The sequence below is a fragment of the Metapseudomonas cellulosilytica genome (genome assembly GCF_049334135.1).
Taxonomy (GTDB): Bacteria; Pseudomonadota; Gammaproteobacteria; order Pseudomonadales; family Pseudomonadaceae; genus Metapseudomonas.
In genome coordinates this window covers 1-55,901 of sequence record NZ_JBHZGN010000001.1, presented here as the reverse complement: position 1 = coordinate 55,901, position 55,901 = coordinate 1, and the positions used below count along the sequence as shown (strand labels likewise).

53 protein-coding genes and 2 pseudogenes (1 of these 55 running past the window's edge) are annotated in these 55,901 nt (G+C 63.1%); 38 read left to right on the top strand and 17 right to left on the bottom strand.

Annotated elements, in window-relative coordinates; translation table 11 throughout:
* On the bottom strand, positions 1–910 hold the 5' portion of the coding sequence (locus ACFW0H_RS00270; RefSeq protein ID WP_422911901.1) for a DNA-binding protein. The gene continues 92 nt to the left of window position 1, outside the view; the window shows 910 of its 1,002 coding nt (coding positions 1–910); the start codon lies at positions 908–910; the stop codon falls past the left edge of the window.
* 184 nt (positions 911–1,094) lie between these two features.
* Between ACFW0H_RS00270 and ACFW0H_RS00265 the strand changes: the two genes are divergently transcribed.
* A complete protein-coding gene (locus ACFW0H_RS00265) occupies positions 1,095–2,084 on the top strand; it encodes a site-specific integrase (protein ID WP_422911900.1) in 990 nt (329 codons plus the stop codon).
* Positions 2,085–2,118: 34 nt separating this feature from the next.
* Here the strand turns inward: ACFW0H_RS00265 and ACFW0H_RS30135 are convergent.
* Positions 2,119–2,229 (bottom strand): annotated as a pseudogene (locus ACFW0H_RS30135) (DUF7740 domain-containing protein); the annotation flags it as partial.
* A 264-nt stretch (positions 2,230–2,493) separates the two neighbouring features.
* Here ACFW0H_RS30135 and ACFW0H_RS00260 point away from each other — a divergent pair.
* Together ACFW0H_RS00260 and ACFW0H_RS00255 are read left to right on the top strand one after the other, a co-directional pair.
* The gene (locus tag ACFW0H_RS00260; RefSeq protein ID WP_422911899.1) at positions 2,494–4,086 is read left to right on the top strand and encodes a flavin monoamine oxidase family protein; all 1,593 of its coding nucleotides are present in this window, start codon (positions 2,494–2,496) and stop codon (positions 4,084–4,086) included.
* Positions 4,087–4,290: 204 nt separating this feature from the next.
* Positions 4,291–4,791, top strand: coding sequence for a nuclear transport factor 2 family protein (locus tag ACFW0H_RS00255; RefSeq protein ID WP_422911898.1), 501 nt, complete (start codon positions 4,291–4,293; stop codon positions 4,789–4,791).
* 159 nt (positions 4,792–4,950) lie between these two features.
* Here the strand turns inward: ACFW0H_RS00255 and gabP are convergent, their stop codons facing one another.
* The 4 genes from gabP to ACFW0H_RS00235 all read right to left on the bottom strand — a co-directional run bounded on the left by gabP (position 4,951) and on the right by ACFW0H_RS00235 (position 10,175).
* A complete protein-coding gene (gene gabP, locus ACFW0H_RS00250) occupies positions 4,951–6,378 on the bottom strand; it encodes a GABA permease (protein ID WP_422911897.1) in 1,428 nt (475 codons plus the stop codon).
* A gap of 89 nt (positions 6,379–6,467) precedes the next feature.
* A complete protein-coding gene (locus ACFW0H_RS00245; protein ID WP_422911896.1) occupies positions 6,468–7,964 on the bottom strand; it encodes a CoA-acylating methylmalonate-semialdehyde dehydrogenase in 1,497 nt (498 codons plus the stop codon).
* A 388-nt stretch (positions 7,965–8,352) separates the two neighbouring features.
* Positions 8,353–9,273 (bottom strand): LysR family transcriptional regulator, encoded by a 921-nt coding sequence (locus tag ACFW0H_RS00240; protein ID WP_422911895.1) that lies wholly within the window; start codon positions 9,271–9,273, stop codon positions 8,353–8,355.
* Positions 9,274–9,299: 26 nt separating this feature from the next.
* A complete protein-coding gene (locus tag ACFW0H_RS00235; RefSeq protein ID WP_422911894.1) occupies positions 9,300–10,175 on the bottom strand; it encodes a LysR family transcriptional regulator in 876 nt (291 codons plus the stop codon).
* Between the two features lie 214 nt (positions 10,176–10,389).
* Here ACFW0H_RS00235 and folD point away from each other — a divergent pair, with 214 nt between their 5' ends.
* The 9 genes from folD to ACFW0H_RS00190 all read left to right on the top strand — a co-directional run bounded on the left by folD (position 10,390) and on the right by ACFW0H_RS00190 (position 21,678).
* Complete coding sequence (gene folD / locus ACFW0H_RS00230) at positions 10,390–11,310, top strand: bifunctional methylenetetrahydrofolate dehydrogenase/methenyltetrahydrofolate cyclohydrolase FolD (protein ID WP_422911893.1); 921 nt, start codon at positions 10,390–10,392, stop codon at positions 11,308–11,310.
* A 322-nt stretch (positions 11,311–11,632) separates the two neighbouring features.
* The gene (locus tag ACFW0H_RS00225) at positions 11,633–12,382 is read left to right on the top strand and encodes an electron transfer flavoprotein subunit beta/FixA family protein (RefSeq protein ID WP_422911892.1); all 750 of its coding nucleotides are present in this window, start codon (positions 11,633–11,635) and stop codon (positions 12,380–12,382) included.
* Positions 12,382–13,320: an electron transfer flavoprotein subunit alpha/FixB family protein gene (locus ACFW0H_RS00220; RefSeq protein WP_422911891.1), complete on the top strand. Its 939-nt coding sequence runs from the start codon at positions 12,382–12,384 to the stop codon at positions 13,318–13,320. The genes ACFW0H_RS00225 and ACFW0H_RS00220 overlap by 1 nt, the downstream gene beginning before the upstream one ends.
* A gap of 16 nt (positions 13,321–13,336) precedes the next feature.
* Entirely contained in the window at positions 13,337–14,188 is an 852-nt protein-coding gene (gene purU, locus ACFW0H_RS00215; protein WP_422911890.1) for a formyltetrahydrofolate deformylase, read from the top strand.
* A gap of 65 nt (positions 14,189–14,253) precedes the next feature.
* Positions 14,254–16,701: a GcvT family protein gene (locus tag ACFW0H_RS00210; RefSeq protein WP_422911889.1), complete on the top strand. Its 2,448-nt coding sequence runs from the start codon at positions 14,254–14,256 to the stop codon at positions 16,699–16,701.
* Between the two features lie 602 nt (positions 16,702–17,303).
* On the top strand, positions 17,304–18,386 hold the full coding sequence (locus tag ACFW0H_RS00205) for an ABC transporter ATP-binding protein (RefSeq protein WP_422911888.1): 1,083 nt from the start codon (positions 17,304–17,306) through the stop codon (positions 18,384–18,386).
* A gap of 40 nt (positions 18,387–18,426) precedes the next feature.
* Entirely contained in the window at positions 18,427–19,701 is a 1,275-nt protein-coding gene (locus tag ACFW0H_RS00200) for an ABC transporter permease (RefSeq protein ID WP_422911887.1), read from the top strand.
* A 5-nt stretch (positions 19,702–19,706) separates the two neighbouring features.
* On the top strand, positions 19,707–20,576 hold the full coding sequence (locus tag ACFW0H_RS00195; RefSeq protein ID WP_422911886.1) for an ABC transporter permease: 870 nt from the start codon (positions 19,707–19,709) through the stop codon (positions 20,574–20,576).
* A gap of 43 nt (positions 20,577–20,619) precedes the next feature.
* Complete coding sequence (locus ACFW0H_RS00190) at positions 20,620–21,678, top strand: ABC transporter substrate-binding protein (RefSeq protein ID WP_422911885.1); 1,059 nt, start codon at positions 20,620–20,622, stop codon at positions 21,676–21,678.
* A 311-nt stretch (positions 21,679–21,989) separates the two neighbouring features.
* On the opposite strand, the gene ACFW0H_RS00185 is transcribed toward ACFW0H_RS00190, so the two are convergent.
* From ACFW0H_RS00185 to rsxC, 4 genes are all read right to left on the bottom strand, one after another.
* Positions 21,990–23,399 carry an NAD(P)/FAD-dependent oxidoreductase gene (locus tag ACFW0H_RS00185; protein ID WP_422912255.1) on the bottom strand — a complete coding sequence of 470 codons (1,410 nt, stop codon included), beginning with the start codon at positions 23,397–23,399 and terminating at the stop codon, positions 21,990–21,992.
* Between the two features lie 199 nt (positions 23,400–23,598).
* The gene (locus tag ACFW0H_RS00180) at positions 23,599–23,964 is read right to left on the bottom strand and encodes a cupin domain-containing protein (protein WP_422911884.1); all 366 of its coding nucleotides are present in this window, start codon (positions 23,962–23,964) and stop codon (positions 23,599–23,601) included.
* 182 nt (positions 23,965–24,146) lie between these two features.
* A complete protein-coding gene (locus ACFW0H_RS00175; RefSeq protein WP_422911883.1) occupies positions 24,147–25,100 on the bottom strand; it encodes an RnfABCDGE type electron transport complex subunit D in 954 nt (317 codons plus the stop codon).
* Positions 25,097–26,497: an electron transport complex subunit RsxC gene (gene rsxC / locus ACFW0H_RS00170; RefSeq protein WP_422911882.1), complete on the bottom strand. Its 1,401-nt coding sequence runs from the start codon at positions 26,495–26,497 to the stop codon at positions 25,097–25,099. The genes ACFW0H_RS00175 and rsxC overlap by 4 nt, the downstream gene beginning before the upstream one ends.
* 255 nt (positions 26,498–26,752) lie before the next feature.
* On the opposite strand from rsxC, the gene ACFW0H_RS00165 reads away from it, so the two are divergent.
* Positions 26,753–27,766: an FAD:protein FMN transferase gene (locus ACFW0H_RS00165; protein ID WP_422911881.1), complete on the top strand. Its 1,014-nt coding sequence runs from the start codon at positions 26,753–26,755 to the stop codon at positions 27,764–27,766.
* A 78-nt stretch (positions 27,767–27,844) separates the two neighbouring features.
* On the opposite strand, the gene ACFW0H_RS00160 is transcribed toward ACFW0H_RS00165, so the two are convergent.
* On the bottom strand, positions 27,845–28,636 hold the full coding sequence (locus ACFW0H_RS00160) for an SDR family NAD(P)-dependent oxidoreductase (RefSeq protein WP_422911880.1): 792 nt from the start codon (positions 28,634–28,636) through the stop codon (positions 27,845–27,847).
* Positions 28,637–28,747: 111 nt separating this feature from the next.
* Between ACFW0H_RS00160 and ACFW0H_RS00155 the strand changes: the two genes are divergently transcribed.
* The 6 genes from ACFW0H_RS00155 to ACFW0H_RS00130 all read left to right on the top strand — a co-directional run bounded on the left by ACFW0H_RS00155 (position 28,748) and on the right by ACFW0H_RS00130 (position 33,511).
* Positions 28,748–29,689 (top strand): GlxA family transcriptional regulator, encoded by a 942-nt coding sequence (locus ACFW0H_RS00155; protein ID WP_422911879.1) that lies wholly within the window; start codon positions 28,748–28,750, stop codon positions 29,687–29,689.
* 818 nt (positions 29,690–30,507) lie between these two features.
* Positions 30,508–30,723 carry a tautomerase family protein gene (locus ACFW0H_RS00150; protein ID WP_422911878.1) on the top strand — a complete coding sequence of 72 codons (216 nt, stop codon included), beginning with the start codon at positions 30,508–30,510 and terminating at the stop codon, positions 30,721–30,723.
* Complete coding sequence (locus ACFW0H_RS00145) at positions 30,720–31,376, top strand: DsbA family oxidoreductase (protein ID WP_422911877.1); 657 nt, start codon at positions 30,720–30,722, stop codon at positions 31,374–31,376. The genes ACFW0H_RS00150 and ACFW0H_RS00145 overlap by 4 nt, the downstream gene beginning before the upstream one ends.
* Positions 31,377–31,418: 42 nt before the next feature.
* Positions 31,419–32,129 carry an SDR family NAD(P)-dependent oxidoreductase gene (locus tag ACFW0H_RS00140; RefSeq protein WP_422911876.1) on the top strand — a complete coding sequence of 237 codons (711 nt, stop codon included), beginning with the start codon at positions 31,419–31,421 and terminating at the stop codon, positions 32,127–32,129.
* Between the two features lie 42 nt (positions 32,130–32,171).
* A complete protein-coding gene (locus ACFW0H_RS00135) occupies positions 32,172–32,477 on the top strand; it encodes an SDR family oxidoreductase (RefSeq protein WP_422912254.1) in 306 nt (101 codons plus the stop codon).
* Complete coding sequence (locus ACFW0H_RS00130; RefSeq protein ID WP_422911875.1) at positions 32,393–33,511, top strand: catalase family peroxidase; 1,119 nt, start codon at positions 32,393–32,395, stop codon at positions 33,509–33,511. Before ACFW0H_RS00135 ends, ACFW0H_RS00130 begins: the two co-directional genes overlap by 85 nt.
* 171 nt (positions 33,512–33,682) lie before the next feature.
* Here ACFW0H_RS00130 and ACFW0H_RS00125 read toward each other — a convergent pair.
* Positions 33,683–34,177 (bottom strand): annotated as a pseudogene (locus ACFW0H_RS00125) (alpha/beta fold hydrolase); the annotation flags it as partial.
* A 499-nt stretch (positions 34,178–34,676) separates the two neighbouring features.
* Positions 34,677–34,883: a tautomerase family protein gene (locus ACFW0H_RS00120; RefSeq protein WP_422911874.1), complete on the bottom strand. Its 207-nt coding sequence runs from the start codon at positions 34,881–34,883 to the stop codon at positions 34,677–34,679.
* Positions 34,884–35,067: 184 nt separating this feature from the next.
* Here ACFW0H_RS00120 and ACFW0H_RS00115 point away from each other — a divergent pair, with 184 nt between their 5' ends.
* From ACFW0H_RS00115 to ACFW0H_RS00065, 11 genes are all read left to right on the top strand, one after another.
* On the top strand, positions 35,068–35,988 hold the full coding sequence (locus ACFW0H_RS00115; protein WP_422911873.1) for a LysR family transcriptional regulator: 921 nt from the start codon (positions 35,068–35,070) through the stop codon (positions 35,986–35,988).
* Positions 35,989–36,396: 408 nt separating this feature from the next.
* The gene (locus ACFW0H_RS00110; RefSeq protein ID WP_422911872.1) at positions 36,397–37,731 is read left to right on the top strand and encodes an acetamidase/formamidase family protein; all 1,335 of its coding nucleotides are present in this window, start codon (positions 36,397–36,399) and stop codon (positions 37,729–37,731) included.
* A gap of 494 nt (positions 37,732–38,225) precedes the next feature.
* Complete coding sequence (locus tag ACFW0H_RS00105) at positions 38,226–38,690, top strand: HvfA family oxazolone/thioamide-modified RiPP metallophore (RefSeq protein WP_422911871.1); 465 nt, start codon at positions 38,226–38,228, stop codon at positions 38,688–38,690.
* A gap of 83 nt (positions 38,691–38,773) precedes the next feature.
* The gene (locus ACFW0H_RS00100; protein ID WP_422911870.1) at positions 38,774–39,058 is read left to right on the top strand and encodes a hypothetical protein; all 285 of its coding nucleotides are present in this window, start codon (positions 38,774–38,776) and stop codon (positions 39,056–39,058) included.
* A gap of 281 nt (positions 39,059–39,339) precedes the next feature.
* The gene (locus tag ACFW0H_RS00095) at positions 39,340–40,689 is read left to right on the top strand and encodes an outer membrane beta-barrel protein (protein WP_422911869.1); all 1,350 of its coding nucleotides are present in this window, start codon (positions 39,340–39,342) and stop codon (positions 40,687–40,689) included.
* A gap of 80 nt (positions 40,690–40,769) precedes the next feature.
* Positions 40,770–42,074 carry an ABC transporter substrate-binding protein gene (locus tag ACFW0H_RS00090; RefSeq protein WP_422911868.1) on the top strand — a complete coding sequence of 435 codons (1,305 nt, stop codon included), beginning with the start codon at positions 40,770–40,772 and terminating at the stop codon, positions 42,072–42,074.
* Positions 42,075–42,164: 90 nt separating this feature from the next.
* Positions 42,165–42,887, top strand: coding sequence for an ABC transporter ATP-binding protein (locus tag ACFW0H_RS00085; RefSeq protein WP_422911867.1), 723 nt, complete (start codon positions 42,165–42,167; stop codon positions 42,885–42,887).
* A 4-nt stretch (positions 42,888–42,891) separates the two neighbouring features.
* Positions 42,892–43,593 (top strand): ABC transporter ATP-binding protein, encoded by a 702-nt coding sequence (locus tag ACFW0H_RS00080; RefSeq protein WP_422911866.1) that lies wholly within the window; start codon positions 42,892–42,894, stop codon positions 43,591–43,593.
* 2 nt (positions 43,594–43,595) lie between these two features.
* Complete coding sequence (locus ACFW0H_RS00075; RefSeq protein ID WP_422911865.1) at positions 43,596–44,459, top strand: branched-chain amino acid ABC transporter permease; 864 nt, start codon at positions 43,596–43,598, stop codon at positions 44,457–44,459.
* Positions 44,459–45,475: a branched-chain amino acid ABC transporter permease gene (locus ACFW0H_RS00070; protein WP_422911864.1), complete on the top strand. Its 1,017-nt coding sequence runs from the start codon at positions 44,459–44,461 to the stop codon at positions 45,473–45,475. The genes ACFW0H_RS00075 and ACFW0H_RS00070 overlap by 1 nt, the downstream gene beginning before the upstream one ends.
* A 148-nt stretch (positions 45,476–45,623) precedes the next feature.
* Positions 45,624–46,553: a LysR family transcriptional regulator gene (locus ACFW0H_RS00065; RefSeq protein WP_422911863.1), complete on the top strand. Its 930-nt coding sequence runs from the start codon at positions 45,624–45,626 to the stop codon at positions 46,551–46,553.
* A gap of 115 nt (positions 46,554–46,668) precedes the next feature.
* On the opposite strand, the gene ACFW0H_RS00060 is transcribed toward ACFW0H_RS00065, so the two are convergent.
* Complete coding sequence (locus ACFW0H_RS00060; RefSeq protein WP_422911862.1) at positions 46,669–46,854, bottom strand: hypothetical protein; 186 nt, start codon at positions 46,852–46,854, stop codon at positions 46,669–46,671.
* Positions 46,855–46,997: 143 nt separating this feature from the next.
* Here ACFW0H_RS00060 and ACFW0H_RS00055 point away from each other — a divergent pair, with 143 nt between their 5' ends.
* From ACFW0H_RS00055 to ACFW0H_RS00020, 8 genes are all read left to right on the top strand, one after another.
* Positions 46,998–47,492 (top strand): cupin domain-containing protein, encoded by a 495-nt coding sequence (locus ACFW0H_RS00055; protein ID WP_422911861.1) that lies wholly within the window; start codon positions 46,998–47,000, stop codon positions 47,490–47,492.
* Between the two features lie 38 nt (positions 47,493–47,530).
* Positions 47,531–48,550: a hydroxyquinol 1,2-dioxygenase gene (locus ACFW0H_RS00050; protein WP_422911860.1), complete on the top strand. Its 1,020-nt coding sequence runs from the start codon at positions 47,531–47,533 to the stop codon at positions 48,548–48,550.
* A gap of 104 nt (positions 48,551–48,654) precedes the next feature.
* Positions 48,655–50,118, top strand: coding sequence for an aldehyde dehydrogenase family protein (locus ACFW0H_RS00045; RefSeq protein WP_422911859.1), 1,464 nt, complete (start codon positions 48,655–48,657; stop codon positions 50,116–50,118).
* An 8-nt stretch (positions 50,119–50,126) separates the two neighbouring features.
* On the top strand, positions 50,127–51,194 hold the full coding sequence (locus ACFW0H_RS00040; RefSeq protein ID WP_422911858.1) for a maleylacetate reductase: 1,068 nt from the start codon (positions 50,127–50,129) through the stop codon (positions 51,192–51,194).
* 74 nt (positions 51,195–51,268) lie between these two features.
* Positions 51,269–52,144 (top strand): intradiol ring-cleavage dioxygenase, encoded by an 876-nt coding sequence (locus tag ACFW0H_RS00035; protein ID WP_422911857.1) that lies wholly within the window; start codon positions 51,269–51,271, stop codon positions 52,142–52,144.
* Positions 52,141–52,452 (top strand): YciI family protein, encoded by a 312-nt coding sequence (locus ACFW0H_RS00030; protein ID WP_422911856.1) that lies wholly within the window; start codon positions 52,141–52,143, stop codon positions 52,450–52,452. The genes ACFW0H_RS00035 and ACFW0H_RS00030 overlap by 4 nt, the downstream gene beginning before the upstream one ends.
* Complete coding sequence (locus tag ACFW0H_RS00025; protein WP_422911855.1) at positions 52,449–52,775, top strand: Rieske (2Fe-2S) protein; 327 nt, start codon at positions 52,449–52,451, stop codon at positions 52,773–52,775. Before ACFW0H_RS00030 ends, ACFW0H_RS00025 begins: the two co-directional genes overlap by 4 nt.
* Positions 52,776–52,971: 196 nt before the next feature.
* Positions 52,972–53,871: a LysR family transcriptional regulator gene (locus ACFW0H_RS00020; protein WP_422911854.1), complete on the top strand. Its 900-nt coding sequence runs from the start codon at positions 52,972–52,974 to the stop codon at positions 53,869–53,871.
* A gap of 223 nt (positions 53,872–54,094) precedes the next feature.
* On the opposite strand, the gene ACFW0H_RS00015 is transcribed toward ACFW0H_RS00020, so the two are convergent.
* The 3 genes from ACFW0H_RS00015 to ACFW0H_RS00005 all read right to left on the bottom strand — a co-directional run.
* Complete coding sequence (locus ACFW0H_RS00015; RefSeq protein WP_422911853.1) at positions 54,095–54,886, bottom strand: IclR family transcriptional regulator; 792 nt, start codon at positions 54,884–54,886, stop codon at positions 54,095–54,097.
* Positions 54,887–55,052: 166 nt separating this feature from the next.
* On the bottom strand, positions 55,053–55,622 hold the full coding sequence (locus ACFW0H_RS00010; protein WP_422911852.1) for a sarcosine oxidase subunit gamma: 570 nt from the start codon (positions 55,620–55,622) through the stop codon (positions 55,053–55,055).
* Positions 55,623–55,625: 3 nt separating this feature from the next.
* Positions 55,626–55,901: glycine cleavage T C-terminal barrel domain-containing protein (locus ACFW0H_RS00005; protein WP_422911851.1), on the bottom strand; the 276-nt coding region annotated here is incomplete at its 5' end.

Genomic DNA, 55,901 nt, shown 5'->3' with positions numbered 1-55,901 from the left:
CCCGCACGTGCTGTTCTTGAGCCGTTAGCTTCTCGCCCAAGCGATTTGCCTCGGCTCGTAGAGCATTGCACCGCTCTTGCAACACGCCGTTATCCTGCTCAGCGCGGACGAGCACCTGCTGTGAGTCCGCAAGGGTGCGTTCTCTTTCTTCCAGTTGTCTCTGCTGCGTCATCCATTCCTTTCGCTGCTGCTGCGCTTCGGCAAGAAGGCGGGCATTGTCACGGTGCAGCTGCGTAATCTCGTCCTGCCTGACGACCAGGCTCTGCTGCAGCGTGCGCAGTTCAATCTGCATCTGCTGGACTTGCGCTTCGTGTCGGCGCTGCTCCTGCTCGCGTTGTTCCTTGCTGGCCTGTCGGAAGTGTTCCAGGGCATCGCGGGCGTGTTGATGGTTGCCTTCCAGTAAGCGGATCTGTTCGTCGCGCTCGCCAATACGCAATTCCTGATCCGCCTGCATCTGGAGCAAGCGAGCATTGTCGACTTCGGCGTTTTGACGCTGCAGCCGTTCCTGCTGCAACGCCTCCTGACTGGCCTGGAGTTGCTCAGCAAGGTCAGTGTTCTGAACCACCAACTGCCGAATGTTCTCCTGAGCCTGCAGCAGGCGGCTCTGATGCTCGAGCCGCTCCCGTGCCAAGGCCGCACGCTCTTCAGCAACGGACGCCTGAGCTTCTTCCTGCATCTGCTCTGCCAACTGGTTCACCAGGTTGGCCAACTGCTCGCTGAGGCCAAGCGGCGCCTTGCCACGGGCTAACTCCGTGGCTTCCAGCTCCTTCAGATAACGGTGAATGGTGGTCTTCGAGCCGGTATTGCCCAGTTCGATCCGCACCGCATCGATGCTCGGGTGCTCGCCACGGGCGAGGAGGGCGGTACGGGCTTTCTGCACCACCGCCTTGTTGATACCGCCACGCGCCATGTCGGTCTCCTACGATTTCGTACTGGTATACATACTATGTATTTACATTCTATTGGTGATGCATTCTTTTCGCCAGATTGCGTCTGGATTAAGATTGGATAATCACGAATTATCCAAGGTGAGGCCGCTTTTCGGCCGGGTTACGTTCAAAACGCGGTACGCCAGGTCGGGGAAGGGAGGGGCAGTGAGTCAGGACATCGAGCGCTACCTACAGGCGGGCACCCGGGCCAACACCCGGCGCAGCTACCAGCAGGCGATCGAGCACTTCGAGGTGAGCTGGGGCGGCTTTCTGCCGGCGACCAGCGATGCCATCGTGCGCTACCTGGTCGACCATGCCGGCAGCCTGGCCGGCAGCACCCTGAAGCTGCGCCTGGCCGCCCTGGCGCAGTGGCATGTCAGCCAGGGCTTTCCCGATCCGACCAAGACCCCGCTGGTGCGCCAGGTGCTGAAGGGCATCCGCACCCTGCACCCGAGGCCGGAACGGCAGGCCGAACCCTTGCAGTTGCGCGAGTTGGAGCAGTGCGTGGCCTGGCTGGAGCAGGTCGGGGCGACGGCGCGGGTCGAAGGGGATCTGCCTCGACTATCGCGCTGTTGGCGTGATCGCGCGTTGCTGCTGATCGGTTTCTGGCGCGCCTTCCGCAGTGATGAACTGTGCCGGCTGCAGGTCGAGCACATCCAGGTGCGGCCGGGGGAGGGCATGCAGCTGTTCCTGCCCTGGAGCAAGGGTGACCGCGACAACCAGGGCCAGACCTACCGCGCGCCAGCGCTGGCGCGGCTGTGTCCGGTGCAAGCCTACTGCGACTGGATCAGCGTCGCCGGCATCGCCCGCGGACCAGTGTTCCGCGGCATTGATCGCTGGGGCCATCTGAGCGAGCAGGGGCTGCACCCGCACAGCGTGATCCCGCTGCTGCGGGCGGTGTTGCAGGGCGCCGGGCTACCGGCCGAACTGTACAGCAGCCACTCCTTGCGTCGCGGTTTCGCCACCTGGGCCACCCGCAGCGGCTGGGACCAGAAGGCGCTGATGGACTATGTGGGGTGGCGCGATGCCAAGTCGGCGCTGCGCTACGTGGATAGCATCGGGGTCTTTCCCGGGCAGCTACGGCCGTTCGAGCCGAGTCTGGCCGTCGAAGCGGTGCCGGGGTTGCCTGGTCCAGGTGCTCGCCCAGGTAGTTGACCAGGCGGAGTGGCTTGGTGCTGCCGACCATGGCAAACATCAGGTCGCACCTGCTGCGCGGCAGCCATTTGGCGCAGCGCCTGGCCGTGGCTCTGATGGCTGAGTCGCGGCCGTGGAGGCGGGCGGCGAGGGAGAGGGCGGGCACAACCCGCCCTGAGGCTCAGCTATCTATTTATTCGAACGCAGCCTTCTCTATTTAGAATTTGCCGGCCTTTTTATGCGCATCTAGCCTTCTGACTCCTCAACCTGGCGCGATACCGCGGGGTGGAGTCGGCGTTATCGAGCAAGGCCCGAATGTCCGGCGTAGCCCGGCTACCGTCACACCGATATGACCTCGCGATGCGTTACGGCCGCGCCCCAACGTAGTTGTTCTATGCAGTCCTATACCAATAACAACGGAGATTCATAGATGGCTCGTACACCTTTGCTCAGCCGCTTGCAGGGGCTTAGTCGCCTCGCCGGCAGCACCCCGGACACTGCGGATTTCCACCAGGCAATGGCCTTGCAGCGTTCGCGCCGCGAGGTGCTCAAGGCCGCCGGCATTGCCGGCGTGGTACTGGCCAGCGCCGGCCTGCCAAAATTCTCCGAGGCGGCACCGAGTGGCGGCACGGGCAGTATTGGCGTGGCGGTGATCGGCGCGGGATTGGCTGGCTTGAGCTGCGCTTATGAGTTGAAAAAAAACGGTGTCAGCGCGACCGTCTTCGAGGCGTCCACCCGCCTGGGCGGGCGTTGCTTCAGCAACCGCAGCACCTTCCCCGGGCAGATAGCCGAGAACGGCGGCGAGCTGATCGACGGCTACCACGTGGAAACCCTGAAGCTGGCCAAGGAGCTGGGCCTGCAGGTGGATGACCTGTTGGCCTACGACAAGGCCCAAGGCGGCGAGGATATCTACTTCTTCCAAGGCCAGCGCTACAGCGTAGAGGAGGCCTTTGCCGATTTCCAAACGATCCAGGCACAGCTCGCCAGCGAGGTCAAGGCCGCGCCTTTCCCGACCTTGTGGAACAGCTATACCGCGCGCGGTCTGGTGCTGGACAAGATGAGCATCACCGAGTGGATCGACCGCTACGTACCCGGCGGCATCACCTCGCGCCTCGGCCGCTTGCTTGATGTGGCCTACGAGATCGAATACGGCGCGGCGTGCAGCGAGCAAAGCGCGCTCAACCTGATCTATTTGCTTGGCTACTCCAGCAAGCAAAAATTGGAAATGTTCGGCGAGTCCGATGAGCGCTATCACATCCGTGGCGGCAACGACCAATTGGTCAGCGGCATGGCCAGCCGCCTCGGCGACGGCCAGATCAAGCTTGGCCATGAGCTGACGCGCATCAGCCTCAATCCGGACGCCAGCTACAGCCTCGACTTCGACACCAGCAAGGGTCCGCTACAGGTGATTGCCCAGCGGGTGGTGATGGCCATTCCATTCAGCATCCTGCGCAGCAGCGTCGACTTTTCCGCGGCGGGCTTCGATGCGCGCAAGCTCTTGGCGATCCACAGCATGCCAATGGGCAACAGCAGCAAGTTCCAGCTGCAGTTCCGCCAGCGCATCTGGCGTCAGCAGAACAGCAATGGCTCGAGCTACTCGGACACCGGTTATCAGGACACCTGGGAAGTCACCCGCGGCCAGACGGGCAGCGAAGGCATACTGAACAACTTCACAGGCGGCGCGACTGCGGTAGCGATGAAAAATGCCTCGCTGGACATTAAGGCGGCGCAGTTCCTTGGCCAACTGGAGCGAGTGCTGCCGGGCATCACTAACGAGTGGAATGGCCGCGCTATCCTCAACTACTGGCCAGGCTACCGTTGGACCAAGGGTGCATACGGCTACTACGCGCCAGGTAACTACACGGCCTTTGTCGGCTATGAAGGCACTCGACAGGACAACTGCCACTTTTGCGGCGAGCACACCTCGATTGAGTCCCAGGGCTACCTCAACGGCGCGGTCGAGACTGGCCAACGCTGCGCCACGGAGATCCTGGCCGACCTCAAGGCCATACAGGTCGCCTGAGTTGATTTCCAGCTTGGTGAAGGGGGCATGCCGGGATAAGGCATGCCCCATCGAAGGATGGCCTGACACCACGTCAACGTAAGAGGCAAGACGTCCTCACTTGAGCGCATGCGACCTAGTTCAAACGAACGATGCCTGGGCGCACAGGACGTCGCAATGTGGCCCGTCGGACAATCGACTCAGAAAGCTGATGGGAGACGCCTGATGGAAGCAAGTCATCTCGATAGGCTGGTCACAAGGCTGGAAGCCGTCGAAGCAAGGCTCGCGTTGATACAGCTTGAAGCAGAATACGCCCGCAGTTGGGACAGCGCCGATGCTGAGGCCTGGGCAAGGCTCTTTACTCCTGACGGTGTATTCGACATGGCGGCTGTCGGGCACCAACCACAGGCGATTTATCGAGGGCACGCCGAGTTGCGCCGCTTTTGCGAGGACGTTAGCGCGGTCTACAGCGGGCTGCACTTCATGCATTTGCCAAAGATCATCGTAGATGGCGATCGTGCTTGCAGCCGCATCCACTTTCAATGGATGGGCGTAATCCAACCTGGGAAAGCGCATTCCGGACGGCGTACTGCCTCTGGCTATTACGACGTCGACTATCAGTACAGTGCAATCGACGGCTGGCGTATCTCGCATCGGCTGGAAAAGGCGGTTGAGGGGCGGATCGAGGAAAGTTTCGACATCTATAGCCGTGCCGACATCGGCTGAACCGGAGCGCCTTAACGAGCACGAGCGACATGCTTGCACCTGTTTCTTGTGATCCTTGGGGCAGAAATGTGGCCGGCAAGGCAAGTCCTGATGAACTGATTGGCAGCGCGCCCCAGCCGGATTTCCCGGATGGGGCGCGCTTTCCTGCATTGGCAAAGGTCAGGCTGACGCTGCGCGTCCCGCGTAACCTTGCTTTTCACGGGGCTTGCGCCGGGCGTTCAGCAGCCCAAGGCAAACGATGAGCACCGTGAGCAGCGCTGTGGCGAGCACTTCGTGGCGATGTGCAGGCAGGAACAGCATGCTGGTAAAGGCGCCGCCGATGAACAGGATGACCGCCCAGGTCAGCCACGGATACAGCCACATGCGGAACTGGATGGGCTTGCCGCTGGCCAGTAGTTGCTTGCGCATGCGCAGCTGGGCAACGGCGATCACCAAGTACACCAGCAAGGCAACTGCGCCGGAGGAGGCGAGCAGGAAGGCGAACACGTTCTCCGGGGCGAAGTAGTTGACGATGGTGGTGAGGAAGCCGACCGCAGTGCTGGCCAGCACCGCCGCGCGCGGTACCTGGCTGCTGCTGGTGCGCTTGAGCAGGGCGGGGGCATCCCCCCGGTCGGCCAGGGAAAAGACCATTCGCGACGAGGTATAGATCGCCGAGTTGAGGCAGCTCGCCACGGCGATCAGCACCACCACATCGACAATCATCTTGGCGTAAGGAATGTCCATCAGCTCCAGAGCTCGCTGGAAGGAGCCGACCTCCGGCAGACGCGGGTCATTCCACGGTACGATGGATACCACGACGAAGATCGACACCAGGTAGAAGAGGCTGATTCGCCAGACCACCGAGTTGGTCGCACGGGTGATTTGCCGGGCCGGGTCCTTGGATTCCGATGCGGCGATTGTGACCACCTCCGCGCCGATGAAGCTGAACATGGTGGTCAGCAGGGCGCCTATTACGGTGGAATAACCGTTGGGCGCAAAGCCGCCATTGCTGGCGATCAGCGTACCGATGCCGCTGACTTCGCGATCCGGCAGTCCGCCGGCGATGGCCACCGCGCCCAGGATGATGAACGCGATGATCGCCAGGATCTTCAGCAGGGCGAACCAGAACTCGAACTCGCCGTAGCGGGCCACGCTGAACAGGTTGGTGGCGGTGAGTACGAAGGTCACCGCCAGGGCGAAGATCCAGGTATCCACGACCGGAAGCCAGGCGTGAAGAATGGCCGCCGCCGCGATGGCCTCCAGTGGAATCACCAGCACCCAGAACCACCAGTACAACCAGCCGATGGTGAAGCCTGCCCAACGGCCAATGGCCCGGTCGGCATAGGTGGAGAAGGAACCGGTGTCGGGAGAGGCAACCGCCATTTCCCCGAGCATCCGCATAACCAGCACTACCAGGGTGCCGGCGATCAGGTAGGCCAGCAGGACAGCGGGGCCGGCTGCGGCGATGGCGTGCCCCGAGCCGATGAAGAGGCCGGCGCCAATTACGCCGGCGATGGAAAGCATGGTGACGTGGCGCTGCTGCAGCCCGGGAGCAAGCGAGGCCTTGCCTTGGTTCGGCAGTTGCGAGGCGAGTATGACTTTGGACATCGATAAGGCTCTGTAATTGTTCTTGGTACTTTGTTGTCCGTGGCGATCAAGAGGCATGGTCGGCATCGACCATGCCTCGTTCGTCGGCCTCAACCGTTGCTGGGGAAGGCGAACTGGGCGGCTTCGTGGCTGGCACGCTTGGGCCAGCGCTGGGTGATGGCCTTCTTGCGGGTATAGAAGCGCACGCCATCCGGGCCGTAGGCGTGCAGGTCGCCGAACAGCGAGCGCTTCCAGCCGCCGAAGCTGTGGTAGCTGACCGGCACCGGCAGCGGCACGTTGACGCCGACCATGCCCACTTCGATCTCGTCGCAGAACAGGCGCGCGGCTTCGCCGTCGCGGGTGAAGATGCAGGTGCCGTTGCCGTACTCGTGGTCGTTGATCAGCTGCATGGCCTCTTCCAGGCTGCCGACGCGGACGATGCAGAGTACCGGACCGAAGATTTCTTCCTGGTAGATGCGCATGTCGGCGGTGACGTGGTCGAACAGGGTGCCGCCGACGAAGTAGCCGTCCTCATGGCCGGCGACGCGGTAGCCGCGGCCGTCCACCACCAGCGCGGCACCGGCGGCCACGCCGTCGTCGATGTAGCCGACCACCTTGTCGCGGGCGGCGGCGGTGACCAGCGGGCCCATGTCCAGGCCGCAGTGGGTGCCGGCACCGATCTTCAGGCCCTTGATCTGCGGCACGAGCTTGTCCACCAGGGCGTCGGCGATCTGGTCGCCCACGCACACGGCGACGGAAATCGCCATGCAGCGCTCGCCGCAGGAGCCGTAGGCGGCACCCATCAGCGCGCTGACGGCGTTGTCGAGATCGGCATCCGGCATCAGCACGGCGTGGTTCTTCGCGCCGCCCAGGGCCTGCACGCGCTTACCGCGCTTGGCGCCTTCGGTGTAGATGTACTCGGCGATCGGGGTCGAGCCGACGAAGCTGATGGCTTTGACTTCCGGCGCTTCGATCAGCGCGTCCACCGCTTCCTTATCGCCGTTGACCACGTTCAGCACGCCCTTGGGCAGGCCGGCCTGGTGGAACAGTTCGGCGATGAACAGGGTGGAGCTCGGGTCGCGCTCGGAGGGCTTCAAGATGAAGGTGTTGCCGCAGGCGATGGCCAGCGGGTACATCCACAGCGGCACCATGGCCGGGAAGTTGAACGGGGTGATGCCGGCGACCACGCCCAGCGGCTGGAAGTCGCTCCAGGCGTCGATGTTCGGGCCAACGTTGCGGCTGTATTCGCCCTTGAGGATTTCCGGGGCGGCGCAGGCGTACTCGACGTTCTCGATGCCGCGCTTGAGTTCACCGGCGGCGTCTTCCAGGGTCTTGCCGTGCTCTTCGCTGATCAGTTGGGCGATGCGTTGCTCATTGGCTTCCAGCAGCTGCTTGAAGCGGAACAGCACCTGGGCGCGCTTGGCCGGCGGGGTGTTGCGCCAGGCCGGGAAGGCGGCCTTGGCGGCGTCGATGGCCTGCTGCACGGTGGCGCGGCTGGCCAGGCCCAACTGGTGGATGGCCTCGCCGGTGGACGGGTTGAACACGTCGGTGGTGCGGCTGGCATCGGCGACATACTCGCCATTGATCAGATGCTGGATAGCGCTCATATGAGACTCCTGTTGTTCTAGAGATCGTGGGTCGATTGACAGGGCTGGGCTTCACCGACCGCCTGGACAGGCGATCCAGTTTTCCGGTCCGGAAGTTGCGGTCGGCGATGCACGGTATCCAAGCGAGCTACAGCCCTCGGTCATGGAAACCGCAGACGCAGGCGATTAGCCCAAGCGCACCCTGGCAAGCAGGCAACTGCCATGGGCTTAGCCTCACATTGGCCCGGCGGCGGTTAAATCCATATCTCTTCATGTTGAGTTGATCTGCCGGTTGCGCATTGCAGCAGGCAGACGTTCACGAAAGCGAAGTGGGGCTGATGTCGTGTAGCGGAAGGTGAGGGGCAGCTGCGGCTGCCCCTGGCTGGCCGTCGGATCGGCCGGGGAGGAGTCACTCGGTACCGCGCAGGGCTTCCAGATAACTGTTCAGCACGAGGTTGCTGCGATTGCCGCTGCGGGTAATGGCGGTGTACTGCGTCGTGTAGCCGAAATCCTGGGGACGCAGGCGGCGGAAGGTATTTTCACGCACCCAGCTCTCGGCGTAGTGGGTCGGCAGGAAACCGATGAAACAGCCGGTCATCAGCAGGAAGGCGACCCCTTCGCGGTCGCTCACAGTGGCCGCAATCTTGTGGCGTTGGTAGATCTGCTGAATGTTCTCCGGCTGCGCGTAGGCCGGGGCTACGGCATCGTGCTCAAGGATGGTCTCGGGGGTGAGGTCCTCATCGGAAATCCCGAACAGGGGATGATGCTCGCCGCAGTACAGCCCTGACTCCTCGTCGTACATCGGGAAATAGTCCAGGCCGGGAGAAGGGCGCAGCCGGGGGACCATGCCGATGTGGAACTGTCCGTTGAGCACACCTTTCTCGATTTCGTTGGGCGGCAGCATGCGGATGTTGATGGTGACGTCCGGTGCCTGGCGCTTGAGACTCTGCAGGGAGTTCACGATACGCATGCGGCGCATGGTGATCAGGTTGTCGGTGATGCCGATGCTCAGCTCGCCCTTGAGCGAGGAGTGAATGGCGTTGACCTGGCTGCGGAAGGTATCAAGCGAGCCGAGCAACTGCAGGGTGTTGTCGTAGACTTGCCGACCGGCGTCGGTCAGCGAGAAACCGGTGCGTCCCCTGTGGCACAGCTTGAAGCCGAGGCGTTGCTCGAGGTCCGACATGCTCGAACTGATCGCCGATCGACTGACATTCAGCTCGACTTCCGCAGCCGTGAAGCCGCCGGACTCCACTACCGTCTTGAAGACCCTCAAAAGGCGAAGGTCGAAGTCGCTGACTTGGCCGGTGAAGTGCATCTTGGAGGTTGCCATCGGTATGAACCCTTGGTGTCGCGAGATTATTTCAGTTCGCTGGCGAGCCAGTCGTTGAAGGCCTGGGCGGCGCCGGAGAGCGGTTTGTCGCGCTTCTTGAGGAGGTAGTAGCTGGCCTGGCAATCAATCCGCTGGTCCAGGGGCGATACCAGGAATTCACGCAGGCGGGAGCCCTGCACCAGTTCATCGTTCAGCAGGCAGACGCCGACATTTTCCACGGCCATGTTGGCGGCGATGGAGTAGCTGTCCACGTAGAAGCGCTGGAGCTGTTCCGGCTCGCCTTGCGGGTATTGAGCCAGCCAGTCGCTCCAGCCATTGGGTGTGCCCAGTACATCGATCAGCGGCAGGCTGAGCAGCCCGCCGGCATCGCGCAGACGGTTGGCCATGTTCAGTGAGCAGTAGGGGCGTAGCTCCTGCGACAGCAGCTTGAGCGAGTCCATGCCCACCCAGTTGCCACCCCCATAGCGAATTTCCAGTTCGGCGCTGCTGGGAGGCGCATCCGCTTCCCAGTTGACGCCATACATGCGGATGGACACCTGCGGGTAGAGCGTGGCGAAACGCTCCATGCGAGGCGCAAGCCAGAGTTGGGCGAAGGTGTTGTTCACGCTCAGCTCCAGCACACCCTGGGCAACCGAGCTGAAGATGCTGCTCATCCCTTGCTCCATGTGCTTCAGGCCTTCCTGCACCACGCCCAGGTAGGCGCGTCCGGCGACGGTCAGCTGGATGGAGCGGGTCTGCCGCTGGAACAGGCTCTTGCCGAGCTTGTGCTCCAGCAGCTTGATCTGCTGGCTGACGGCGGACTGGCTCATGTTCAGCTCGATCGCCGCGCTGGAAAAGCTCAGGTGACGCCCCACCACTTCGAAGGTGCGCAGCCAGTTGAGTTGCAGATTGGTCAGGGCCATGGATTCCACGCATAAGCATGACTTATCAATGTGGCGCTTTTACATCGTTTGCGCGAGGCATTCAAGCCATTTAGGATCGCCCCAGGTCGTCGCTGAACAGCCGTCGAACCCACTCGAAAGGCCTCCCGGACGCGTTCCAGCGGGAGGCGGGCCAACCAGGCTCAGGACCCGATCCGTGCCGCAGGAATTTCAAGCAATTGCAGAGGAATGAGGTATGAGTGTCATGCAGAGTCCCGCCGCGCAGCAGGCGGAAAGGGCAGTGGTGATCGATGGCAAGGCTTTCGCCGAAGGCTTGCGTGAACGGATCGTGGTCAAGGCCCGGGAGTTTCGCGAGCTGGTTGGCAAGGCGCCCGGCCTCGCCGTGGTACTGGTGGGGGACGACCCCGCCAGCCAGGTATATGTCCGCACCAAGATGAACAAGGCCATGGATACGGGCATCGAGTCGTTTCCCTTCCTGCTGCCGGCCTCGACCTCCCAGACCGAGCTGCTTGCGCTGATCGAGAGACTGAACGAGGACCGGCATGTACATGGCATTCTCGTGCAGCTTCCGCTTCCGGCTCACATCGATGAGGTCGCCGTCATTGCGGCCATCGATCCAGCCAAGGACGTCGATGGCTTCCACCCCATCAATGTCGGCCAGTTGGGACTGGGCACCGCCAGCCTGGTCCCCTGCACGCCATTGGGGTGCCTGATGATGCTGAAGCATCACCTCGGCGATCTGAGCGGGCTGAAGGCTGTCGTCGTCGGGCGCTCGAACATCGTCGGCAAACCCATGGCCAACCTGCTGCTCCAGCAGAACTGCACCGTGACCGTCCTTCACTCCCGGTCGCGCAACCTGGAGGACGAGTGCCGCCAGGCGGATATCCTGGTGCTGGCCATCGGGCGTCCGAATATGATCGGCCCGGAAAGCATCAAGCCCGGTGCGGTGGTCATCGATGTCGGGATCAACCGGATAATCCGCGAGGACGGCAGCTCTGCCCTGGTGGGGGATGCCGATACCGAGGCTGTGAGTGCTGTAGCCGGAGCGATCACACCCGTTCCAGGGGGTGTCGGCCCAATGACGGTCGCGTGCCTGATGCGCAACACCCTGGTGGCCGCCTGCGCCATCGAAGGAATCGCTCCGCCGTCGCTGTAGCGCCCAGTCTTACCCTCTTGGCAGCCGTGATACTCGGACGGGTCACGGCTGCCTTTTTTCTCTGTACGCCTGGAACGCGAACTCGTTCGCCAGGCAGCGCCGTAGGCTGGGTCCAGTCTGCGATACCCATCGGCGGCGATCGATAGACTTCCCAGGCCCAAACCCACGCGCCAATCCTTCCCGCACGAATAAGTAGCGCTTATCAATATCCCATTTATTCATCGTTTGTAGCTGGCCAGCAAGGTTCCTAGCATCGCCTCCAGAGCATGCGAGTCCCGGGCCGTCGCCCGAGCGGCCGCTTCTTTCCTGTGTGGAGGTGACGATGAAGGTAGTAGTGGCGGTAAAGCGCGTCGTCGATGCCAACGTCAAGGTGAGGGTCAAGTCAGACAACACCGGCGTCGAACTCGGCAATGTGAAGATGGCGATCAATCCGTTCTGCGAGATTGCGGTCGAGGCAGCGGTGCGCCTTAAGGAAGCCGGTCAGGCCACCGAGGTGGTGGCGGTTTCCGTAGGTACCGAGGCGTGCCAGGAGCAATTGCGCACGGCGCTGGCCATGGGCGCGAACCGCGCTGTGCTGGTGAAGGCGGAAGAGGGGCTTGAACCGCTGGCCGTGGCCAAGGTGCTGCAGGCGATCGTGCGCCAGGAAGAGGCTGGCCTGGTGCTGCTGGGCAAGCAGTCCATCGACGGCGACAACAACCAGACCGGCCAGATGCTCGCTGCACTGCTTGGCAGCGCCCAGGGCGCCTTCGCTTCGAAGATCGAATTGGCCGGCCCGCACGTGAACGTCACCCGCGAAGTCGATGGCGGACTGGAGACGCTGAGCCTGGCGCTACCGGCAGTGATTACCGCCGACCTGCGTCTGAACGAGCCGCGCTACGCCTCGCTGCCCAACATCATGAAGGCCAAGAAGAAACCCCTGGACACCGTCGCCGTCGAGTCGCTCGGCGTCGACGTGACCCCGCGCCTCAAGGTGCTGAAGGTCAGCGCGCCGCCCGAGCGGCAGGCTGGCAAACGCGTGGCCAGCGTGCAGGAGCTGGTGGCGAAACTGAAAAGCGAAGCGGGGGTGATCTGATGACCGTGCTGATTATTGCGGAACACGACAACCGCGCCCTGAAACCTTCCACGCTGAACGCAATGGAGGCGGCCAGCAAACTGGGCGGTCGCGTGGACGTGCTGGTGGCAGGCCTTGAGTGTGGCGCCGTTGCAGAACAGGTCGCTCGCGTCAAAGGTGTGGGCCTGGTGAAGCTGGCGGATGCGGCGCCCTACGGGGCGCAACTGGCGGAGAACGTCGCGCCGCTGGTGGTGGAGCTTGCTCGTGCGGAAGGCTATGAGCATGTCTTTGCACCGGCCACCGCTGCCGGCAAGAACCTTCTGCCGCGCGTTGCGGCACTCCTCGATGTCGCCCAGATCTCCGATGTGATCGAGGTTGTCTCGACTGACGCCTTCGTACGCCCGATCTATGCCGGCAATGCACTGGTCACGGTGCAAAGCCAGGACGCGGTGAAGGTGATCAGCGTCCGGACCACGGCCTTCGCAGCGGCAGGGCAGGGCGCGGACGCGGCCCCCATCGAGCGGTTGCACAGCGTCAGCGACAAGGGGTTGTCGTCCCTGTTGAGTTCGGAGCTGAAGGTCTCCGAGCGTGTCGACCTCACCACCGCGAAGATCGTCATTTCCGGCGGCCGCGGCATGGGCAGTGGTGACAACTTCGCCTTGCTGGAAAAGGTCGCGGACAACCTTGGCGCGGCGGTTGGTGCGTCTCGCGCCGCAGTCGATGCCGGCTTCGTTGCCAACGATATGCAGGTCGGTCAGACCGGCAAGATCGTCGCGCCGGAGCTGTACATCGCCGTCGGTATCTCCGGTGCCATCCAGCACCTGGCCGGTATGAAGGATTCGAAAATCATCGTGGCGATCAACAAGGACGAGGAGGCGCCGATTTTCCGGGTCGCCGACTACGGCCTGGTCGCCGACCTGTTCGAGGCCTTGCCGGTTCTCGAAGCCGAACTGTCCTGACTTCTGGAGCGATACCGTGAAACGCACTTATTGCCTTGCTTTCGATTGCCCGGACCAGGTCGGGATCGTCACCCGCATTTCCGGCGCTTTCACCAGCCACGGTGGCTGGATCGAAGAAGCGTCGCACCATTCCGACGAAGAGAGCCGTCGCTTCTTCAGTCGCATCGTGGTCCGCGCCGATACCCTGCCGTTCGATTACGACGTGCTCGAACGCAAGCTCGCTCCGCTGGCCGAAGAACTGCAGATGAACTGGCGCCTGGTCGACAGCGCGCAGAAGAAGCGCGTGGTGCTGATGTGCAGCAAGGGCTCGCATTGCATGACCGACCTGCTGGATCGCTGGAAGAGTGGCGACATCAGTTGCGACATCGCTTGCGTCATCTCCAACCATGAAGATCTTCGCGGACTTGCCGAGTGGTACGGCATCCCGTTCCACCATGTCCCGGTGGACAAGGACAACAAGGCGCCGGGTTTCGCGCAGACCGAGGCACTGATCGACGAGTACAAGGCTGACTGCATCGTACTCGCCCGATACATGCAGATCCTTCCGCAGAACCTCTGCGAGAAGTACCGGCACAGGGTGATCAACATCCATCACAGCTTCCTGCCGTCCTTCATCGGGGCCAAGCCTTACCACCAGGCGTCCCGTCGCGGGGTGAAGCTCATCGGTGCCACCTGCCACTACGTCACCGAGGACCTGGACGAAGGCCCGATCATCGATCAGGACGTGGTGCGCGTGAGTCACCAGCAGAACGTCGACGACCTGGTGCGGCTGGGCAAGGACGTGGAGAAGACCGTGCTCGCGCGCGGTCTGCGCAATCACCTCGAAGACCGCGTGCTGGTCTACGGCAACAAGACAGTCGTCTTCTAAAACAACGAAACCGCGACGGGACGGCGCCCGATGCGCGCCGCCTCGTCACGCATTGGAGTCTTACCATGAACAATTCCGTCCCTAGCTCGGCTCGTGTGGTCATCGTCGGCGGTGGCGTCATCGGCTGCAGTGTCGCTTACCACCTGACCAAACTCGGTATCAAGGATGTGGTCCTGCTGGAGCGCAAGACGCTCACCTGCGGCACCACCTGGCACGCCGCCGGCCTGGTGCCGACCCTGCGGGCCACCTACAACATGAGCATGCTCGCCAAGTACAGCGCAGGCCTGTATGAGTCGCTGGAAGCAGAGACCGGTCAGGCCACCGGCTTTGTCCGCAATGGTTCATTGAGTGTTGCTACTCATGCTGAGCGTTTCACCGAGCTCAAGCGAGGTGCCTCCATGGCCAAGCTCTGCGGTTTCCCCTGCGAGGTGGTGAACCCGGAGCAGGCCCGCGAGCTGTGGCCGCTGCTGAACATCGAGGACATCGTGGGTGGCGTGTACCTGCCGCTGGACGGCGTCGTCAACCCGGTCGACGTGTCCCAGGCGCTGGCCAAGGGTGCACGCATGGGCGGCGCACGCATCATCGAGAACACCAAGGTTCTCGACATCAAGATCAAGGATGGCAAGGCCGCCGGGGTGGTCACCGAGTTCGGCGATATTGATGCGGAGTTCGTGGTCAACTGCGCAGGCATGTGGGCACGCAACTTCGGCAAGAAGGCGGGCGTGAACATTCCGCTGCACGCCGCCGAGCACTACTACGTGGTCACCGAACCGATGTCGGAGCTGACGTCGGTCCTGCCCACGCTGCGTGACCTGGACTACTGCAACTACTTCAAGACTGATGCGGGCAAGCTGCTGATCGGTACCTTCGAGCCCAACGCCAAACCCTGGGGCCACGAAGGCATTCCGGAGAGCTTCAGCTTTGACGATCTGCCGCCGGACATGGATCACCTGGAGCCGTACCTGGAGGCGGCCATCCGCCGTGTACCGGCACTGGAGCGCACGGGTCTGCAGGTGTTCTTCAATGGCCCGGAAAGCTTCACCCCGGACGACCGTTATCACCTCGGCGAGGCGCCGGAGCTGCGCAACTACTTTGTCGCTGCGGGCTTCAACTCCATCGGTATCCAGTCTGCCGGCGGCGCCGGCAAGGTGCTGGCCGAATGGATTGCCAAGGGCCATGCCCCGATGGACCTGTGGGACGTGGACATCCGCCGCAACATGCCGTTCCAGGGCACGTCGAAGTACCTCTACGACCGCACCACCGAAGGCCTCGGCCTGCTCTACGCCATGCACTGGCCATTCCGCCAGTTCGAGACGGCACGCAATGCACGCAAGAGCATCCTGCACGATCGCCTGGTCAAGTCGAACGCCTGCTACGGTGAAGTCTCCGGCTGGGAGCGGGCGAACTTCTTCGCCCCTGAAGGTGTAAAACCCGAATACCGCTACAGCTGGGGCAAGCAGAACTGGTTCGATTGGTCCGCTGCTGAACACCGCGCCGTTCGCGAGAACGTAGGCCTGTTCGACCAGAGCTCGTTCGCCAAGATCCTGGTGCAGGGCCGCGATGCCATGCCGGTCCTCAACCGCATCTGCAGCAACAACATCGATGTGGCTCCGGGCCGGATCGTCTACACCCAGTGGCTCAACGAGCGCGGCGGCATCGAGGCAGACCTTACCGTGACCCGCCTTGCTGCAGATTCCTTCCTTGTGGTGACCGGGCCGACCACCCAGACCCGCGACCTCAACTGGCTTCAGCGCAATACACCTGCGGACGCCAATGTGGTGATCACCGACGTGACGTCGTCGATGGCCGTCATCAGCATCATGGGCCCCAACGCTCGTGCCCTGCTGCAGGGCATGACCGAGGATGACCTGTCCAATGAAGGCTTCCCCTTTGCGACCTCGCGGGAGATCGAACTCGGTTACGCCAAGGTACGTGCATCGCGCATCACCTACGTTGGCGAACTGGGCTGGGAGATCTACATCCCTACCGAATTCGCTCCGGATGTGTTCGACCGCATTGTCGAAGCCGGCAAGGCCTTCAACCTCAAGCTCTGCGGCTATCACGCGCTGAACTCGCTACGCATCGAGAAGGGCTATCGCCACTTCGGCCATGACGTAATGGAGGAAGACACCCCGCTGGAAGCCGGCCTTGCTTTCGCCTCCGACTTCAACAAGCCGGGCGGGTTCATTGGCAAGGAAGCCTTGCTCAGGCAGAAGGAGCAGGGTGTCAAGCGCCGCATGGTGCTGTTCAAGTTCCTCGATCCGGAAGGCACCAGCTATCACGAAGAGCCGATCTATCGGAATGGTGTGATCGTCGGGCGCACCACCTCCGGCATGTACGGCCACAGCATCGGCGGCAACGTCGCGATGGGTTACCTGTGCAACGAGGCTGGAGCGACCCTGGATTGGGTGAAGGAGGGCGAGTACGAAATCGAGGTGGCGTGCAAGCGCTACAAGGTCGAGGCCAGCGTCCGTGCCTTCCATGACCCGGAGATGAAGCGCATCAAGTGCTGACGCATCGACGCGCGACAAGGGTGGAAATCCCGAAAGGGATTTCCACCGTCGAAGCCCTGCGTGGTCTTGCTGGTGGATAGAAAAGCGCTATCCACCCTACGCGGCTGCACTGGCCCCTCTGGATAGGTGACCCGGAGGTTGCTTGAACGTGAACAACTATGGGTTTAAGGCCCTTCGCCCAGGGACTTAGAGTCGCTGAAAACAACAAGAGCCCAGGCCGCTACATAGAACCGCCTTATTTCTGCCTCGCATCAAGAGAACGGAAGTGTCACGGCAACCTATGTATCGCAGGAGGAGATAAATGAAGCTTCGTCCAGCCCCCGAGAACCCTCCGGTTCTTCGTCGCGAAGTCGCCATGTACCCATGCCGGTGCATGTCTCTTGCCGTTGCAGCTTCCTCAAGTGCGATTCCCGCACGACTCGCCATTTCGGAACCGGTCTCCTTCGTATCCCCGCACGCCATCGGGCTGGCTGGGGCCGGCGCGCTCCTGCGCCATTCCAGCCGCGACAGAAAACGATCCGGCCTCTGACCCTGGCGTCTTTCCAGCCAGGCATTGCTCATCGCATTCCCACATCGAAGTCGAACAAGAAGCAGGTGTATCCATGCGCGCAGAATCTTTTGTCAGTTTCCGCAACGTGCAGAAAAGCTACGACGGCGAGCATCTCGTCGTGAAGAACTTCAACCTGGAAATCGAGCACGGTGAGTTCGTCACCATGCTGGGGCCATCCGGCTCGGGGAAAACCACCTGCCTGATGATGCTGGCCGGGTTCGAGACGGTCACCCATGGCCAGATCTGCATCGACAAGAAGCCGGTCAACGATATTGCGCCGCAGAAGCGCGGAATCGGCATGGTGTTCCAGAACTATGCGCTGTTCCCGCACATGACCATCGAGGAGAACCTCGCCTTCCCGCTGAAGGTTCGCAACCTGTCCCGTACCGAGACTCAGGAACGCGTGCGCAAGGCCCTGGACATGGTGGCCCTGGGCAAACTGGGTTGCCGGATGCCGGCGCAGCTTTCCGGTGGCCAGAAGCAGCGGGTGGCCCTGGCCCGTGCGCTGATCTTCGAGCCGCGTCTGGTGCTGATGGACGAGCCGCTGGGTGCCCTCGACAAGCAGCTGCGCGAGCAGATGCAGTACGAGATCAAGCGCCTGTCCAAGCAACTGGGCATCACGGTGGTGTACGTCACCCATGACCAGAGCGAAGCGCTGACCATGTCGGATCGCATCGCCGTGTTCAACGAGGGCATCGTGCAGCAGCTGGCCAATCCGTCCGATCTCTACGAGAAGCCGGAAACCGCCTTCGTGGCCAGCTTCATCGGTGAGAACAATCGCTTGCGTGGTCAGGTCGTCGATCGCGACGGCAGCTACTGCAAGGTCCGCGTGGGCGACCACCTCCTCAAGGCGCTGGCGGTGAACGTTCCCGCCAATGGCGACCCGACCACCCTGTCGATCCGCCCTGAGCGCGTGACCATCGATCCGCGCGAAGGGGAGTGCGACAACCGTGTTCCCGCCTGTATCCAGGAAATCATCTACCACGGCGATCACTTGCGCGCGCGCCTCAAGTTGGCGGGGCACGACGAGTTCATCGTCAAGCTGGCGAACGCCGCAGGCCGCGTGCGCCCCGAGCCGGGTACCTGCATCGACGTCGGCTGGGCAGCCGAGGATTGCCGGGCACTGGACGCCTGAACCACCTACCCGTGCCGTTGCTGATTTCCTGGAGTTTCGTATGAGCAGTTTGTTCTCAGCCAATGCCTCGCTCGAAGGTCTGAGCGAGGAGCCCGGCAGCCAGAGCCTGAAGGCAAAACTCGATCAGGCCGAACGCCTGAACAAGACCAAATCCCTGTTGCTGGTCCTGCCCTTGCTGGCGTTCATCCTGGTGTTCTTCCTGTTGCCAATCGGCGACATGTTGATCCGCAGTTTCCAGAACCCGACGCTGTCCACCTTCATGCCCGCAACCGCGCACGCGCTTGGGGAGTGGGACGGCAAGGCCGTGCCCGACGAGACTGTGTTCGCGACGCTGGGCGGTGAGATTCTCAGCCTCAATCAGTCTCGCCAGATCGACCGTGTCGGCTCCGACCTGAACCGGGTGAAGAGCGGCATGAAGAGCCTGGTCACCAAGACCGCGCGAAGTCTTGTAAAGGCTGCGCCGGCTGAAGGCGGCTACAAGGCGGCCATGATCCAGATCGACAAACGCTGGGGGCAACTCGGCACCTGGACTCAGCTGAAAGTCATGGCGCCGTCCTACTCCAGCGTGCACTACCTGGCCGCGCTCGATCTGCAATACAACGACGAAGGGCAGGTCATCCAGCAACCGGAAAGCCGGCAGATCTACGTAGGCGTGCTGATCAAGACGCTGACCGTGACGCTGGGCATTACCTTGCTCTGCATGGTACTGGGCTATCCGCTGGCCTACATGCTCGCGACCCTGCCGGCCAGGACCAGCAACCTGTTGATGATCCTGGTGCTGCTGCCGTTCTGGACCTCGCTGCTGGTGCGCACCAGCGCCTGGATGGTGATCCTGCAGTCCAATGGCGTGCTCAACAGCACGCTGCAGAGCCTGGGTCTGATCTCGCAGCCGCTGGACCTGATGTACAACATGTTCGGCACCGTCACCGCGATGACCCACATCCTGCTGCCGTTCATGGTGCTGCCGATGTACAGCGTGATGAAAAGCATCGACAACACCTACATCCGTGCTGCGCATTCGATGGGTGCCAGCTCGTTGCGGACCTTCTTCCGCGTCTATTTCCCGCTCTCCCTGCCCGGTCTCAGCGCCGGCGGCATCCTCGTGTTCATCCTGGCGATTGGTTACTACATCACCCCGGCCCTGGTGGGTGGCCGCACCGGCCAGGTCATCAGCAACTTCATCGCCTACCACATGCAGACCTCCCTCAACTGGGGCCTGGCCGCCGCCATCGGCAGCATCCTGCTGCTGATCGTCCTGCTCCTCTACTGGCTCTACGACCGTGTCGTCGGCATCAGCAACATGAAACTGGGGTAATCAAGATGAGCCTTCCAAGCTACACCGGCCCCCTGGGGCGCATGTGGTTCTACAGCGTTCGTGGCTTCGCTGCCCTGGTGCTGCTGTTCCTGATCCTGCCGATCCTGGTGGTGACGCCGCTGTCGTTCAACGTCGAGCCGTACTTCAGCTTCACCCGCGGCATGCTCAGCCTGGACCCGGACGCTTTCTCGCTGCGCTGGTATCGCGAGCTGGTCGAGGACCCGCTGTGGGTGATGTCGTTCAAGAACAGCCTGCTGATCGCCGCATGCGCGACGGTCATTGCCACCGCGCTTGGCACCCTGGCGGCGCTGGGTTTGAGCCGATCGAACCTGCCGTGCAAGGGGCTGCTGATGGGCACCCTGATCTCGCCGATGATCGTGCCGGTGATCATCTCCTCGGCCGGGATGTACTTCTTCTACAGCACCCTGGGCATCGCCCAGAGCCACCTGGGCATCGCCCAGAGCCACCTGGGCATCATCCTGGCCCATGCGGTGCTGGGCACACCCTTCGTGATCATCACGGTCACGGCGACCCTGGTCGGCTTCGACCATTCGCTGACCCGAGCGGCCGCGAGCATGGGCGCCTCGCCAACCTACACCTTCTTCCGGGTGACCTTCCCGATCATTCGCCCGGGAATCATCTCGGGCGCGCTGTTCGCCCTGGTCACTTCGTTCGACGAAGCCGTAGTCGTGCTGTTCCTGGGTGGTGTGGAGCAACGCACCATCCCACGGCAAATGTGGTCGGGCATGCGCGAGCAGATCAGCCCGACCATTCTCGCGGCGGCCACCTTGCTCATCCTGGGCTCGGTGCTGCTGCTGGTGGCCATCGAGGTGCTGCGGCGTCGTTCGCTGCGCCTGCGTGGCATCAAGGAATGACTTGTTTTCTGCCAACCCCAACCGACAAAAAAGGTAAGACAGTATGAAAAGCGCAGTCCTTTTTGCTCTTTCGGCGGTAGCTTCCTGCGTCGCCATGGCCAACGAAAGCATTACGGTGGTGTCCTACGGCGGCAGCCTCGCGACCGCCCAGATCGAAGCCGCGCACAAACCCTTCGCGAAGGAGAGCGGCATCAAGGTCATCTCTGAGGATTACTCGGGCGGTATCGCGCAGGTGAAGGCCCAGGTGGACACCAACAAGATCACCTGGGACGTGGTGGACATGGAGCTGCCGAACGCGGTGCGTGCCTGCAACGCCGGCCTGCTGGAACGGATCGATCCGGACAAGGACCTGGCTCCTGGCAACGACGGCAAAGTAGCCAGCCAGGACTTCATTCCGGGCGCGCTCTCCGAATGCGGCGTCGCCAGCATCGTCTGGTCCACCGCAGTTGCCTACAACACCAAGGCGTTCAAGAACGGCCAGCCCACGGCGCTGAAGGACTTCTTCGACCTGCAGCGTTTCCCCGGCAAGCGTTCGCTGCGCAAGGCGCCCCAGGTGAACCTGGAATGGGCGCTGCTGGCCGACGGCGTTCCGCGTGAAGAGGTGTACGCGACCCTGGAGACCGACGAAGGTCTTGAGCGCGCCTTCGCCAAGCTGGACACCATCAAGGACCAGGTCGTCTGGTGGGAGGCCGGTGCCCAGCCGCCGCAACTGCTGGCCGATGGCGAGGTGGTGATGACCTCGGCGTACAACGGCCGTATCTATGACGCCCAGGTCAAGGAGAAGCAGCCCTTCCAGATCATCTGGGACGGCCAGATGTACGACATGGATGTGTGGACCGTACCCAAGGGCACGCCGAAGAAAGAGCAGGCCATGGCCTTCCTGCGCTTTGCCACCCAGAGCTCGGTGCTGGCGGATCAGAGCAAGTACATCGCCTATGGCCCGACTCGCCAGTCCTCCCAACCCCTGGTCAGCGAAGAGGTGAAACCCCACCTGCCGACGACCGACGCCAACTTCGCCACGGCGCTGCAGGTGGACTCGGAGTGGTGGGCCGATCACGCCGATGAGCTGAGCGAGCGCTTCAACGCCTGGCTGGCCAAGTAATTCAGCCATCCGCAGCAGCGGACGAAAGCCCTCGGCGAGAGCCGGGGGCTTTTTTATGCCATGTGGATTTTCGCGGTAGGGGGAGGGGACCCATGCCGGACGCTTCATCCATAGGAGGCAACAAGCCGGTCCGGTAGGGTGCGCTTCGCGCACCAATAGCCGGGCGCCACGTCGGGGCTGATTCTGGAGGCGGTGCGCATGGCTGTAGCCACCCGTTCGTAGGATGGGTCGGGCGCCTGAGCCGCCAGCGGACGCGCAAAGAAAAAGGCCATCGAAGCAAGCTCCGATGGCCTTTTCTTGCTTGGCAGGACTTAGCGCATCAACAACGAAAGCGAGCTGCTGATGTTGTGGGCCAGCGACTTGCGCCAGACGGCGTTCTCCTTGAACTGGTACAGATTCTCTTCCCAGGTGAATGCCTTGACGATGGTCTGCGATGTCAGCCAGCGGAAGGGCTCCGGCTCCCACTTCTTGAGCGCTCGTTGTGGCGTGGCGTTGTTGAACACCCAGGGCATCTGCGTGAACTGGGTTTCACGGCCCAGGATCAGGTCGGCCAGCGTGCGCCCGAAGAGGTGCGATGGACCTACCCCCTGACCGCCATAGCCACCGGCAGTGGCAATGCCGCTTCTGGGATCGAAGACCGCATGGGGCGCGAAGTTTCGCGGCATGCCGAGCGAGCCGCCCCAGCCATGGGTGATTTTCACGCCTTTGAGCATCGGGAACAGGTCGTACATCAGTTCCTCGCGAAGGCGGAACTCTTCATCGCCCAGGGAGAACTCGCTGCGCGGGACGCCGCCATAGACGTAGCCGCCACGGGCGCCGAAGATCATGCGGCCATCAGCTGAGCGTTGGCCATAGCTCACCATCCGGCTGCCGTCGCAGAAGGCTGGGCGCTCGGCAAGGCCGATCTCGTCCCACTGTGCCTGGCTCAGCGGCTCGGTGGCGACGATCAGACTCTGCACAGGGATGATAAGGCGTCCCAGATCACCGACCGTCGAGGAGTAGCCTTCGAGAGCGGGCACAACGATCGAGGCTCGCACTGTTCCGTGCTCGGTTTCGACTTCGCCGGGGCGAATGGCAGTGACTCTGGTCTTTTCATAGATGTGCGCCCCCTTTCGTTCTACGGCTTCAGCAAGCCCACGAACCATCCGGGCCGGGTTGATGGTCGCGCAATGGCGCTTGAAGATCGCGCCATAGCCATTGCGCAGGCGAACCTTTTCCGACAGTTCCCGGGCATCCAGCCACCAGCAATCGTCTTCGGTATGTCCGGTCTGATAGAGGCCTTTCAGCACCCTGCGCTGCATTGCTACCTGCTCGGGGTATCGAGCTGCGGCATAGAGCACGCCGCCTTTGTGAAAGCTGGCGTCGATGCCTTCCTGGTGCAGCCTTTGGCCAATGTTGTCGACGTTCTCGAACAGGACCCGGCAGCATGCTTTGCGCTCTTCCATCGACAGCGGAGCGAGGTACTTTTCAAGGCCGGTCACGTAGCCGGCAACCCAGCCGCCATTTCGACCGGAAGCGCCATAGCCGGCGATGTCCGCTTCCAGGATGACGACCTTGAGCTGAGGGGCGAGGGTTTTCAGGTAGTAGGCGGTCCAGAGACCGGTATAGCCGGCGCCGACAATGGCGACGTCGGCATTGGTATCGCTTGGCAGGGAAGGACGTACGGTGGGTTCCTGGTCCATGGTGTTGAACCAGAAGCTGGTGTTCTTGTAGTTGGTCATGGCAGATCCCTGAAGAAGAGAAATTGCCTGGCATTGCAGAGTCTTCGAGGATTGGCGCGCTGGCCCGAATCTTTTCGCGCACTTAAGCATCGGATTCGTAAAAAGGAGGGGCCCATGATGCATGCCGTTGAGCGCATCACGGTTCCCCCAACGAGCTGGGACGTCAGAGCGGAAAGTCGAAGACCACCTGCAAGTCAGTTCAACGGCACTTGGTGATCACGAAGAATTTGCGAACCGGGGTCTCCGATTCCCAGACTCCATCGAAACCAGGCTCGACCACGAAGGCCTCGCCCGCGGAAAACACGCTGCTGTTGCCGTCCACATCGGAGATCTTCACGCGACCCTCGATGATGTAGCAGAACTCCATTTCGTCAGGGTGAAACTTCTTCTTGCTGAACGGCTCCGAAGCCCAGATACCGCTGATGACATTGGCATCGGAGGACTTGAAGGGAATCCAGGCCGTGGTATCACCGTTGCCGCTCAACAGGATGTGCTCCGGGGTCGAGCTGGTGACGCCAGGAAGGGAAGGGGTGATTGCAACCGGCTTGATGAACTGGGCAGTCATGGGAATCTCCAGGAGGTGTCAGAGACGGGCTTGCGGTCTGGTGCCGAAAATCCCGCGTTCCTGGCCAGTCTGCTGGCGGAGGTTCCCGTGATAAATCCAATTATCGATGTGTTCACATAACCGGTACGTCACCTATGGTTTCGCGCCGGCCCCATCCTACGGGGCCGGCGCTGTGAGCGCGCTCAGTGTGAGGTTTTCGCGTGGTACCAGGGGCGCTGCAAGCGCAGCACCAGCTGGTCGATCTGCGGCACCAGCAGGTTGGCAGCTAGTACGGCGAAGCAGAGACCATCGGCATAAAGCCCGAATTCGCGAATCAATTCCGTCACCGCGCCAATGGCCACGCCGAAGAGGATGCGACCGGCACGTGTATTGGGACTGGTGACCGGATCGGTGGCGATGAAAAAGGCGGTGAAGAGATAGCCACCGAGACTGAGGTTGTACACGGCCTCCTGTGGCGTATGGCCGGCTGCCAGGCACAGCACTACGGTGCTGGCCAGCATCGCCAGCGGAATCTCGATTCGGATCACCCGCAGGACAGCCAGTATCAAACCGCCGGCGATATAGCCGTAGCCCGACAGATTGGGGGTGATCCAGGTGAACTGGTTCTTGGCCAACTGCGTGGCGCCGGCGAAGGCATCGAGGTCAAGGCGTGGCGCCAGCTGCAACTGTTGCAGAAGAACCGCCTTGGCATCCAGGGTGATGGTCCAGGGGGCATAGTTCGAGGGCGCGGGGTACAGCTGCTGGTAGAAGCAGATGGCGATGATCCCCAGGCCAACCATGGCAGGGTTGAGGCGATTGCGGCCAAGGCCTCCACTGCCGTGCTTGCACAGGGCGAGAGCGGCAAAACAGGCCAGGGCGATCATCCACAGCGGCACCAGCAGCGGTAGTGCCCGAGCCAGAATCAGGCCCAGGACCAGCCAGCTCAGGTCGCTCAAACCCTCGCGTACCTTCTGTCCGCGCAGGCGCAGCAGGCCGGCTTCGAAACCCAGGGCCAGCAGCACGCACCAGAAGGTCTGCAACCAGACCACGCTGCCAAATTGCCAGGCGTACAGGACGGTGCCCGGCATGATGCACAAGCTGACCAGCAGCATCACCGTGCGGAGTTTGTGCGGGGTAGGACGGCGTATCAGGCTCATGCACGCAGCTCCGTCTTGCTCTGGCGGAAGGTTTCGCGCAGCGGGATATTGCTCGGACAGGAGCTGCTGCAGCTGCCGCATTCGATACAGGCATCCAGTCGCAGGTCCTGCAGGCTGACCTTGTCGAGGCGCTGGGCGGCATCGTAGAGATCCAGCGGTCTGAGCGACATCGGACAGACATCCACGCAGCGCGTGCAGCGAATGCAACTGCCTGCGGGTTGGGGTTCCGGCAGGTAGCGCTCGGCGCCGAATATCAGGCAACTACTGGTCTTGCTGATGACGGCAGCAGGGTCCGGCAGCGGCAGTCCCATCATCGGGCCGCCGACCTGGGTCAACTGGCCTTCGGAGGTCGCGCCAGCAATTTCGCGCAATTCGCTGACAGGGTAACCCACCGGCACCAGCACATTCCCGGGGCGCTCGCAGTCCCCGGTCAGCGTCAGCACGCGCCGTACAAGGGGTTCGCCGTGGAAGACGGCCCGTCCCAGTGCGTAGAGCGTCGCGACATTCAGCGCCAATACGCCGATTTCGGCGGGCAGGCTTCCCGGCGCCAGGTTGCGGCCGCTCAGGCTCTTGATCATCAACGGCTGCCCCCCGGCCGGGTAACGCTCCGGAAGCGCACAGATCTCGACCGGGGTGCGCGCGTGGCGAGCGGCGGCACGTAACGCGGCCATCGCCTCAGGTTTGTTGGTTTCGATACCGAAGCGGGTCAGCGTTACGCCCATCAGGGCGGCGAGATAGTCAGCGACCTCGATCAGCGCCTCGGCACGTTCGCGCATGAGACGGTCATCGCAGGTCAGGAAGGGTTCGCATTCGGCGCCGTTGATCAGCAGCAGATCGGGTTGCTGGGCGCCGGCCAGCTTGAGGCCCGTCGGGAAACCCGCCCCACCCAGGCCGACGATGCCCATCTGCAATGCCCGTTCGACCAGCGCCTCGGGCGTTTGCGGCAGCTCCAGCACCGGGCGTTCGATCCACTCGTCCAGACCATCTGCGTTCAGAATGACGGCCATGACCGGCTCGGCCGAATCGGCCGCGAAGGCGAGATCAATCCGTTCCACGATGCCGGAGGTGCTGGCATGCACCCACGGGGTGTTGTCATCGCCGATTCCGATCACCTCGCCCTTGCGCACATGCTGTCCCGGCTGCACGCAAGGCTCGACGCTGCGGCGGCCCCGCTCGAGCGGGATGGCCAGCTGTGCGGTTCCGACTTCGACCAGGGCAACCGGCGTGGCGTTGGATAATTGCTTGTAGCCTCTGAGCTTGAGACCGCCGTGCCAGCTACGCTGTGAGGGAGAGGCGATGGCCAGCAGGCGGCGCAGGAAGGGTTTCTGCTGCGGCTGACGCTGGGCGCGGACGGGGTTCTGCATACGCTCGACGCTCTGCAACGAATGGCTAGACATGTTCTGTCCTCCAACTTTTTTGGGCAAAAAACTCCCCTATGCGCTGATGCACATGATGGTTCTTTGCTTCCGGGAAAATTGAGCGAAACGCGAGGGCGACACTCGATAACTCACGGGACTAAGACACCGAATGGAGGGTTTGTTCAGTTTTTGATCATTTTTCCGGATGAACGGTAGGCCAATTGCCATCCCACGCGGGAGCGTCGGAACGATGTCAGGCCGCATGGGGCGGCCGGAACAGAGAGGTGTCGAGTGATGCGCGCAAGCCTGCTGATGATGCTGTTGACGTTGCTGTATGGCTGCGGCGAACGGATCGAACAGCTTTCCGGGCCGACCATGGGGAGCACGTATTCGATCCAGTACGTACCCACCGCGCAAACGCCCGACTCGCAGCGAGTAAAGGCCGAAGTCGAGAAAATACTCGGGGCGCTCGACCAGCAGTTCTCCGGCTGGCGCGGCGACTCCGTGGTTTCCCGCTTCAACGATCTGCCGGCCGGCGGCTGTCAGGCAGTGCCGGAAGATATGCGTCGCTTGCTGGAGTACGGTGAGTCTTTGTCCCGAGAGAGTGGCGGGGCTTTCGATCTGACGGTGCTGCCATTGATGAACCTCTGGGGCTTCGGTCCGCAGTCACGGGGGGAGAAGGTACCGGATGCGAGCGCGCTGGAACGGGAGCGGGCGCGGGTAGGGCACCAGCACTTGCGCCTGGATGGCGACAAGCTGTGCAAGGATGTGGCGGCGCAACTGGATTTCGACAGCGTGGTCGCCGGCTATGCGGTGGATCGGGTCAGCGACAGGCTTGCGGCCCTGGGTATCCAGGCCTATCTGGTCGAGATCACCGGCGAACTCAAGGCGGCTGGCCGCAAGCCCGATGGCTCGCCCTGGCGCATCGCCCTGGAGGTGCCGACCGGCGGGAGCGAGCAGCAAGTGGAGCGCGCCATCGCACTGGATGGCTACAGCGTTTCCACCTCCGGCGATTACCGCAACTATTTCGAGGAGGGTGGCCAGCGCTTTTCGCACACCTTCGATCCACGTGTCGGCAGGCCGGTCAAGCACGCGCTGGCGGCAGTGACGGTGGTCGACCCTTTGGGGCTGCATGCCGATGGCTTGTCTACGGTGTTGATGGTGCTCGGTCCGGACGAGGGCTATGCCTTCGCCGAGCGGCATGACGTCGCCGCCTATTTCATCATGCGCCAGGGGCAGGGTTTCGTTGCCCGGGCGACGCCACGATTCGAGTCGTTGTTTCCCGGGCAGGGCACGACGAAGCAGTAGTTGAAGGAGAACCTGGGCGAGGTCCGGGGCCGCACAAAAAACGTGCGGCCCCTATTCTGCTGTCGACAGGAATACAACTCAGTTCGCGTAGCGTGCGGCGGGAGCGCTCAATGACAGATTCGGCATCAGCTTCTGCCGCGCAGCCTCATAGGCGTCCAGATCGGCGATATTCGGAAGGGCAGGGATCGTGACGAATTCGCCCTGATCGAATCCGGCAAGCGCCGCGTCCACCATGTCACCCGCCTTCATGACGATCGCACTCGGCACGTACTGCAGCGGAGTGCCGGCTGTTTCCCAGAAGTCGGTCGCCGTCGCACCGGGAAGCACCACCTGGACCCTGACGCTCTTGTCCTTGAGTTCGTGCTGCAGCGACTGGCTGAACGCGAGAACGAAAGCCTTGGAGCCGCCATACACGCCGTTCAGGACTTCCGGCGCGATGGCGACGATCGAGGCGATATTGATCAGTGTGCCGTGGCCGCGCGCGACAAAGCCCGGTACCGCGGCGTAGGTCAGGCGCGTCAGGACGTTCACGTTGAGGGTGAGCAGATCTTCCAGCTTGTCGATGTTCGACTCCAGCAGCGGGCGGGTCGCGCCGACGCCCGCGTTGTTCACCAGCATCGTGATGCTGGCATCCGTACGCAGCAGGTCTTCGACTCGGGCGAGGTCGGCCTTGGCACCAAGATCCGCGGCCACGACTTCCACCGAACGTCCGGTTTCGTCGCTCAAGCGCTTGGCCAGGGCGTTGAGACGCTCCCGGTTGCGCGCCACCAGGATCAGGTCATAGCCGCGGCGGCTGAGTCGTTCGGCGTAGATCGCGCCGATTCCGGACGACGCGCCGGTGATAAGCGCCGTACCCATTTTCGTAGTCATGTCTGTCTCCTGTGCGACGACGGTCGCGTTCGTTGTCCAGATCGATCCTATTTCCTTGTAGAAATGTCTTAAATGACATAGAAGACACCTTTTAGGACATGGTGAGGGATCATGCATACGATCGGCTTCGTCATATTCCCCGGGTTCCAGGTCATGGGATTCACGGCCGTCACCGCCTTCGAGGTCACCAACCTGGTCCTCGGCAAGCCGGCCTATGAGGTCACCCTGCTCTCGGAGGCGGGGGGACTGGTGAATTCGTCCGCAGGTTTTCGTGTCGAAACCACCGCCTTCGGTCGCCAGACCTTCGATACCGTAATGTTTGGCGCGGGTACGACCATCGAGCCGATCACCCCGGGGCTGGCCCGTTTCGTGCGCCAGTCCATGGAGACCGCTCGACGGGTCGCGGCTCCCTGCACGGGGGCCTTCGTATTGGCCGAATCCGGGGTGCTGGACGGCCGCCGGGCAACGACGCACTGGCTCTTTGCGAAGACGCTGCAGGATCGATTTCCCGGTGTGAAAGTGGAGCCGGACAGGATCTACATCATCGACGGCCCGGTCTGGACTTCCGCGGGAATGACAGCCTCCATCGACCTGGCGCTGGCGATGATCGAGAAGGACCACGGCCTCGAAGTAGCCCGTGAGGTGGCGCGCAAGCTGGTGGTGTACCACCGTCGTGCCGGTGGCCAATCGCAATTCTCGACGCTCCTGGAGCTCGAACCGAAGTCCGATCGGATCCAGAGCGCGCTGGACTATGCCCGCCGCAACCTGCAACGCCCCCTGAGCGTGGAAGAACTCGCCGAGGTCGCCCACCTGAGTCCGCGCCAGTTCAGTCGGGCGTTCAGTGCCGAGACTGGACAGTCGCCGGCCAAGGCGGTGGAGCATTTGCGTGTCGAGGCGGCGCGGATGCTGCTGGAAGACAGCAGGCATCCGGTCGACGTCATTGCCAGGGAGGTGGGCTTCACCGACCGCGAGCGGATGAGGCGTGCCTTCCTGCGTAATTTCGGCCAGACGCCTCAAGCGATTCGGCGCAGTGGAAATCCCAGCGTCCACTGAGTGCCCATGCGTTCTTTTCGCCTCTCGCAAAGAAGCGGTCAGTTCCAGTGCTGATCGACCTCTTCGTGAAGGCAGCGAGCTGCGGTCCTGATCTGCCTTCAAGCACCGGGCAGAAGCAGTCGGCGGCGTCCATAGGCGTCATGAAGGAATGCAACTGCCTTTCAGCTGTGCCAGACATTCCGTCATAGAAGTGTCATGCAATCCCAGCCTGAATTGACGTGACGAGGGGGGAGGGCCGGCTGGAACAGGCGGGTGAGAGGCCAATAGAGGCTGCCCGGGAGCAGGTCGTTCAGGCATCGGAATCTGCTTGGGAAAGTAAATATCCACGTTCGTAGAACGTGGACTTGCTTTTGGCCCCCTATAAGGGGGCATCTCGGAGCAGGCTGACAAATCGTAGCCCGGATGCAATCCGGGAGCGGCGGTGGGATTTCCCCGGATTTCATCCAGGCTACTGACTGCTGGCTGCCGCATAACCTCCGTAGGATGGGTCGGGCGGCGTTCCGCGAGCGGAGCGATACCCATGCGGACAGAGCTGATGGGTATCGCAAGCTCCACCCATCCTACAAAGACGCCGGCTTCATCCTGCCAATCGGAGCATTTCGATCGTCACAGGCAGAGCCGATGACTCATGACCACGTCCTAAGGACGTGGTTTCCCGAGTTCAAATGAAATCCTTTCTGCTCGCCGCCTCATCCAGATTTGTTACATCGCATCACTAATGATGTTCAAAAGCCCGCCTTTATCCCTCTGAAGCTGCGTCCTAAAGTCGCCTCCAACACCTGCCCATCATGTCGATGGGAGGTCACTGGAGAGCTGTCATGCCTTTCGTCAGCGTACGTATCACCCCCGATGGTGTCACCCGGGAGCAGAAGGCCCAGGTGATCGTTGAAATCACTGAAACCCTGGAACGTGTCCTGCACAAACGTCCGGACCTGACCCACATCGTCATTGAAGAAGTCGACTCCGATAACTGGGGCTACGCTGGGTTGACCACCACTGAGTACCGGCGGCAACTCACGGAGAAGCAGTCATGACTCCGTCCGTGACCATCGATTTTGTCGCCGATGTGGTGTGCCCATGGTGCGCCCTGGGTGCGACGGCGCTGGGCCAGGCCATCGACAACCTGGCCGGTGAAGTCTCGGTGGAGCTGACCTTCAAGCCCTTCGAGTTGAACCCGGACATGCCGGCCGAAGGCGAGCACGCGTTGCAGCACATGATGCGCAAGTACGGTCGCAGCGCCGAGGAAGTCGCCGCCAGAAACGAAATGGTGATCGCCCGTGGCCAGGCCGTCGGGTTCCGCTTCGATCTGGAGCAACGCAGCCACTTCTACAACACCTTCGATGCACATCGCCTGTTGTTCTGGGCATTGCAGGAAGGGCGGCAAATCGAACTCAACAAAGCCTTGCTTCGTGCCTATTTCACCGACGGGCAGAACATCAGCGATCACCCGACGCTGGTGCGTCTGGCCGCTGAAGCGGGGCTCGAAAGGGCGCGAGCGGGTGAAGTGCTGGCGACCGGGGCGTTCGCCAGGGAGGTGCGTGAGCTCGAAGCGTTCTACCGCGGGCACGGTATCGACTCGGTGCCCGCCTTGATCCTCAACGACCGCCAGTTGGTGTCCGGTTCGCAGTCCGTCGAGTACTACGAGCAAATGCTGAGGCAAATCGCACAGGCCCCAGTGGAAGCCTGATTACTCGATCGTTCCAATCCCCAGTACATGCAGAGGTTCATCATGAGCAATTCGAAGAAAGTCGTTGTCGTCACTGGTGCATCCCAAGGTATCGGCGCTGCCGTGGTCAAGGCCTTCCGTGATCTCGAATATCGGGTGGTCGCCACGTCGCGTTCGATCAAACCCTCGGATGACCCGGATATCCTCACCGTGGCGGGCGACATCGCCGACCCGGCGACCGCCGAGCGAGTGATTCGTGAAGGCGTGGCGCGTTTTGGCCGAATCGACACCCTGGTCAACAACGCCGGGATCTTCGTCGCCAAGCCGTTCACCGACTACACCCACGAAGACTACGCCGCTGTGCTGGGGGTCAACCTCGGTGGCTTCTTCTACATTTCCCAACTCGCGATCACCGAGATGGAAAAACAGGGCAGCGGTCACGTCGTCAGCATCACCACCAGCCTGGTGGACCACGCCATCGAGGGCGTGCCCTCGGTACTGGCGTCGTTGACCAAAGGTGGCATCAACGCGGCGACCAAATCCCTGGCCATCGAGTACGCCAAGCGCGGTATTCGGGTGAACGCGGTCTCTCCCGGCATCATCAAGACCCCGATGCACGGCGAGGAAACCCATGAGGCGCTGGGCCAGCTGCACCCGGTCGGGCACATGGGCGAGATGAGTGACATCGCGCAGGCCATCGTCTATCTGGAAAGCGCCGGTTTTGTCACCGGTGAGATCCTGCATGTGGATGGCGGTCAGAGCGCCGGTCACTGAGTCCTTCGAGCAGCGCCGTCCAACGATGTCGGCGGCGCTGCCATTCTAGCCAGGCGTCTTGGGGGCCGAAGCAAGGCTGGTCTTATCGGGCTTACCCAGGTCCTGCTTGCGGAGTTCGACCTGCAAGGCGTTCGTGTCAACGCGATCCTGCCCGCCGCGGTGGATACGCCCATGGAACGCGACACAGCAAAACCTGGTGCGCTCCGTCCTCCATCTCGCCTCGGACGACTTGGCATTCGTGACGGGAACCGCGCCCTTGGTCGATGGTGGGGCGTCCATCACTCGAACCTGAGTCAGTACATCTGGGCAGTGAGTTGGCAGCGGATCAGGTTCAGGAGATTGACCTAGACTCCATCTTCCACCCATTCCAGTGCGGAGAAACCTCCATGACCAAGGCCGGCACTTTTCTCGCCAGTGCGCTGCTCACTGTTCTTTCGCAAGTTGCCTGCGCCGCTGAGGAAGCAGCGTTCAACCCGGTGGAAATGATCAGCGCGTTCGAAGGCACCTTTGGCGTCCACCCCGGACTCAGGCGCAATCACGCCAAGGGGACTTGTGCAGTAGGGGAGTTCATCGGCAATGCTGACGGCGCCAGGTACAGCCGATCGGCCTTGTTCAGCGGCCAGGCCATTCCGGTAATTGCGCGCTTTTCCCTGGATGGCGGTAACCCCCAGCAATCGGATGCCGCCAAGGCCGTGCAGGGCATGGCCCTGGAATTCAAACTGCCCGGCGGTGGCCTGCAGCACATGACCATGGTCAACGTGCCGGTATTCTTCGCCACGCCAGAAGGCTTTCGCGACCTCGTCCTGGCACTGAAGCCCGATCCGGCCACCGGCGCGCCCAATCCCGATGTGTTCAAGGCGTTTACGGCCAAGCATCCGGACTTCAATCCGCTGGGCGCAGCGATACAGGGCCGCAATCCGTTTGTGGGCTTTGACACCAGCTTCTACAACAGCCTCCATGCGTTCTGGTTTGTCGACAAGAACGACAAGAAGACCCTGGTGCGCTGGCACTTCGAGCCCGTGGACGGGGTGAAGAACCTCACCGACGAGGAGGCCAGCAAGGCGCCAGCCAACTTCCTGGAGCCGGCGCTGATCGCTCGTACCCAGAAGTCCCCAGCGAAATGGGACATGTACATCACCCTCGGCCAACCGGGGGACGCCGAGAATGATCCTTCCCAGGTCTGGCCGGCCGATCGCCAGAAGGTCAAGGTTGGCACCCTGTCGATCACCCAGGCCATGGCTCAGAAAGATGGCAGCTGCGGCCCCATCAATTTTGACCCGATCGTGGTCGCCGACGGCATCCAGATCACCGACGACCCGGTCCTCAAAGCACGCTCTTCGTCCTATGCAGTGTCGTTCGGTAAGCGCATGTCCGGGCAGTAACCCGGGATGCCGACTATCGATCAGGTCCGGCCCGCAGCCCACGCATGACCGAGCGGACGAATCCTCCTCGCTTTGGCGAGGAGGTACCCCGGGCAGTGGCCATCATTGAAGCCGGTGGTGCAGTTTTCATCCTTTCCACTCGGACGTTCCTTCCAGGTTCGCAGCATCGGATCAGAGCTTGTCGACATCGACGACGGCCTGGGCGAATGCCTGCGGCGCTTCTTGCGGCAGGTTGTGGCCAATGCCCCCCTCGACGGAGCGGTGCTGGTATTTGCCCGAGAATTTCTTCGCATACACGCTGGGGTCAGGTCGCGGTGCGCCGTCGGCGTCGCCCTGTAGCGTGATGGTCGGCACGCTGATCAGCGGAAACTCCGCAAGCCGGCTTTCCAGCTCGGCGAACTTCGCCTCGCCTTCGACCATGCCGAGCCGCCAGCGATAGTTGTGGATGACGATGGCGACGTGATCCGGATTGTCGAAGGTCGACGCGCTGCGCTCGAAGGTGGTGTCGTCGAACTTCCACTGCGGCGAGGCGTTCTGCCAGATCAACCTGGCGAAGTCGTGGCGGTACTTGTCGTAGCCTGCCTGGCCGCGCTCGGTGGCGAAGTAGAACTGATACCACCACTGCAATTCGTTCTTCGGCGGTAATGGCTGCCTACCTGTTGGCTGCCGATCAGGCCGCGCCGTTCAGCAGCAGGGGGAGGGCGGCTACCAGGCGAGGAACAGACGCAGGGGCACGTCGGCGCTCCAGGCGCCCAGGTTGTCGAGCCTGCTGAATGCGTGCGGCAAGGGGGACAAGAGGGCTGGGCGAATCATGGCGGGCTCCTGCGGCCTGGGTGCGGCGGCGGGATGCCAGCGCTGCTCGTGGCCTTATGCTGGCAAAGGGGCTTGTCTCACGTGTGTCTGCTGCGGGCCCTTTGTATCCCTGTATACGGTCCGCCAGACGGAGGTATCGATTCCTCCAATGCCTCTTCGGCGATGCCCGGTCCGATGCCGCTGGACGCTCCGGTGATGTTGACGGTTTTCCGGCTCATGGCCTGGGGGCAGGGGCTTGCTGTAGTAGCGGATCACGGAAGCTTTACGGTGATGTTCATGAGTACCTCCAGATCAGGAGTGTTGCTCGGTGGCCCACCCGGCGTGTGGCCGGGTGGGGTAGGGATGGTGAATGTCAGCCAGGTTGGTTCTTCCGGTATTCGGTGGTAGTCACCCCGGCGTAACCCCAGTTATCGGTGTCCACTTCCTCGATGACGATGTGGGTGAGGTCGGGGCGCTTGCCCAGCACGCGCTGCAGGGTCTCGGTGATCTCGGCAATGACCTGGGCTTTCTGCTCCCGGGTGACTCCGTCACGGGTGATACGAACACTTACGAACGGCATCTTGAACCTCCTCGGAGGGTTGGCTTGATGGGCCCAGGGCGGCAGAACGACGCGTGGCATCCAGACTTTCGGATCCTCTGTCGCCGGATCTGACGGACCGGGTAGTGGGATGAACTATATTTGTGCTCCACGAGCCGATAAATGTAGGCTCGGCTACTTCAATTGATACCTGGCGTAATGAATCGTGAAGCGCCACTTTGACGACATACAGTTAGGCAGCATCGAACTCTTCTGTCTTGCCGCGGAGGAAGGGAGCTTTACGTCCGCGGCGCTCTCGGCAGGGGTCACGCCGGCCGCGGTGAGCCGCTCGATCTCGCGGCTGGAGGAGCGTCTCGGCACCCGATTGTTCGTGCGGACGACCCGCAGCATTCGCCTCACCGATAGCGGTCGCTCCTATTACGAACAATGCCGGCAGGCGCTGACCCAGTTGGTGGAGGCCGAACGGGAAGTGATGGGCAAGCAGCTCGAACCCACCGGCGAGTTGCGCATCAGCATCCCCACCACCTACGGCCACTACCGCATCCTGCCGCTGCTGGCCCGCTTTCGCGAGCGCCACCCGGGTGTGAAAGTCGACATCCACCTGGGCAACCGCAATATCGACTTTGTCGCTGAGGGCTACGACCTGGCGATCCGTGTGCGCGCCCAGCCCGATTCGACGCTGATCGCCCGGCATCTCGAAGATGCCCGGCTGGTGGTCATAGCCACCCCGGACTACCTGGCCCGGGTGGGTACCCCGGTGACCCTGGACGACCTTGCCGATCACGACTGCATCCAGTTCGAGCTGCCCAGCAGTGGGCGCCGTATCTCCTGGCTGTTCACCGAGAATGGTAAGGAACGGGAAATCTTCGCCAACGGCAACTACTGCTGCTCTGACGACGTCCTTGGCGGGGTAACCCTGGCCAAGTACGGCGCCGGTCTGTTTCAGACCTATCGCTTCATCGTCGAACGGGAACTGGAAGAGGGCACGCTGGTGGAAGTCCTCCAGGAATTCGGCGGGCGTTCCCGTCCTTACACCTTGCTGTACCCACACGGCCGCCATGTCCCGCTACGCCTGCGTGCATTCATCGACTTCCTGATGGAGTACAAGCACCAGTGGAATGTTTGAGCATCGAGGCCTAGGGGCGGGCGGGGCACAAGGCAGTTCCGGGCTGCAATTGGCTTTCGCAGATTGTTGGCAGCTTTGGGTGGTGGAAGGTTTTCCCTCATCTTTCGTCATCTCGACCTGGTCCCGGAATAGACAGTGCCGGCACGCCACGGCGTGCCAGGCACAGGTTCGTCAACTGTATCTGCCTGTATACGGACACCCTTCTGTTACATCCGCTTGTGAATCCGCCTCTGGGAAATACATCCCGGATACAGGTCTGCGATGAACTTCCTGTGCCGACAGGCGCTGCGGCAGCCGATGGAGTGCCGTGGCGTCGGGCGGTCGTTATTGCCAACCATGGCCTGGGGAGGGTGTGTGCTACTCCCCAGGCACTTTTTTCCGCAGGCAATGCGGGCACAGGGGTACGAATTGACTAGAAACCTGCCTGAAACGATTTCCAAGCATCCCGCTGTCGACCGACTTCGGGTCCAGTCCTACACCAACGGCATCATCGGCCCGAGCCTGCCCATGCTGGGGCCGCTGGCCGATGGCGGCACCCTGATCACCGGCACCCCGCCGGGCTGTTGGGGGCCAATGATCACACCGGCGTTCCAGGGTGGCCACGAGGTGACCCAGCCGGTGGCGATCGAAGGTGCCGAAGTGGGTGACGCCGTGGCGCTGAAGATCCAGCGCATGCGCGTCACTTCGCTGGCCACCTCGTCCGGCGTGATGGAATTCGTCGAGGGCCGCTATCACGGCGACCCCTTCGTTTCCAAGTTCTGTTCATCCTGTGGCACCGAACACCCGGCCAGCCATGTCGAAGGCATCGGTGAAGACGCGATTCGCTGCGACCACTGCGGCGCGGAGGTCAACGCGTTCCGCTTCAGCCACGGCTACGTGATCGTGCTGGACCAGGAAAACCAGGTCAGCCTGACCGTCAACCAGGACGTGGCCAACGGCCTGGCCGGCGACGCCCCGGAAATGTCCGCGCTGCCGGAACTGGCGGCGCAGCACTCGATCCTTTCCCTGGCCCGTGCCGACATGCCCGGCGTGGCCGCCCACATGCGGCCGTTCCTTGGCAATATCGGCACTACGCCCGCGGTCGACATGCCCGACTCGCACAACTGCGCCGATTACGGCCAGCACCTGATCGGCGCTCCCCACCGCTATGGCCTGGCCCGCGAGGTGCTGCACGCGGCCAAGACCGATGGCCACATGGACACCAACTCGGTGCGCGAAGGCTGCATCCTGATCTGCCCGGTGAAGGTGCCCGGCGCCGGGGTGTACATGGGCGACATGCACGCCCAGCAGGGCAATGGCGAAATCGCCGGGCACGCGACGGATGTCTCGGGCGAAACCGAACTGACGGTGGAGGTCATCAAGAACCTGACGCTCGACGGCCCGATCCTGCTGCAGAACCTCGATGACCTGCCGCCCATGGCGCGTCCCATGACCGCTGAGCAGCGCCGCAAGGTCCGTGAACTGGGCGCGCGCTGGGGCCAGCATGAGGTCGAGCGCAACGGCCCCATCACTTTCATCGGCAGTGGCGAGGACCTCAACGCCGCCACCAAGAACGGCCTGCAGCGCGCCGCTACGGTCACTGGGCTGCCCTATGACGAGGTGCTGAACCGCGCCACCATCACTGGCTCCATCGAGATCAGCCGCCTGCCCGGAACGGTCCGCGTCACCCTCCTGTGTCCGATGGATATCCTCGACGACATGGGCATCGGGCACCTGGTGCGGGAGAAATACCAGCTCGATTGACGGCGCAATCCACAAGGCCCGGTACGAACTCGAACCGGGTCACTTTCCACTCGCAGCCCGGTTCAGAGGCAATCTCTACCGGGCTTCGCTTCATCTGGGCCAGGGCGATCGCGCCGGCTGAGCTTCACCCGGCAGGGATTTGCCGTGGGGAAGGGGAGAGGGCGATGTCGTTTGCCTCCTCGACAGCAACTGATCCTCTTCTGCGAAGCCTCGCATCGTGGTTGCTGGTCGAGTCGTCAGGCGCTGGCCCTGCCCGGGAAAACACGCTGCGGCCTGGTCGTTGCGGTGAGTCCTGAAGTATCTCGATGTATCCGCAACGGATGTTTGGGAACGGGCATACAAATGCGCCCGCCAGCCGATACGCCCTGGATACATGGTTAAGGCGAAATGGCCACACCCGAGCGAAGACAGCCATGGCGCTTCGCTCCAGGGTTCCAACGCCCTAGTGGCATGAACCGCGTGGCGTGGCCGCGCACAGTATCCGGAGAAGCACCATGTCCCGTTCCCAAATCTCGAACAAGACCCGCATTGGCCTGATCGCTGTTGCCCTGGCCGGCGGCATGAACCTGGCCTCGTCCGCCGCCTTCGCCGTGGAGGCGCTGCCCCAGGGCTACCAGCTTGCCGCGGCCGACAAGGCGGGTGAAGGCAAGTGTGGCGAAGGCAAGTGCGGTGCCGCTGAAGCCAGCAGCGCCAAGGCTGCCGAAGGCAAATGTGGTGAAGGCAAGTGCGGCGACGCGTCCTTCGCCCGTACCGACACCGACGACGACGGCCTGGTTTCCCGCAAGGAACTGCTGACCGTGTTGCCCAAGGGCGAAGCGGAGTTCATTGCCATGGACACCAACAAGGACGGTTTCCTGTCCGAGGGCGAGGTCTACAAGTTCCGCAGCAACCAGTACATCTCCAACGGCAAGAAAGTGCCCACCGAGCTGTTCACCAAGATGAGTCAGGCCAAGAGCTGATTCCGTTTCCTCGCCGTTCCCCTCCCTGTGCCTGGCGCCAGGGAGGGCTCCAATCCCTTCTTTTACGCTCCAGGATCAACTCCATGAACCATTTGAAAACCTGGCTGACCGCTATCGCATTTTCCTTGGCCGGCGCGGCTGTTCACGTGAACGCTGAGGAGGTCCATTGCCCAGTCGGCGCTGTTTGCTTCCAGTTGACGCCGTTATCCGGCAAGAACGAATCACCGCAACTGGCCGAGGATGGTTACAGCAGAACCCCGCAAGGCATGCAGCTCGACCAGGCTTCGCCCATGCTGGCTGCGGATGGATTCGGCAGAACTCCGCTGGGCAAGCGGCTTGCGGGGCACCATGAGACCGCACGTGCCTGACATGTTTGTCCATGGAATGCCCGCGGCCCACCCCGCGCCTGCGCGACTCGCTCAATCCGTCCGATTACCGCCCACCGCGCCTCACTTCCTGTTCTCTTCAACCGCTCTAGCTCGTGCACGCGCGCCATTGTTCGCGAAGCGCGAACACTCATATCGCTGAAACCGGAATTGTTGGCGGAGTAGGGCACTTGTAGCTTGCGAACCAGCCGGACAGCCAGGCCTGCACTGCCAGCAGGGCCTGCGCCGGTATCGGGCTGACTAATAACAACAAGGTAGCTGCCATGATTCCTCGCAAGCATCGTTCCGCAATCTCCCTGTTCGCCCCGGTCCTGGCGGCCGCCGCGCTGTTCCCCCACGTCACCCAGGCAGCCGAGCCGGGTCCGTCCGGTTCGCTGTTCCGCAGCGCTTTCGGCGATGGCCTGGAAAAGGATTACGGCATCAAGGTCCATGGCTGGGCCCAGGCCGGCTGGATCTACAACGACAATGGCAGCGACGACGTGAGCAAGCAGGCCTTCTTCAACAACGACGAAGGCTTCAACCTCAACCAGTTCGCCCTGGCCATCGAGAAGACGCCCAAGGGCAATGTGGTGGGCCGCGTCGGTCCGTTTCCCGGCCCGATGCCGCAGGAGGCCGACTGGGGCTTCAATGTCACCGCGCTCTATGGCAAGGACGCGCGCTTCTTCAAGACCTACGGCTTCGATGAAGACTTCGGCGTCAACCGCAGCGCCGACGCCAACGACGAGAACTTCAACATCGCCCAGGCCTACCTGGACTTCTACATCCCGGTACTCGGTGGCTCCAACCTGATGCTCGGCGTGTTCCATACACCGCTGGAGAACGAGATCGGCTTCGCCCTGGGCAGCCCGGCCCCGGCGGACTTCTACAGCCACACCTATTCCTTCATGCACGGCCCGGCCAAGCACACCGGTGCGCTGTATTCCTTCAAGCTGCCCCAGGAAGAGGGCGGCAGCATGCTCGGTTTCGAACTGGGCCTGGTGCAGGGCTGGAACAACATGCAGGACCCCAATGGCGACCCGGACGTGATCGCCAACCTGCGCTGGCGCTCGGCGGACTTCCGCACCTGGGTGGACTGGGAAAACATCTACGGCAACGGTGCTGGTGACAGCTTCGCCGAGTGCGCCTGCGGCTCCCCCATCCCGGCCGGGACCAAGGACGATGACCTGACCCGCTATGCCTCCTACCTGACGGTTTCCCATGTGCTCGACGAGCGCAACCGTGTCGCCGTGGAGTTCAACTACGGCCAGCAGGAAGACGCCGCCTTCGCCGCCTTTGCCAACAAGAGCAATGCCCACTGGTACGGCACCGACGTCAACTGGTACCACCGCCTGGGCGACAACCTGATGTGGAACAGCCGCGCCGAGTGGTTCTACACCGACGCCCCGGTGCACGTGGTGATGGCCAACATCGACCCGCAGACCGGCATCCCCGATCCGAGCTGGGGCAGCTTCTACGGTTTCACCACCAACCTGGCCTGGACGCCGGTGCCCAACGTCCGCCTGCGTCCCGAGTTGCGCTACGACATCCACAGCGGCAGCGGCCGCGACGCCTTCGGTGACGGCCGCGAAGACAGCCAACTGGTCGGTTCCTTCGACATCACCGTCTTCTTCTGATCCGGCTCCAACCCAACTGCCATCCCGGCTGGCCCCTGTGGGACCGCGCCGGACCTGATCTTCCAGTCGAGGTCTCCATCATGGACAACAACAAGAATTTCCTCGGTGCCGGGCTCACCCGGCGTGATTTCCTGCGGGCCAGCGGCGTCGTGGCTGGCGGCTCGCTGCTCGCAGGCTTTTCTTCAGGCCCGCTGCTGGCGGCGGAAAAGGTCATCCGCATCGGCTACGTCAGCCCGCAGACCGGGCCGCTGGCCCCTTTCGCCGCTGCGGATGCCTACATCATCGAAAGCCTGGCTTCGGTGCTGAAGAACAGCATCACCGTCGGCGGGCAGCGCTGCCGCCTGGAGGTGATCGTCAAGGACAGCCAGTCCAACCCCAACCGCGCCGCCGAGGTGGCCAACGAACTGATCCTCTCCGACGGTGTGGACCTGATGCTGGTGTCCTCGACGCCGGAAACCACCAACCCGGTGTCGGACCAGTGCGAAATCAACGAGATTCCCTGCATCTCCACCGTGGCACCCTGGCAACCCTGGTTCTTCACCCGTGGTGGCAAGCCGGACGAAGGTTTCCAGTGGACTTACCACTTCTTCTGGGGCCTGGAAGACGTAATCGCCACCTACACCGCCATGTGGGGCGGAATGGCCAGCAACAAGGTGATTGGTGGGCTCTTCCCCAACGATGGCGACGGCAATGCCTGGGGCGACAGCAAGCTGGGCTTTCCGCCGGTGCTCTCGCAGAAGGGCTTCCAACTGGTGGACCCGGGCCGCTTCCAGAGCCTGACCGACGACTTCTCCGCGCAGATTTCCGCCTTCAAGAAAGCCGAGGCGGAGATCGTCACTGGCGTGGTCATCCCGCCGGACCTCACTACATTCTGGACCCAGGCGCGCCAGCAGGGCTTCCAGCCCAAGGCCATGTCGGTGGGCAAGGCGCTGTTGTTCCCCTCGGCCGTGGAGGCCCTGGGCAAGGCCGGGCACAACCTCTCCACGGAAATCTGGTGGAGCCCGAGCCACCCCTTCAGCTCCTCCCTCAACGGCCTGACCGCCGCACAACTGGCCGAGCGCTACACCAAAGCCACCGGCAAGCAATGGACGCAACCGCTGGGCTTCGTCCATGCGCTGTTCGAGCTGGCGGTGGACATCCTCCAGCGCACCGAGGAAGTGGGTAACCCGGAGGCCACTCGCGATGCGTTGCTGAAGACCGAGCTGAACACCGTGGTCGGCCCGGTGAGCTGGAAGAACGGTCCGGTGAAGAACGTCGCCAAGACTCCGCTGGTGTCCGGCCAGTGGCGCCTGGGCGGGCCCTTCACCTACGACCTGGTGATCACCAGCAACCAGACCGCGCCGCAGATTCCCCTGGGTGGGGAGATGCAGGCGATCACTTACTGAGCGGCGGGTTCGCTCCCTCTCCCCAGCCTTCTCCCTGAAGGGAGAGGGGGTCGTTCGTAGCAGGCAATGGCCCCAAACAGGACATGACACATGCAACAACTCCTCGTACTGGAGCAGGTGCACAAGAGCTACGGCTCGGTGAAGGTGACCGACGATCTCAGCCTGGCCCTGGCGCCAGGGGAGGCGTTGGGCATCATCGGGCCCAACGGCGCCGGCAAGAGCACGCTGTTCAACCTCATAGCCGGGGGCGTCGCCGCCGACAGCGGGCGCATCCGCTTCCAGGGTGAAGACGTCACCCGCGAGCCGGTGTTCAAGCGCTGCCAGCGTGGCATCGGCCGCTCCCACCAGATCCCCCATCCCTTCGTGAATATGACGGTGTTCGAGAATCTGCTGGTGGGCGCCACTTTCGGTGCCGGCCAGTCGGAGAAGGACAGCTACGCCTGGTGCGCGCATATCCTCGAACTCACCGGCCTGATGAAGAAGGCAAACGCCCAGGCCGGCTCCCTGACCCTGCTGGAACGCAAGCGCCTGGAAATGGCCCGCGCCCTGGCCACCCACCCGCAACTGTTGCTGCTGGACGAGATCGCCGGCGGCCTCACCGAACCGGAGTGCCTGGAACTGGTGGGGACCATCCAGGGCATCCACCGTTCCGGCACCGCGATCATCTGGATCGAGCACATCGTCCATGCGCTGCTGGCGGTGGTCAGCCGCCTGGCGGTAATCAACTTCGGTCGCAAGCTGGACGAGGGCGAGCCCAACGCGGTGATGGCCAACCCCAAGGTACAGGAAATCTACATGGGCATCGGGAGCTGAAGTCATGCTGACGATCCGCAAACTTCGCGCCGGCTACGGCGACTTCCAGGCGCTGTTCGGCATCGACCTGAACCTGGCGGCAGGCGAAACCGTCGCCATCATCGGCTCCAATGGCGCCGGCAAATCCACCTTCCTGCGCTCGCTGGCCGGGCTGATCCGCAACGATCCCGGTGCCATTCGCTTCAAGGACGAATACATCGGCAGCCTGCCGGCCAACCGGGTGCTGGAACGGGGCATCGCCCTGGTGCCGGAGGGCCGCAAATTGTTCCCGTCGCTGAGCGTCGAAGAGAACCTGCTGATCGGCGCCTACAGCAAGCGCCAGGGTGCCTGGAATCTCGAACGCATCTACGGCCTGTTCCCGGTGCTGGAAAAGCTGCGCAAGCGTCCCGGCACCGCGCTGTCCGGCGGCCAGCAGCAGATGGTTGCCATCGGCCGCGCGCTGATGTCGAGCCCGAGCCTGTTGCTCTGCGACGAGATCAGCCTTGGTCTCGCACCCACCACCATCAAGGACATCTACGCGGCGCTGCCATCGATCAAGGCCGATGGCACGGCGGTGATCCTGGTCGAGCAGGATATCAACCAGGCCCTCAGCGTCGCTGACCGCTTCTACTGCTTCCAGGAAGGGCGCATTTCCCTGTCCGGAAAGCCTAGCGAGGTGAGCAAGGAACAGATCAAGGCGGCCTATTTCGGCCTGGCGGAGGCATGACGATGGAATGGCTCAATACCCTGGTGCAGGGCGTGCTGCTCGGCGGCCTGTACGCCATGTTCGCGGTCGGCCTGTCACTGATGTTCGGCATCATGCGCCTGGTCAACATCGCCCACGGCGACTTCATCGTGCTGGCTTCCTACCTCGCCCTGGTGGTGGTGGAAGTGCTCGGACTGTCGCCGCTCGCCAGCCTGGTGCTGGTGGTGCCGGTGATGTTCGTGGTCGGCTACTGCCTGCAGCGCCAACTGCTCAACCGCACCCTCGGCAACGACATCCTGCCGCCGCTGCTGGTGACCTTCGGCCTGTCGATCATCCTGCAGAACGTGCTGTTGCAGTTCTTCAGCGCCGACAGCCAGAAACTCTCCCAGGGTGAGTTGGAAATCGCCAGCGTGGCTGTGGGCGGACTCAGCCTCGGGGTGATGCCGCTCCTGGTGTTCGGCTGCGCCCTGGCGGTAATCGGCGGTTTACAGTTGCTGTTCTACAAGACCCGCCTGGGCCGCGCCTTCCGCGCCACATCGGATGACCAGTCCACCGCGCAGCTGATGGGCATCGACAATCGCCACATCTTCGGCCTGGCCATGGCCCTGGCGATGGCGGTGGTGTCCATCGCCGGGGTGTTCCTCGCGGTGCGTACCAGCTTCGACCCCAGCGTCGGCCCGGCGCGCCTGCTCTACGGCTTCGAGGCGGTGATCATCGGCGGCCTCGGCAGTCTCTGGGGCACCCTGGCCGGTGGCGTGATCCTCGGTGTCGCCCAGGCGGTGGGGGCGCGCATCGATCCGGGCTGGCAAATCCTCGCCGGCCACCTGGTGTTCCTGCTGATCCTGGTTTTCCGCCCGCGCGGCCTGTTCCCCCGGAGTGTCGACTGATGAATGCGATGAACAATGCATACTTCGTCCAGCGTGCTACCCGTAGCAGCCAGGTGGGCCTGGCGATGCTGGGTGTGCTGGTCCTGCTGCTGGCGTCACTGCCGTTCTGGGCCGACCGCTCGGTGTTGCGGTTGGTCGTGGAATTCGCCTACTACCTGGCGCTGGCGCAGATGTGGAACCTGCTGGCGGGCTATGCCGGGATGGTTTCAGTGGGCCAGCAGGCCTTTGTCGGCCTGGGCGGCTACCTGCTGTTCGTGCTGGCCTCGCAACTGGGCGTTCCACCGCTGGCGGCGGTGTTCCTGTCCGGCCTTGTCGTGGCGCTGCTGGCTGTGCCCACGGCGCTGGTGCTGTTCCGCCTGCGCGGCGCTTACTTCGCCATTGGCACCTGGGTGGTGGCTGAGGTTTTCCGCCTGGGGCTGGCCCAGGTTGGGAGCCTGGGCGGCGGTTCGGGGCAGAGCCTGCCGGCCTCCATCGTCCGGCAGATCGGCAGCAGCCGCGATGGCCGCGAGATGCTGCTGTACTTCAGCGCCCTGGCCATAGCCGTGGCGGCGGTGCTGGTGGTGTACCTGCTGTTGCGCTCGCGCCAGGGCCTGGCCCTGACGGCCATCCGCGATTCGGAGCCTGCCTCCGGCAGCCTGGGTATCAACGTGTTCCGCACCAAGCTGATGGTCTACGTGCTGGCCGCCGGTTGCACCGGCGTGGTGGGCGCGCTGATCTTCCTGCAGAAGCTGCGCATCTCCCCGGATGCCGCCTTCAGCGTGCAGGACTGGACCGCCGCGGTGATCTTCATCGTCATCATTGGCGGTATCGGGACGCTGGAAGGGCCGCTGATCGGCACCCTGATCTACTTCGTGCTGCGCAGTTGCTTTGCCGAATTCGGCGCGCTGTACATGATCATTCTCGGCAGCGTGGCGGTGGTGATGATGCTCAAAGCTCCCCAGGGTGTCTGGGGGCTGGTGAGCGAACGGCTCGGCTGGCAACTGTTTCCGATGCAGCGAAGGTTGGTAGCGGGCTAGGGTAGGGGCACTCCTGTTGTTGTAGGGGCGAATTCATTCGCCAAGGGCAGCGCAGCTGTCCCGTGTGGGCCCGAGGGGCAGACCTTCGGCCTGCTTGGCGAATGAATTCGCCCCTACAGTTAAAACATCGCCAGAACCGGGAATACAAATGGACCGCCTGCTCAGCATCGAAGCCTTCGTCCGCGTCGCGGAAACCGGCAACTTCGCCAAAGCCGCCCAGCAACTGGGGGTGACCCGCTCGGTCATCAGTCACCGCATCCAGCAGTTGGAGGACTACATCAGTGCGCCGCTGTTCCACCGCAGCACCCGTCATGTGCGGCTGTCGGAGGTAGGGGAGACCTACTACAAGGAATGCGCCGATATGGTGGCGAGCTTCAACAGCCTCACCGAGCAGATGCGCGACCTGCGCGCCAAGCCAACCGGCAAGTTACGCATCCAGATGCTGCCGGGCTTCGCCCTCGGCCACTTCGGCGGCCTGCTGGCCGAATTCACCGAGCGCTACCCGGACATCGAGGTCGACGTCATCGTCAACGACCGGGTGGTGGACCCGATCGAAGAGGGCTTCGACGTCGCCTTCCAGATGTTCCCGCCGCTGGCCGAGTCGTTGATCGAGCGCAAGCTGTTTTCCGTGCGCCGGTTGTTCTGCGCTTCCCCGCAATACCTGGAGCGCCACGGGGCGCCCGCCGAGCCGGCGGACCTGCAGGCTCACAAGGTGGCACTCTACGAGGGCTACCCGTCGCGCAACCGGTGGGTGTTCAACGGCGACGAACAGGTGGAGCTCAACCTCACCGGCCAGGTGCGTTCCAATTCCGTGCACCTGCTGCGGGACTACGCCATCACCGGTACCTGCGTGGTCTGCCTGCCGACATTGGTCGCCAGCGACGACTTGCTGGAAGGCCGCCTGGTGCCGGTGCTGACCGACTATTCGCTGACGGCCTTCAACTTCTCAGCCGTCTACCCGGCCACCCAGCGCCGGGCGTTGAAGGTGCGTACCCTGATCGATTTCCTGGTGGAACGCATCAGCGATGAGCCAGCCTGGGACCGGCCCCTGCTGGAGCAGGGGTGGGTGAGGGAGTAGGGCGGGTCCCGCGCAATTCCCAGGCCTCCAAAAGACTGAAGGCGCCACAGGTGGCGCCTTCTGCCGTTCTAGGGGTCGCATACATCGGGATTGCCTGCGTCTGCCTGCTCCGGGATCAGCTGATGCGGCCGGCGCCGGGACGGTCAGCGCCACCCTCGGCGAGGCGGACGGCGTTGGTACGGCCGGAGCTGCTTTCGGCCACTTCGAAGCCCTTGGTGCGATCGGAGCCGGCCTGAGCGACGGTGAGCAACGTCTGGCCATAGGCAATGGCCATGGATTTGTTCTTGCCGAATCGGTCCATGATCTCGCTGTAAACACCATGCTAGAGCCGCTGCATCACTGTTCGCGTTTTGCAAACACTGTTGTCGCCTGGTCTGGAATTGTTGGTTGAAGGTGCTGCTCGTAACGTTCACTCACCCACTACAACAACAAACGGTGAATGAAATGAGCACTGCCGCATTCCGTACCGTCTTCGGTTCACTCGACGACCATCGCAAGGGGTCGATCGAGATCATCCAGGGCGAAGCCCGCCACTACGCGTTCTCCAACATCTTCGACGTCGCCAGTCGCTCCGCCCCCTATGAAAAGGTGGTGGTGGGCCTGAACCTCGGCTACGTCATCGAAACCCTGCGTGCCGAAGGCACTTCTCCCTGGTACACCGCCGCCCACGACGAGTTCGCGATTTCGGTGGACGGCGAAGTGCGGGTGGATTTCCTCAAGCTGGATGAGCCGCTTGCCGAAGGCGAGGGCACCCGCCTGGCCGGCGAGCAGCCCAAGGGCCGCCCCATGGGTTACGTGCTGCTCAAGCGCGGCCACCAGGCGCTGTTGCCAGCCGGCTGCGCCTATCGCTTCGAGAGTGCACGCCCCGGCGTGTTGCTGCTGCAGACCATCAAGGGACCGCTGTCGGTGGAGAAGTGGGCAGACATCTGCCTGAAGTGACAGCCCCGACCGACGACCAGAACAAGAGGATATCCACCATGGCCATGCCCGAAACCCTCGACACTTCCGTCAGCTTCGCCGCCGATGAAGTCGAAGCCAGCCTTCCCGATTCCGTTACTGGCTACCGCAGCTTCAAGCTGGGTGCCTTCACCCTGTCCCGCGACGAATACTTCGTGCGCATCCAGTGGCCGGCCAAGGGCCAGGAACGCTCCCATCTGATTCCTGCCGACGCCTTCCTGCGCGCCACGATGCGCGATGTGGCCTGGGGCTTCTTCTATGGCTGGGTGAACTTCGATGAAGTCATCGGCACCCGCAACCACTACGGCAAGGTCGACCTCTACGCCGGCAGTTTCAACGGCGTGCTCAAGGCAGCCGGGGTGGACTACACCGAGCAGTTCGAAACGCCGAAGATCATGGCCACCTTCAAGGCCATCCTGCGCGACTGGACCAACGCCGGCTTCGACCCCTTCGCCGCACCGGAAGAAACCGGTAGCGCCTTCGGTCGCAAGAGCGGCGACAACATCGAGGCCATCGAGCGCTTCCGCGTCGCTACCAAGCGCATGCCCGGTCTGCCGGACGATTCGCCGCTGCGCAACGACCTGCCGGTGAATCGCCAATTCGTCGATGTGCCCCAGGACGAGCCGGAAATCCATGCGGCCGAGGGTTTCGAGGGCCAATTGCATGCCTTCAACCTGTACAAGTACCTGTCCCGCTCGGACGTCACCTGGAATCCCTCGGTCAGCTCGGTGTGCAAGGCCAGCCTGTTCTGCCCGACCACCGAGGAGTTCATCCTCCCGGTGTTCCACGGCAATGACCGCGTGGAGTGGTTCCTGCAGCTGTCCGACGAAATCATCTGGGACGTCGCCGACAAGGACGATGGCAGCCCCCGCGCCCGCATCACCATGCGCCCCGGCGACATCTGCGCCATGCCGGCGGACATCCGCCACCAGGGCTACTCCACCAAGCGCTCCATGCTGCTGGTGTGGGAGAACGCGACGCCGAACCTGCCGCAGCGCTACGAGAGCGGTGAGCTGAAGCCGTATCCGGTGGAGTTCTGAGGGCCGCTTTTACCCTCTTCCCAACCCTCTCCCCACGGGGGAGGGGGAGTCTGTCCAACCTACTGGCGCCGCGCTTCGCCTGCGGCGCCCGGAGAGCTCTTTCCATGCAGAACCAACTCTTCATCGGCGGCCGCTTCGTTCCGGCCCTGAAGGGCGGGACGATCGAAGTCCTGTCGCCGCACGACGGCTCGCTGATCACCCATATCGCCGCCGCCGAGGCTGAGGATGTGGACCTGGCCGTGGCGGCCGCCAAGCGTGCCTTTCCTGCCTGGGCGGCGCTGTCCGGCGCTGAGCGTGGGCGTTTGTTGTTGAAGCTGGCGGACAAGATCGAAGAACACGCCGAAGAACTGGCCCAACTCGAATCGCTGGACACTGGCCACCCGATCCGCGATTCCCGCAGCCTTGACGTGCCGCGCACCGCCGCCTGTTTCCGCTACTTCGGCGGCATGGCCGACAAGATCGAGGGTGCGGTGATTCCGGTGGAAACCGGCTTCCTCAATTACGTGCAGCGCAAGCCCGTTGGTGTGGTCGGACAGATCGTGCCGTGGAACTTCCCGCTGATGTTCACCAGCTGGAAGATGGGACCGGCCCTGGCTGCGGGTAACACGGTGGTGATCAAGCCCTCGGAAATCACGCCACTGTCCACCCTGCGCATCGCTGAGCTGATGAAGGAAGTGGGCTTCCCCGATGGCGTAGTCAACGTGGTGCCAGGTTACGGGCACACCGCCGGCCAGCGCCTGGCCGAGCACGAGGACGTGAGCAAGATCGCCTTCACCGGCTCCACTGCGACCGGTCGGCGGATCGTCGAAGCCTCCCAGGGCAACCTCAAGCGGGTGCAGCTGGAGCTGGGCGGGAAGGGCGCCAACATCGTATTCGAAGACGCCAACCTGGACGCGGCCGTCAACGGCGCCGCCTGGGCCATCTTCCACAACCAGGGCCAGGCCTGTATCGCCGGCTCTCGGTTGATCCTGCATGAGCGCATCGCCGACGAGTTCCTCGAACGCTTCATCGGCCTGGCCCGTTCCATCCGCCTGGGCAGCCCGCTGGACCCGAACACCGAAATGGGGCCGTTGACCTCCGCGCTGCATCGCGACCGGGTACTGGCCTATGTGGACATCGCCCGCAGCGAGGGCGGCCGCATCCTGACCGGCGGCAAGGCGCCTTCCGATCCGGCTTTGGCCGAGGGCTACTACATCGAGCCGACGGTGGTGGAAGCCCAGCCTGACCATCGTGTGGCCCAGGAAGAGGTGTTCGGTCCCTTCGTCACCGTGCTGCGTTTCTCCACCGACGAAGAAGCCCTGGCCATCGCCAACGGCACCCAGTACGGCCTCGGCAGCGGCCTCTGGACCCGTGACCTGCAGCGTGCCCACCGCATGGCGGCGAACATCCATGCCGGCATGTGCTGGATAAACTGTTACAAGCGCGTCAGCCCCGGCAGCCCCTTCGGCGGCGTGGGCCAGTCCGGCTACGGTCGCGAGATGGGCTTCGAGGCCATCCACGACTACACCGAGGCCCGTTCGGTATGGGTCAACGTGGACGCGAAGATCCCGCCCCATTTCAAGCGCTGAGGTTCACCATGAATCCCTTCATCTACCAAGGCCTGGCGTCCCGCGTGGTATTCGGCTGGGGCAGGCTGGAATCCCTGGCCGAGGAACTGGACAAGCTCGGCGCCCGCCGCGCACTGATCCTCACCACCCCCGAGCAGCGCCATCTGGGCGAGCGGGTGGCGGCCATCCTCGGCGAGCGTGCTGCCGGGGTCTACCCGCAAGCGGTGATGCATGTCCCGGTGGAGGTGGCCCGTGCCGCCCGCGCCGAAGCGGCCAGGCTGGACGCTGATTGCTGCGTGGCCATCGGCGGTGGCTCCACCATCGGTCTGGGCAAGGCCATCGCCCTGGAGTCCGGACTGCCGATCCTGGCGGTGCCGACCACCTATGCCGGCTCCGAAATGACACCGATCTACGGACTGACCGAGAACCGTTTGAAGAAGACCGGGCGCGATGTGCGGGTGCTGCCGAAGACGGTGGTCTATGACCCGCAGCTGACGCTGAGCCTGCCTGCGGCCATTTCTGCCTGCTCCGGCATGAATGCCATGGCCCACGCGGTGGAAGCGCTCTACGCCCAGGACGCCAACCCCATCATCACCCTGATGGCCGAGGAGTCCATCCGCGCCCTGGCCGAAGCGCTGCCCGGCGTGGTCGCCGACCAGCAGGACGCCGAGGCCCGCAGCCGCGCGCTCTATGGCGCCTGGCTGGCCGGGATTTGCCTGGGTTCGGTGGGCATGGCCATCCACCACAAGCTCTGCCACACCCTGGGCGGCACCTTCAACCTGCCCCATGCCCAGGCCCACGCGGTGGTGCTGCCCCATGCCGCCCACTACAACCGCGAGGCCGCCGCCGCCCCCCTGCGCCATGCTGCCCGCGCCCTCGGTGGGACAGAGGCGGAGGAGGTGGGGCCGCTGCTCTTCGCCCTCAACCGCAAGCTGGGCATCCCGGCCTCCCTGGCGGAAATCGGCCTGCCCGAGCAGGGGCCGGCGGAAACCGCGGAGATCGCCTGTTCCAGTCCCTACTACAACCCGCGCCCCTTCGAGCAGGACGCCATCGAAGCCATGCTGGTCCGTGCCTGGAAGGGCCTGCCACCGGCATGACTCGTTCTCGTAGGGTGCGCCTCGCGCACCCTACGGAGCCGAGCCGCCAGAACTGATTTCAATGGGAGCACAAGATGAACGACATCCCGGCCAACGAAGCCAGAATCTCCGCCCAGGCCGTAGCTGCTTTCGCCAGCACGCCCAACCCGCGCCTGCGCCAGGTGGTGCAGAGCCTGGTGCGCCACCTGCACGCCTTCGCCAGCGAGGTGGAGTTGACCGAGGCGGAGTGGCTGGAGGGCATTCGTTTCCTGACTGACACCGGGAAGATGTGCGACGGCGCGGTACGCCAGGAATTCATCCTGCTGTCGGATGTAATCGGTCTGTCGATGCTGGTGGACGCCATCAACCACCGCGCCACCGAATCAGCGACTGAAACCACAGTATTCGGGCCGTTTTACATCGCCGGTATGCCCGAGCGCAGCCATGGCGAGGACATGGCCTTCACCCCGGGCGAGCAGGCCCTGGTAGTTGGCCGGGTTCTGGATGCCGGCGGTGAGCCCATTGCCAACGCTGTGCTGGATGTCTGGCAGACGGCGGAAAACGGCATGTATTCCGGCCAGGACCCGGAGCAGCCACTGACCAACCTGCGCGGTCGCTACCGTACGGACGCCGAAGGGCGCTTCGCCATTCGGACCATCATGCCGGTGAGCTATCCCATCCCTACCGATGGGCCGGTGGGCCGCCTGCTGCAGGCCAGCGACCGCCACCCGTGGCGTCCGGCGCACCTGCATTTCATGGTCATGGCACCGGGGCATCGCACCCTGGTCACCCACCTGTTCAACCATGACGACCCTTATCTGGACTCGGATGTGGTGTTCGGCGTGAAGGACTCGCTCAAGGTGATCTACCAACCTTGCCAGCCGAACCATGCCCTGGCCTCGCAGCATGGCTTCGATGGCGCCTTCCGCCTGGCCAGCTACGACTTCGTGCTGGAGCGTGAAACCCCATGAGCCAGTACTTCGCCGTCTTCGCCACCGACAAGCCGGACCACATCAGCCTGCGCAACCAGGTGCGCCCGGCCCATCGCGAGCATTTGCGCAATCCCTACCCGCACCGGGTGGTGGTGCGCCTGGGCGGGCCGACCCTGGACAGCGGCAACGGTCGCATGAATGGCACGTTGCTGGTGGTGGAAGCCATGAGCCTGGCCGAGGTGCAAGCCTTTCTGGGGGATGACCCGTATGTGCGCGCCGGGCTGTTCGAACACATAGAGATCCGCCCCTGGAACTGGGGATTGGGTAATCCGGAGCTACGTGGATGATGGAACTCTGCGCGCTGGACGCCATTTCCGACGGCGGCGCCCTGGCCCTGGTCGCCGAGCTGGAAGGGCACCGTCGCCCTTTGGTGCTGGTGCGCCGGGGCAATGAGGTCTGGGGCTATCACAACCGCTGTCCGCATTTCTCCGTGGGCCTGGACTTTCGTCCCGGCGAATTCTGCACCTACCGTGGCCAAGTGTTGATGTGCGCCCACCACAGCGCCATGTTCCGTTTCGAGGACGGTCACTGTGTCGAAGGCCCCTGCAAAGGCAGCCGACTGGATGCGGTGCCAATGCGGGTCGTGGAGGGGAGGGTGCTTCTCCTGTAGGGGCCTCTTCAGTGGGGGCGATTTCAATCGCCAAGCGGACCGGAGGTTCGCCCTTTGGCCTCCCAGGGTCAGCTGCGCTGCCCTTGGCGAATGAATTCGCCCCTACAAAGGATTCGTTTCACAGGGGCAGCATCTGCCAATGCCCATTTCCGCCTAACCTGCAATAAAGGCGCATTCCTCTCGTCGGCAGCCAGAGATGAACCTGTTCGAAGATATGCGGGTATTCACGGTGGTGGTGGAGGCCGGTGGCTTTTCGGCGGCGGCACAGCGCCTGAACATCGCCAAGTCCGTTGTCAGCCGGCGCATGAGCGCCCTGGAGCGGCATTTGGAGTGTCGTTTGTTCAACCGTACGACCCGCCGCCTGAGCCTGACTGAAACCGGGCTGGACTATTTCGAGCGCGCCCAGCGCATCCTCCGCGAAGTTTCCGACGCCGAAGAGGCAACCCGCAGCCTGCAGAGCGAGCTACGCGGGCGGCTGCGTCTGGCGGCGCCAATGTCCTTCGGCCTGAAGTTTCTGTCGCCGGTCCTCAACGAATTCATGCAGGCCCACCCGGGGCTGGAGGTCGAACTGGACCTGAACGACCGCTACGTGGATCTGGTCAACGAGGGCTACGACCTGACCCTGCGCATAGGCCGCCTGCCCGATTCGACACTGGTGGCCCGTGAGCTGGGGCCTTGTCCCCATGCCATATGCGCCAGCCCCGCTTACCTCGACGCCCATGGAACGCCCAAGGGGCCGGACGACCTGCGCGAGCACCAGTGTCTGGGGTACAAGAACCGCGCCAACAGCAGCCAGTGGCAATTCCTCATCGGACGGGAATGGCGCTCGATAGCGGTCCGACCACGGTTGATCGCGAACAATGGGGAGGTACTGGTGCAGGCCGCTCTGGATGGCCTGGGGCTGGTGTCTCTACCACGCTTCCTGCTGGAGGAGAGCTTGGCCAGCGGTCGGCTGGTGGAGGTCTTGCGAGGCTTTCCGCTGCCCAGTTCGCATATCTATGCGGTCTGCCCGCCGGGACGCCGATTGCCGGCCAAGGTGCGGGCCTTCATCGATTTCCTGGTAAAGCGTCTTCCTCGCGCAGCGGAATCTGCCTGAAGCGAGCAGTCGCGCCTTGCGGGGAATCGCATGATCAAGCCCGGCCTCAGCCAAGACAAACGCTGCGATACAGATCGAGCACACACGCCGCACGCTTCCAGAACGCGTTCGTATTCACTCGATAGCCTCCTCGTTAAGGTGAGCTACTGACTTGCGGCCCCAAGCGACAATCAACGTGTCAATTGGCTTGTTTGCACGACGCTCTTGCTCAAGCGTTTGCCGATCAACTTCGTGTGTTCGCGTGTCCGAGGGCCGCTGACACTTCATGACTTGCCGCGAGCAGGGCCGCAAGGAAGGCTTCCTGGGCAAAAGGGCTGTCCATCACGGCATCCGGCCCGGACAGGTTGATGGCGGCTACCACCTTGCCACTGTGGTCACGGATGCGGGTCGCAATGGCAGTGGAAAAATCGGAACGGTGCAACACCCAGCCGCGTTCTCGGTCCTCGGTGATGAGCTGTTGCAGCTCCGGCAGGGTGCGCGGCGCCGGCGGCGGGTAGTCGTCGAGGCGCACGTGCTGGTACAGCTGGCTCAGCTCGATCTCGTCCAGCGCGGTGAGCAGCACGCGGCCCAGTGCCGTGCTGTGGCAGGGCAGGCGGGTGCCGATGGGGATGTTCACCGTCAGTCGCTGGGGCGCGAAGGCGCGGTACAGGTAAAGGCTGTCAGTGTGTTCGCGGATGCTCAGGTGACAAGACAGCGATGTACGGTCGCGCAGCTCGTTGAGATACGGCATGGCTACCTCGACTATGTCGCGGCTGGCGATGTAGGCGAAGCCGTTGGAGATCACTCGCGCCCCCAGCTCGAAGGCATTGCGCCCGGCCTTTTGCAGGTAGCCCATATCCACCAGCGTCTGCACGATACGGTAGACGGCCGAGGGGCTGACCTCCAGTCGCTCGGCCATCTCGTTCATGCTCAGACTGCGCTCCCGCGCATTGAACATGCCGAGGATGGTCAGCCCGCGTTGCAGGGCGGGAACGCGGTAGTCGGCTTCCCGTTCCGGGGTTTCCATGGCGGTCATTCGGGTCCTCCCGGGAAATTATTGGGTTGGGCTTCGCTTCGCTAGCGGAACCCCGCACGGCCCGACCGACGAAGAGCGGTCCGTGCCCTTGTGAGAGCGAATCTATTCGCGAAGGAGGCCGAAGGCCTCCCGTAGGTTGGTGTTGAGCGCAGCGAAACCCAACGATTCAGGCCAGCAAGGCTTCCAGCCCCACCGGCTGTCCGCCGAACTCTTCCATGGCATCCAGCATGGCGCTGTGGAAGTAGTCGAGCGATGCACGGTCGCAGAGGATGTGGAAGCGCGGCAGCTCGCCTGTCCCGGCGTTGATCACGACAACATTGATCCGCGCCACCGAGGTCTGCGCCACTGCGCCAGTGGGGAAGGCCTCGGGACGCAGGTCGACGCCGCAGACCTTGGCCATCACCTCGGCCACATGGTGACCGGAGAGTTGCAGCCAGGCGTGGCTGTCCTGGCGTGGCAGCAGGTAATTGCCCTGATCGCTGAGCTGCCAACCGGCCTCTTCGGCAGCGATGCGCTCGCCCCGGTCGGCCAGGCTGCCCAGCAGCAGGTACTCGGTCTGCGACAGGCGCGCCACCAGCGAGCCGTCATCCTGCGTCAGCGCCCGGTTGGGCGCTTGCGGCAATTGGTAGCCGCGCCCGACCAGGAAGGCAGCCGCGTCGATGCCGCGAAAGCCCACACGTGGCAGGTCCGTCAGGTCGATGAGCGCGCAGCGCTCGATGGGATTGAGGCTGGTCATGGCTCAGAGCTCCTGGCGCTTGTTGTCGGGGTCGAAGAAGGGCAGTTGCACCACGGTGGCCTGCACCACCTGGCCGCCCTCGACGCGGATCGGGATCCGCGCGCCTGGTTCGGCCTGGTCGGCACCGGCATAGGCCAGGCCGATGATCTGGCCGAGGGTGCCGGAGTACTCGCAGGAGGTGACGTTGCCGCTGATGTCCGGGCCGTTCAGCACCAGGTGGCCTTCCAGCGGTTGCGCGCTGCCCCTGGGCAGGGTGAAGCCCACCAGCTTGCGTTTCAG

Coding starts and splice junctions, on each gene's coding strand:
- ACFW0H_RS00200 (WP_422911887.1), top strand. CDS start 18,427: ATGAGCAGTTTGTTCTCAGCCAATGCCTCGCTCGAAGGTCTGAGCGAG.
- ACFW0H_RS00120 (WP_422911874.1), bottom strand. CDS start 34,883: ATGCCGTTCGTAAGTGTTCGTATCACCCGTGACGGAGTCACCCGGGAG.
- ACFW0H_RS00260 (WP_422911899.1), top strand. CDS start 2,494: ATGGCTCGTACACCTTTGCTCAGCCGCTTGCAGGGGCTTAGTCGCCTC.
- ACFW0H_RS00025 (WP_422911855.1), top strand. CDS start 52,449: ATGATGGAACTCTGCGCGCTGGACGCCATTTCCGACGGCGGCGCCCTG.
- ACFW0H_RS00225 (WP_422911892.1), top strand. CDS start 11,633: ATGAAGGTAGTAGTGGCGGTAAAGCGCGTCGTCGATGCCAACGTCAAG.
- ACFW0H_RS00140 (WP_422911876.1), top strand. CDS start 31,419: ATGAGCAATTCGAAGAAAGTCGTTGTCGTCACTGGTGCATCCCAAGGT.
- ACFW0H_RS00050 (WP_422911860.1), top strand. CDS start 47,531: ATGGCCATGCCCGAAACCCTCGACACTTCCGTCAGCTTCGCCGCCGAT.
- gabP (WP_422911897.1), bottom strand. CDS start 6,378: ATGTCCAAAGTCATACTCGCCTCGCAACTGCCGAACCAAGGCAAGGCC.
- ACFW0H_RS00085 (WP_422911867.1), top strand. CDS start 42,165: ATGCAACAACTCCTCGTACTGGAGCAGGTGCACAAGAGCTACGGCTCG.
- ACFW0H_RS00255 (WP_422911898.1), top strand. CDS start 4,291: ATGGAAGCAAGTCATCTCGATAGGCTGGTCACAAGGCTGGAAGCCGTC.
- ACFW0H_RS00075 (WP_422911865.1), top strand. CDS start 43,596: ATGGAATGGCTCAATACCCTGGTGCAGGGCGTGCTGCTCGGCGGCCTG.
- ACFW0H_RS00165 (WP_422911881.1), top strand. CDS start 26,753: ATGCGCGCAAGCCTGCTGATGATGCTGTTGACGTTGCTGTATGGCTGC.
- ACFW0H_RS00150 (WP_422911878.1), top strand. CDS start 30,508: ATGCCTTTCGTCAGCGTACGTATCACCCCCGATGGTGTCACCCGGGAG.
- ACFW0H_RS00175 (WP_422911883.1), bottom strand. CDS start 25,100: ATGAGCCTGATACGCCGTCCTACCCCGCACAAACTCCGCACGGTGATG.
- ACFW0H_RS00240 (WP_422911895.1), bottom strand. CDS start 9,273: ATGGCAACCTCCAAGATGCACTTCACCGGCCAAGTCAGCGACTTCGAC.
- ACFW0H_RS00185 (WP_422912255.1), bottom strand. CDS start 23,399: ATGACCAACTACAAGAACACCAGCTTCTGGTTCAACACCATGGACCAG.
- ACFW0H_RS00220 (WP_422911891.1), top strand. CDS start 12,382: ATGACCGTGCTGATTATTGCGGAACACGACAACCGCGCCCTGAAACCT.
- ACFW0H_RS00015 (WP_422911853.1), bottom strand. CDS start 54,886: ATGACCGCCATGGAAACCCCGGAACGGGAAGCCGACTACCGCGTTCCC.
- ACFW0H_RS00245 (WP_422911896.1), bottom strand. CDS start 7,964: ATGAGCGCTATCCAGCATCTGATCAATGGCGAGTATGTCGCCGATGCC.
- ACFW0H_RS00095 (WP_422911869.1), top strand. CDS start 39,340: ATGATTCCTCGCAAGCATCGTTCCGCAATCTCCCTGTTCGCCCCGGTC.
- ACFW0H_RS00210 (WP_422911889.1), top strand. CDS start 14,254: ATGAACAATTCCGTCCCTAGCTCGGCTCGTGTGGTCATCGTCGGCGGT.
- rsxC (WP_422911882.1), bottom strand. CDS start 26,497: ATGTCTAGCCATTCGTTGCAGAGCGTCGAGCGTATGCAGAACCCCGTC.
- ACFW0H_RS00010 (WP_422911852.1), bottom strand. CDS start 55,622: ATGACCAGCCTCAATCCCATCGAGCGCTGCGCGCTCATCGACCTGACG.
- ACFW0H_RS00100 (WP_422911870.1), top strand. CDS start 38,774: ATGAACCATTTGAAAACCTGGCTGACCGCTATCGCATTTTCCTTGGCC.
- ACFW0H_RS00130 (WP_422911875.1), top strand. CDS start 32,393: ATGGTGGGGCGTCCATCACTCGAACCTGAGTCAGTACATCTGGGCAGT.
- ACFW0H_RS00020 (WP_422911854.1), top strand. CDS start 52,972: ATGAACCTGTTCGAAGATATGCGGGTATTCACGGTGGTGGTGGAGGCC.
- ACFW0H_RS00045 (WP_422911859.1), top strand. CDS start 48,655: ATGCAGAACCAACTCTTCATCGGCGGCCGCTTCGTTCCGGCCCTGAAG.
- ACFW0H_RS00155 (WP_422911879.1), top strand. CDS start 28,748: ATGCATACGATCGGCTTCGTCATATTCCCCGGGTTCCAGGTCATGGGA.
- ACFW0H_RS00055 (WP_422911861.1), top strand. CDS start 46,998: ATGAGCACTGCCGCATTCCGTACCGTCTTCGGTTCACTCGACGACCAT.
- ACFW0H_RS00205 (WP_422911888.1), top strand. CDS start 17,304: ATGCGCGCAGAATCTTTTGTCAGTTTCCGCAACGTGCAGAAAAGCTAC.
- ACFW0H_RS00070 (WP_422911864.1), top strand. CDS start 44,459: ATGAATGCGATGAACAATGCATACTTCGTCCAGCGTGCTACCCGTAGC.
- folD (WP_422911893.1), top strand. CDS start 10,390: ATGAGTGTCATGCAGAGTCCCGCCGCGCAGCAGGCGGAAAGGGCAGTG.
- ACFW0H_RS00060 (WP_422911862.1), bottom strand. CDS start 46,854: ATGGACCGATTCGGCAAGAACAAATCCATGGCCATTGCCTATGGCCAG.
- ACFW0H_RS00065 (WP_422911863.1), top strand. CDS start 45,624: ATGGACCGCCTGCTCAGCATCGAAGCCTTCGTCCGCGTCGCGGAAACC.
- ACFW0H_RS00105 (WP_422911871.1), top strand. CDS start 38,226: ATGTCCCGTTCCCAAATCTCGAACAAGACCCGCATTGGCCTGATCGCT.
- ACFW0H_RS00145 (WP_422911877.1), top strand. CDS start 30,720: ATGACTCCGTCCGTGACCATCGATTTTGTCGCCGATGTGGTGTGCCCA.
- ACFW0H_RS00090 (WP_422911868.1), top strand. CDS start 40,770: ATGGACAACAACAAGAATTTCCTCGGTGCCGGGCTCACCCGGCGTGAT.
- ACFW0H_RS00080 (WP_422911866.1), top strand. CDS start 42,892: ATGCTGACGATCCGCAAACTTCGCGCCGGCTACGGCGACTTCCAGGCG.
- ACFW0H_RS00195 (WP_422911886.1), top strand. CDS start 19,707: ATGAGCCTTCCAAGCTACACCGGCCCCCTGGGGCGCATGTGGTTCTAC.
- ACFW0H_RS00030 (WP_422911856.1), top strand. CDS start 52,141: ATGAGCCAGTACTTCGCCGTCTTCGCCACCGACAAGCCGGACCACATC.
- ACFW0H_RS00040 (WP_422911858.1), top strand. CDS start 50,127: ATGAATCCCTTCATCTACCAAGGCCTGGCGTCCCGCGTGGTATTCGGC.
- ACFW0H_RS00190 (WP_422911885.1), top strand. CDS start 20,620: ATGAAAAGCGCAGTCCTTTTTGCTCTTTCGGCGGTAGCTTCCTGCGTC.
- ACFW0H_RS00160 (WP_422911880.1), bottom strand. CDS start 28,636: ATGACTACGAAAATGGGTACGGCGCTTATCACCGGCGCGTCGTCCGGA.
- ACFW0H_RS00180 (WP_422911884.1), bottom strand. CDS start 23,964: ATGACTGCCCAGTTCATCAAGCCGGTTGCAATCACCCCTTCCCTTCCT.
- ACFW0H_RS00235 (WP_422911894.1), bottom strand. CDS start 10,175: ATGGCCCTGACCAATCTGCAACTCAACTGGCTGCGCACCTTCGAAGTG.
- ACFW0H_RS00035 (WP_422911857.1), top strand. CDS start 51,269: ATGAACGACATCCCGGCCAACGAAGCCAGAATCTCCGCCCAGGCCGTA.